This is a genomic window from Nostoc sp. LEGE 12454 (genome assembly GCF_056620565.1).
Window position 1 is genome coordinate 57,672 of record NZ_JBWQXL010000007.1, and the last position, 57,671, is coordinate 115,342.

General features: G+C 42.5%; 55 protein-coding genes and 3 pseudogenes (1 of these 58 only partly in view). 27 read left to right on the forward strand and 31 right to left on the reverse strand.

Going from position 1 to position 57,671, the window contains the following annotated elements:
- Nucleotides 1–18: 18 nt before the first annotated feature.
- Nucleotides 19–1,668, reverse strand: coding sequence for an alpha/beta hydrolase (locus AC1F2U_RS09740; protein ID WP_480260919.1), 1,650 nt, complete (start codon nucleotides 1,666–1,668; stop codon nucleotides 19–21).
- 581 nt (nucleotides 1,669–2,249) lie between these two features.
- Between AC1F2U_RS09740 and AC1F2U_RS09745 the strand changes: the two genes are divergently transcribed.
- On the forward strand, nucleotides 2,250–2,702 hold the full coding sequence (locus AC1F2U_RS09745; protein ID WP_480260920.1) for a hypothetical protein: 453 nt from the start codon (nucleotides 2,250–2,252) through the stop codon (nucleotides 2,700–2,702).
- An 8-nt stretch (nucleotides 2,703–2,710) separates the two neighbouring features.
- On the opposite strand, the gene AC1F2U_RS09750 is transcribed toward AC1F2U_RS09745, so the two are convergent.
- From AC1F2U_RS09750 to AC1F2U_RS09775, 6 genes are all read right to left on the reverse strand, one after another.
- Complete coding sequence (locus AC1F2U_RS09750) at nucleotides 2,711–3,763, reverse strand: M28 family peptidase (RefSeq protein ID WP_480260921.1); 1,053 nt, start codon at nucleotides 3,761–3,763, stop codon at nucleotides 2,711–2,713.
- 160 nt (nucleotides 3,764–3,923) lie between these two features.
- The gene (locus tag AC1F2U_RS09755) at nucleotides 3,924–5,015 is read right to left on the reverse strand and encodes an ABC transporter ATP-binding protein (protein WP_480260922.1); all 1,092 of its coding nucleotides are present in this window, start codon (nucleotides 5,013–5,015) and stop codon (nucleotides 3,924–3,926) included.
- 109 nt (nucleotides 5,016–5,124) lie between these two features.
- Entirely contained in the window at nucleotides 5,125–6,009 is an 885-nt protein-coding gene (locus AC1F2U_RS09760) for a carbohydrate ABC transporter permease (RefSeq protein WP_480260923.1), read from the reverse strand.
- Between the two features lie 3 nt (nucleotides 6,010–6,012).
- Nucleotides 6,013–6,924 carry a carbohydrate ABC transporter permease gene (locus tag AC1F2U_RS09765; protein ID WP_480261108.1) on the reverse strand — a complete coding sequence of 304 codons (912 nt, stop codon included), beginning with the start codon at nucleotides 6,922–6,924 and terminating at the stop codon, nucleotides 6,013–6,015.
- A gap of 18 nt (nucleotides 6,925–6,942) precedes the next feature.
- A complete protein-coding gene (locus AC1F2U_RS09770; RefSeq protein ID WP_480260924.1) occupies nucleotides 6,943–8,373 on the reverse strand; it encodes an ABC transporter substrate-binding protein in 1,431 nt (476 codons plus the stop codon).
- 252 nt (nucleotides 8,374–8,625) lie between these two features.
- The gene (locus AC1F2U_RS09775; RefSeq protein ID WP_480260925.1) at nucleotides 8,626–8,808 is read right to left on the reverse strand and encodes a hypothetical protein; all 183 of its coding nucleotides are present in this window, start codon (nucleotides 8,806–8,808) and stop codon (nucleotides 8,626–8,628) included.
- Between the two features lie 24 nt (nucleotides 8,809–8,832).
- Between AC1F2U_RS09775 and AC1F2U_RS09780 the strand changes: the two are divergent.
- A pseudogene (locus tag AC1F2U_RS09780) lies at nucleotides 8,833–10,128 on the forward strand (urease accessory protein UreH domain-containing protein).
- Nucleotides 10,103–10,804 carry a hypothetical protein gene (locus AC1F2U_RS09785; protein WP_480260926.1) on the forward strand — a complete coding sequence of 234 codons (702 nt, stop codon included), beginning with the start codon at nucleotides 10,103–10,105 and terminating at the stop codon, nucleotides 10,802–10,804. Before AC1F2U_RS09780 ends, AC1F2U_RS09785 begins: the two are co-directional and overlap by 26 nt.
- Before the next feature lie 149 nt (nucleotides 10,805–10,953).
- On the opposite strand, the gene galE is transcribed toward AC1F2U_RS09785, so the two are convergent.
- Complete coding sequence (gene galE / locus AC1F2U_RS09790; protein WP_480260927.1) at nucleotides 10,954–11,952, reverse strand: UDP-glucose 4-epimerase GalE; 999 nt, start codon at nucleotides 11,950–11,952, stop codon at nucleotides 10,954–10,956.
- Between the two features lie 403 nt (nucleotides 11,953–12,355).
- Between galE and fraI the strand changes: the two genes are divergently transcribed.
- The 14 genes from fraI to AC1F2U_RS09860 all read left to right on the forward strand — a co-directional run bounded on the left by fraI (nucleotide 12,356) and on the right by AC1F2U_RS09860 (nucleotide 26,624).
- Entirely contained in the window at nucleotides 12,356–13,003 is a 648-nt protein-coding gene (gene fraI, locus AC1F2U_RS09795; protein WP_480260928.1) for a septal nanopore formation protein FraI, read from the forward strand.
- Between the two features lie 246 nt (nucleotides 13,004–13,249).
- Nucleotides 13,250–15,001 (forward strand): ABC transporter ATP-binding protein, encoded by a 1,752-nt coding sequence (locus tag AC1F2U_RS09800; RefSeq protein WP_480260929.1) that lies wholly within the window; start codon nucleotides 13,250–13,252, stop codon nucleotides 14,999–15,001.
- A gap of 362 nt (nucleotides 15,002–15,363) precedes the next feature.
- On the forward strand, nucleotides 15,364–16,419 hold the full coding sequence (gene acsF / locus AC1F2U_RS09805; protein WP_480260930.1) for a magnesium-protoporphyrin IX monomethyl ester (oxidative) cyclase: 1,056 nt from the start codon (nucleotides 15,364–15,366) through the stop codon (nucleotides 16,417–16,419).
- 544 nt (nucleotides 16,420–16,963) lie between these two features.
- A complete protein-coding gene (locus AC1F2U_RS09810; protein ID WP_480260931.1) occupies nucleotides 16,964–18,349 on the forward strand; it encodes an eCIS core domain-containing protein in 1,386 nt (461 codons plus the stop codon).
- 366 nt (nucleotides 18,350–18,715) lie between these two features.
- Nucleotides 18,716–19,663, forward strand: a complete 948-nt coding sequence (locus AC1F2U_RS09815; protein WP_480260932.1) for a zinc-binding dehydrogenase — start codon at nucleotides 18,716–18,718, stop codon at nucleotides 19,661–19,663.
- A gap of 15 nt (nucleotides 19,664–19,678) precedes the next feature.
- Entirely contained in the window at nucleotides 19,679–20,026 is a 348-nt protein-coding gene (locus AC1F2U_RS09820) for a hypothetical protein (RefSeq protein WP_480260933.1), read from the forward strand.
- A gap of 29 nt (nucleotides 20,027–20,055) precedes the next feature.
- Nucleotides 20,056–20,856 (forward strand): SDR family oxidoreductase, encoded by an 801-nt coding sequence (locus AC1F2U_RS09825; protein WP_334899112.1) that lies wholly within the window; start codon nucleotides 20,056–20,058, stop codon nucleotides 20,854–20,856.
- Between the two features lie 89 nt (nucleotides 20,857–20,945).
- A complete protein-coding gene (locus AC1F2U_RS09830) occupies nucleotides 20,946–21,860 on the forward strand; it encodes a TauD/TfdA dioxygenase family protein (RefSeq protein WP_480260934.1) in 915 nt (304 codons plus the stop codon).
- A 237-nt stretch (nucleotides 21,861–22,097) separates the two neighbouring features.
- Nucleotides 22,098–23,060, forward strand: coding sequence for a DMT family transporter (locus AC1F2U_RS09835; protein ID WP_480260935.1), 963 nt, complete (start codon nucleotides 22,098–22,100; stop codon nucleotides 23,058–23,060).
- Between the two features lie 86 nt (nucleotides 23,061–23,146).
- Complete coding sequence (locus tag AC1F2U_RS09840) at nucleotides 23,147–23,800, forward strand: HAD family hydrolase (RefSeq protein ID WP_480260936.1); 654 nt, start codon at nucleotides 23,147–23,149, stop codon at nucleotides 23,798–23,800.
- Nucleotides 23,800–24,576, forward strand: a complete 777-nt coding sequence (locus AC1F2U_RS09845) for a sulfite exporter TauE/SafE family protein (RefSeq protein ID WP_480260937.1) — start codon at nucleotides 23,800–23,802, stop codon at nucleotides 24,574–24,576. Before AC1F2U_RS09840 ends, AC1F2U_RS09845 begins: the two co-directional genes overlap by 1 nt.
- A 291-nt stretch (nucleotides 24,577–24,867) precedes the next feature.
- Nucleotides 24,868–25,254 carry an oxalurate catabolism protein HpxZ gene (hpxZ, locus tag AC1F2U_RS09850; RefSeq protein ID WP_480260938.1) on the forward strand — a complete coding sequence of 129 codons (387 nt, stop codon included), beginning with the start codon at nucleotides 24,868–24,870 and terminating at the stop codon, nucleotides 25,252–25,254.
- Between the two features lie 116 nt (nucleotides 25,255–25,370).
- The gene (locus AC1F2U_RS09855; RefSeq protein WP_480260939.1) at nucleotides 25,371–25,934 is read left to right on the forward strand and encodes an NUDIX hydrolase; all 564 of its coding nucleotides are present in this window, start codon (nucleotides 25,371–25,373) and stop codon (nucleotides 25,932–25,934) included.
- Between the two features lie 144 nt (nucleotides 25,935–26,078).
- Nucleotides 26,079–26,624, forward strand: a complete 546-nt coding sequence (locus AC1F2U_RS09860) for a GNAT family N-acetyltransferase (RefSeq protein ID WP_480260940.1) — start codon at nucleotides 26,079–26,081, stop codon at nucleotides 26,622–26,624.
- A 264-nt stretch (nucleotides 26,625–26,888) separates the two neighbouring features.
- Here the strand turns inward: AC1F2U_RS09860 and AC1F2U_RS09865 are convergent, their stop codons facing one another.
- From AC1F2U_RS09865 to AC1F2U_RS09890, 6 genes are all read right to left on the reverse strand, one after another.
- A complete protein-coding gene (locus AC1F2U_RS09865; RefSeq protein ID WP_480260941.1) occupies nucleotides 26,889–27,563 on the reverse strand; it encodes a hypothetical protein in 675 nt (224 codons plus the stop codon).
- 438 nt (nucleotides 27,564–28,001) lie between these two features.
- Nucleotides 28,002–28,463: a hypothetical protein gene (locus AC1F2U_RS09870; protein WP_480260942.1), complete on the reverse strand. Its 462-nt coding sequence runs from the start codon at nucleotides 28,461–28,463 to the stop codon at nucleotides 28,002–28,004.
- Between the two features lie 26 nt (nucleotides 28,464–28,489).
- Nucleotides 28,490–30,328: an SUMF1/EgtB/PvdO family nonheme iron enzyme gene (locus AC1F2U_RS09875; RefSeq protein WP_480260943.1), complete on the reverse strand. Its 1,839-nt coding sequence runs from the start codon at nucleotides 30,326–30,328 to the stop codon at nucleotides 28,490–28,492.
- Between the two features lie 429 nt (nucleotides 30,329–30,757).
- Nucleotides 30,758–31,567, reverse strand: coding sequence for an ABC transporter permease (locus AC1F2U_RS09880; protein ID WP_480260944.1), 810 nt, complete (start codon nucleotides 31,565–31,567; stop codon nucleotides 30,758–30,760).
- 56 nt (nucleotides 31,568–31,623) lie between these two features.
- A complete protein-coding gene (locus AC1F2U_RS09885) occupies nucleotides 31,624–31,824 on the reverse strand; it encodes a hypothetical protein (RefSeq protein WP_480260945.1) in 201 nt (66 codons plus the stop codon).
- Nucleotides 31,825–32,298: 474 nt separating this feature from the next.
- A complete protein-coding gene (locus tag AC1F2U_RS09890; protein WP_480260946.1) occupies nucleotides 32,299–34,311 on the reverse strand; it encodes a protein phosphatase 2C domain-containing protein in 2,013 nt (670 codons plus the stop codon).
- A 241-nt stretch (nucleotides 34,312–34,552) separates the two neighbouring features.
- Between AC1F2U_RS09890 and AC1F2U_RS09895 the strand changes: the two genes are divergently transcribed.
- The 3 genes from AC1F2U_RS09895 (at nucleotide 34,553) to AC1F2U_RS09905 (ending at nucleotide 36,990) form a co-directional block, all read left to right on the forward strand.
- The gene (locus tag AC1F2U_RS09895) at nucleotides 34,553–34,987 is read left to right on the forward strand and encodes an NfeD family protein (RefSeq protein WP_480260947.1); all 435 of its coding nucleotides are present in this window, start codon (nucleotides 34,553–34,555) and stop codon (nucleotides 34,985–34,987) included.
- A gap of 126 nt (nucleotides 34,988–35,113) precedes the next feature.
- Nucleotides 35,114–36,121, forward strand: a complete 1,008-nt coding sequence (locus tag AC1F2U_RS09900; RefSeq protein WP_480260948.1) for an SPFH domain-containing protein — start codon at nucleotides 35,114–35,116, stop codon at nucleotides 36,119–36,121.
- Between the two features lie 299 nt (nucleotides 36,122–36,420).
- Entirely contained in the window at nucleotides 36,421–36,990 is a 570-nt protein-coding gene (locus AC1F2U_RS09905) for a Uma2 family endonuclease (protein WP_480260949.1), read from the forward strand.
- Between the two features lie 89 nt (nucleotides 36,991–37,079).
- On the opposite strand, the gene AC1F2U_RS09910 is transcribed toward AC1F2U_RS09905, so the two are convergent.
- Entirely contained in the window at nucleotides 37,080–37,484 is a 405-nt protein-coding gene (locus AC1F2U_RS09910) for a Fur family transcriptional regulator (protein WP_480260950.1), read from the reverse strand.
- Between the two features lie 144 nt (nucleotides 37,485–37,628).
- Between AC1F2U_RS09910 and purS the strand changes: the two genes are divergently transcribed.
- From purS to AC1F2U_RS09930, 4 genes are all read left to right on the forward strand, one after another.
- Complete coding sequence (purS, locus tag AC1F2U_RS09915) at nucleotides 37,629–37,907, forward strand: phosphoribosylformylglycinamidine synthase subunit PurS (protein WP_334845668.1); 279 nt, start codon at nucleotides 37,629–37,631, stop codon at nucleotides 37,905–37,907.
- Nucleotides 37,908–38,079: 172 nt separating this feature from the next.
- Nucleotides 38,080–38,751 carry a phosphoribosylformylglycinamidine synthase subunit PurQ gene (gene purQ, locus AC1F2U_RS09920; protein ID WP_480260951.1) on the forward strand — a complete coding sequence of 224 codons (672 nt, stop codon included), beginning with the start codon at nucleotides 38,080–38,082 and terminating at the stop codon, nucleotides 38,749–38,751.
- Nucleotides 38,752–39,294: 543 nt separating this feature from the next.
- Nucleotides 39,295–39,819: a DUF937 domain-containing protein gene (locus tag AC1F2U_RS09925; protein ID WP_480260952.1), complete on the forward strand. Its 525-nt coding sequence runs from the start codon at nucleotides 39,295–39,297 to the stop codon at nucleotides 39,817–39,819.
- 125 nt (nucleotides 39,820–39,944) lie between these two features.
- On the forward strand, nucleotides 39,945–40,499 hold the full coding sequence (locus tag AC1F2U_RS09930; protein WP_334837148.1) for a pyridoxamine 5'-phosphate oxidase family protein: 555 nt from the start codon (nucleotides 39,945–39,947) through the stop codon (nucleotides 40,497–40,499).
- Between the two features lie 41 nt (nucleotides 40,500–40,540).
- Here AC1F2U_RS09930 and cls read toward each other — a convergent pair whose 3' ends face one another.
- The 4 genes from cls to AC1F2U_RS09950 all read right to left on the reverse strand — a co-directional run bounded on the left by cls (nucleotide 40,541) and on the right by AC1F2U_RS09950 (nucleotide 44,205).
- Nucleotides 40,541–41,983 (reverse strand): cardiolipin synthase, encoded by a 1,443-nt coding sequence (cls, locus tag AC1F2U_RS09935; RefSeq protein ID WP_480260953.1) that lies wholly within the window; start codon nucleotides 41,981–41,983, stop codon nucleotides 40,541–40,543.
- 1 nt (nucleotide 41,984) lies between these two features.
- Nucleotides 41,985–42,830, reverse strand: a complete 846-nt coding sequence (locus AC1F2U_RS09940) for an endonuclease/exonuclease/phosphatase family protein (protein WP_480260954.1) — start codon at nucleotides 42,828–42,830, stop codon at nucleotides 41,985–41,987.
- A 429-nt stretch (nucleotides 42,831–43,259) separates the two neighbouring features.
- Nucleotides 43,260–43,916: a glutathione S-transferase family protein gene (locus AC1F2U_RS09945; RefSeq protein ID WP_480260955.1), complete on the reverse strand. Its 657-nt coding sequence runs from the start codon at nucleotides 43,914–43,916 to the stop codon at nucleotides 43,260–43,262.
- A gap of 4 nt (nucleotides 43,917–43,920) precedes the next feature.
- Entirely contained in the window at nucleotides 43,921–44,205 is a 285-nt protein-coding gene (locus AC1F2U_RS09950) for a hypothetical protein (protein ID WP_480260956.1), read from the reverse strand.
- A gap of 177 nt (nucleotides 44,206–44,382) precedes the next feature.
- Here AC1F2U_RS09950 and AC1F2U_RS09955 point away from each other — a divergent pair, with 177 nt between their 5' ends.
- Nucleotides 44,383–45,276, forward strand: a complete 894-nt coding sequence (locus tag AC1F2U_RS09955) for a LysR family transcriptional regulator (RefSeq protein ID WP_480260957.1) — start codon at nucleotides 44,383–44,385, stop codon at nucleotides 45,274–45,276.
- A 25-nt stretch (nucleotides 45,277–45,301) separates the two neighbouring features.
- On the opposite strand, the gene AC1F2U_RS09960 is transcribed toward AC1F2U_RS09955, so the two are convergent.
- From AC1F2U_RS09960 to AC1F2U_RS09975, 4 genes and pseudogenes are all read right to left on the reverse strand, one after another.
- On the reverse strand, nucleotides 45,302–45,943 hold the full coding sequence (locus AC1F2U_RS09960) for a transaldolase family protein (protein WP_480260958.1): 642 nt from the start codon (nucleotides 45,941–45,943) through the stop codon (nucleotides 45,302–45,304).
- Between the two features lie 134 nt (nucleotides 45,944–46,077).
- Nucleotides 46,078–47,019 carry a ribokinase gene (rbsK, locus tag AC1F2U_RS09965; RefSeq protein WP_480260959.1) on the reverse strand — a complete coding sequence of 314 codons (942 nt, stop codon included), beginning with the start codon at nucleotides 47,017–47,019 and terminating at the stop codon, nucleotides 46,078–46,080.
- 89 nt (nucleotides 47,020–47,108) lie between these two features.
- Nucleotides 47,109–47,345, reverse strand: a pseudogene (locus AC1F2U_RS09970) (type II toxin-antitoxin system VapC family toxin); the annotation flags it as partial.
- A gap of 210 nt (nucleotides 47,346–47,555) precedes the next feature.
- Nucleotides 47,556–47,783 carry an antitoxin gene (locus AC1F2U_RS09975; protein WP_480260960.1) on the reverse strand — a complete coding sequence of 76 codons (228 nt, stop codon included), beginning with the start codon at nucleotides 47,781–47,783 and terminating at the stop codon, nucleotides 47,556–47,558.
- 90 nt (nucleotides 47,784–47,873) lie between these two features.
- Here AC1F2U_RS09975 and AC1F2U_RS09980 point away from each other — a divergent pair, with 90 nt between their 5' ends.
- Nucleotides 47,874–48,041 carry a hypothetical protein gene (locus AC1F2U_RS09980; protein WP_480260961.1) on the forward strand — a complete coding sequence of 56 codons (168 nt, stop codon included), beginning with the start codon at nucleotides 47,874–47,876 and terminating at the stop codon, nucleotides 48,039–48,041.
- On the opposite strand, the gene AC1F2U_RS09985 is transcribed toward AC1F2U_RS09980, so the two are convergent.
- Genes AC1F2U_RS09985 through AC1F2U_RS09995 form a run of 3 tightly spaced genes read right to left on the reverse strand, consistent with a single transcriptional unit; the run spans nucleotide 48,018 to nucleotide 49,917 of the window.
- Nucleotides 48,018–48,452 carry a PIN domain-containing protein gene (locus tag AC1F2U_RS09985; protein WP_480260962.1) on the reverse strand — a complete coding sequence of 145 codons (435 nt, stop codon included), beginning with the start codon at nucleotides 48,450–48,452 and terminating at the stop codon, nucleotides 48,018–48,020. The two genes, AC1F2U_RS09980 and AC1F2U_RS09985, sit on opposite strands and share 24 nt — an antisense overlap.
- Complete coding sequence (locus AC1F2U_RS09990; RefSeq protein WP_292874045.1) at nucleotides 48,452–48,679, reverse strand: hypothetical protein; 228 nt, start codon at nucleotides 48,677–48,679, stop codon at nucleotides 48,452–48,454. The genes AC1F2U_RS09985 and AC1F2U_RS09990 overlap by 1 nt, the downstream gene beginning before the upstream one ends.
- A gap of 47 nt (nucleotides 48,680–48,726) precedes the next feature.
- Nucleotides 48,727–49,917, reverse strand: coding sequence for a cysteine desulfurase family protein (locus tag AC1F2U_RS09995; protein WP_480260963.1), 1,191 nt, complete (start codon nucleotides 49,915–49,917; stop codon nucleotides 48,727–48,729).
- Between the two features lie 218 nt (nucleotides 49,918–50,135).
- On the opposite strand from AC1F2U_RS09995, the pseudogene AC1F2U_RS10000 reads away from it, so the two are divergent.
- A pseudogene (locus AC1F2U_RS10000) lies at nucleotides 50,136–51,707 on the forward strand (phospholipase D-like domain-containing protein).
- Between the two features lie 162 nt (nucleotides 51,708–51,869).
- Here the strand turns inward: AC1F2U_RS10000 and AC1F2U_RS10005 are convergent.
- From AC1F2U_RS10005 to uxaC, 5 genes are all read right to left on the reverse strand, one after another.
- Nucleotides 51,870–52,955, reverse strand: coding sequence for a glycosyltransferase family 4 protein (locus AC1F2U_RS10005; RefSeq protein WP_480260964.1), 1,086 nt, complete (start codon nucleotides 52,953–52,955; stop codon nucleotides 51,870–51,872).
- 643 nt (nucleotides 52,956–53,598) lie between these two features.
- Nucleotides 53,599–54,252, reverse strand: a complete 654-nt coding sequence (gene tmk / locus AC1F2U_RS10010) for a dTMP kinase (protein WP_480260965.1) — start codon at nucleotides 54,250–54,252, stop codon at nucleotides 53,599–53,601.
- Nucleotides 54,253–54,341: 89 nt separating this feature from the next.
- Nucleotides 54,342–55,625 carry a lactate racemase domain-containing protein gene (locus AC1F2U_RS10015; protein ID WP_480260966.1) on the reverse strand — a complete coding sequence of 428 codons (1,284 nt, stop codon included), beginning with the start codon at nucleotides 55,623–55,625 and terminating at the stop codon, nucleotides 54,342–54,344.
- Nucleotides 55,626–55,632: 7 nt separating this feature from the next.
- Nucleotides 55,633–56,460, reverse strand: a complete 828-nt coding sequence (locus AC1F2U_RS10020) for an SDR family oxidoreductase (protein WP_480260967.1) — start codon at nucleotides 56,458–56,460, stop codon at nucleotides 55,633–55,635.
- 101 nt (nucleotides 56,461–56,561) lie between these two features.
- Nucleotides 56,562–57,671, reverse strand: the 3' portion of a protein-coding gene (gene uxaC, locus AC1F2U_RS10025) for a glucuronate isomerase (RefSeq protein WP_480260968.1). 318 nt of this gene lie beyond the right edge of the window; the window shows 1,110 of its 1,428 coding nt (coding positions 319–1,428); its start codon lies off the right edge, out of view; it ends in the stop codon at nucleotides 56,562–56,564.

The window sequence follows — 57,671 nt, forward strand, 5'->3', positions numbered from 1 at the left end:
TGTTTAATTGGAAGTCCCTTATTTCTCAACAAATTCTTTCACCACTGCCATAGCATCAGGAGGAATCTGGGTAATTAGACGGAAGGGAAATGCGGCAGTTGAAGCAAACTGAGCATAGTCTGGTGTCAGAAAGATAGCATAGTTTTTAGCTTCTGGAGTCATCTGTGCAGCGAAGGCCAAGGTTAGAGCTTTAACGTACTTGCGAACATCTGCTGCTTTTTCACCGACAACTTCACCGCCACTGATCGGTGTATTTGGTTGTCCGATCTGATCTAATGTGGTGCTGGGGTCTTTTACACTGAGATGAGTACCCCCAATTATACCAACTAGCGATTTTGGGGATGGGATTTTGTCAAATCCCACAATCTGTTCAGTTAAAGCTGGGGTGGTTTTATCGGCGGAACCTGCTAACACTATGGTAGGAACTTGTATCTTAGTTAACCCAGTTTCGCCAAAAATTAGAGAAGTTGTCGGATTGAGAGCGATCGCTTGTTTGATTCTGGGATCTCGTAGTTGATAGCTATTTTCTGGTAGTTCTTGAGCGATACACTGCATATTTTCTCCCAAACTCAAGATAGTCAGGTTCTTTTTGCAGCGTTGTTTGAGATGTTCTAGTTGTAACTCGGCCCCAGCAAGTGCTAAAGCTGTACCACCACCAAAAGAATAACCAACAACCATCGCGTTTGTAGTTGCAAGTTTCCCTTGTAAGGGATGATTAGCTGTTTGGTTGAGCTTTTCCAATTCGTCGAGGACAAAACTAATATCTTGAGGACGATACAAAAACTCTTGAGGCTTCATGACCCTGGTTTTGCCTTGAAATGCTAAGTTAGCATTTGCCTGATTACTACCGGGATGTTCTAAAGCTGCCACTACATAACCGTGGGATGCTAAATGTTCTGCTAGATAACGCAAGTCCGTACGAACCGATCCGAAGCCGTGAGAAAAGACAATTACGGGTTTGTCGGGAGTTGCAGCAGTTGACCAGTAAATATCAACTGGGATTTGGCGGTCGCGCTTTTGATCGTTCAAACTTAAGTTGAGTATTTTTACTTGGGCGCTTCCTGGTTGGCTGGGATCGAAAGGGAAAGCAATCTGCGGTGTTCCCGGATGTGCTGTTATCGGGTCGAGTTGGGGAGCGATCGCCAACATGAATTGCTGGGTACGCCAAAAAGCTGTATTTAAATTTCCTGCAACAACCCAAGCCTTTGGCAAATCAATTTCTAAGCGTTTACTGGGATAAGCAGCAATAAAACTCAGTATAGAAAGACCTTGCGGTGCAGTAGAACCTAATACCAATCCTGCTCTCAGTGCTTGTACCCCAGCTTTGTCCTTTCGGGCTAAGGCTGTGGCGAAGTCATTGAGAATAGTTGTACCAATCTGGGTATTAATTAACCTATCAAGTGTGACAACATTCATAGGTATATTCATGCCCAGCGCCCCCAAGAAGAAGCGGCGTTGTTCTTCAGATAAAGACTGTAAACTCCCAGGCAATTTTCCTGTTTTTACAGCCTTTTGCAACTCAGTAAGAGAGATGGATTCTGTAAATAAACCCAAACGCACAACAACCGTGTCAGCTGCAATGGCCGAAGTATTTGCCCCGAACTGTGTAAGTGCGATCGCGCTAAAGAAACCCGCAACTGTCTTAAGACTTCTCCAACTTTTTCCCATAAACTTTTATACCAATTGTTACTTACGGGAATATAACGGATATTTGTGTATTTGACTACTCTAATAATTGATTAGAAATAAAAGTAAATTTTTTCTTAACTTGATGGCGATGTCTACGATGGTCGCTGACTTGTACTGAGCGCAGCCGTTGGCGCAGCCTCTCGCAGAGAAGTAGCTTGTCGAAGTGCTACGCCTATGCTCTAATCTCCTCAAAGCATCTGCTAATGCAAACAGAGCCATATTACAAGCATAACAAAAGTAACGAATTGTAGAATTCATCACAGCCAAAAATTTGAGCATAAATCAGTGTTAACAGCCACAAAAGCTCGATTGTTTCTCAGCTAGGTTTAAGACTGTAACGGAGCTACTAGAACAGGGAAAGTGATTCCTGCGGCGGTAAACTACGCATCTACAATCTGCAATTTTTTTTGACAGGAAAATTTTACCGACTGCTTAATGTTTTGTCTTTTCTCTTTAAAACATCTTGCAGAGGTATTGCAAGTGAATAGTCTGATTGCTGTAGCTGCACGATCGTTACTCATCAAATTCCCCCAGCCGCATCAACAATTTTTCTTGGCTTTATGCGTCGCAGACTCCCATATATTTTAATTTTTCTGCTCTCTCTCAGTATTATTGCATTGTGGTGGCCTGTGAATGATTCTGATTGTAATTTCGAGGCTTTTATCGCATCAAAAACTACAAAATTCCAAGTACATGCTACTAAAGTTATTGTTCAGCCGTGGCGTGGTCGTCACCATGTATATGGCATCTTTATGATTCCTGATGAATACAAACAAGCTCCATTTTTTGTGTTAACAGTCCAAGGTGCTGGTAGTTACTGTTCAAAACAATTTGGTTATAAACAAAACTTTGATGATATCTTTGCTGAACCAGGAACTTATCTGGTAAAGAAGGCTATTAGAACTCGAAAAACTCTACGGCTCATTTTTCAAGGTTTGTATTTTCAGGTCAATGATAAAAATAATTGGACGTTGACTTTCCCGGAACCAAAAGCTAGTCAAGATAATTCATAATTCATCAGTTAGCTTGGTGGTTGAGTTTCCAAAACCTGGTCTTTTTCTAACAAGGCACTAGTCGCATTAACTACAATTTGTGCTGCTCCGGTGAAGAACGATCGCTCGATAGTCGCTGGCACATCGCTAGGTTTATGATAGTGCGGAGTGCGTAAATTTGCGGTATCTGTCACCAGCACAGCACCCACACCCTGGTACCAAAACGGTGCATGGTCGCTGCGTAGGGTGTCTGGTGTCAGTAAACCTTTAAAAGGAATTGGTAGTGTTAGAACTGCTGGCATTGATTCCTGTTTATTCAGGGCAGTTGAGGGGATGTTTTGTGAGTTTTGAAAGGCATTTAAGAAAGGCAAATGTTCTGTATCACCAACTACCACTAAAAAGTCGCCCTTGTCGCTAGGTGGCGTAACAGGCAATCCGGTAGGGTATTTCTGGCATCCAGAAGTGTAACAAGCGTAACCTACCATATCCATAACGATCGCTCCGCCTAAATTTTGCAAGCGTGCTGTCTTACTCACAAAAGCCTGACTACCCAAAAGTCCTGCTTCCTCTTGGTCAAAAAAAGCTAGCTGTAAGGTTCGTGGCGTAGGACGGGAACCGAGCAACCGAGCTACTTCCAGCACTACGGCTACACCACTGGCATTATCATCAGCACCAGGGGAGGAGGCAACAGTATCGTAATGCGCTGCTACAAGAATTGCTTTAGCTGCTTTGTTAGTTCCTGGGCGTTCGGCAAAAATATTCACACCGTTAGCGAACTTTTCTAATTTAGGTTTCCAGCCGGCTTTTTTCAGTTCCGTTGTAATATAAGTGCGAGTAAGCGATCGCTCTTTTGTGGTGTAACGCTGAAAATTCAACTTTTGGATATGGTTTAACAGCTTCTCAGTAGACACTTGCGGGGCAATATAAACTTCCCTTGACTCTGGCTGTGGTTCGAGTGTTTTCACCGGAATGCGCTCAACAATTGTCGGTGAGGGACGCTGTTCAAAAAACGTGCTACCTCTGCTACCCAACACGGCAACTGCCATCAGCACCAACAGCATCAGCCAAATCCATTTTCTCATCTGATTTATCCTTGGCTTCCTGACTTAGGGTAGCGCAAATCTCCAAGCATCACTTTCCAGGATTGCTTCGGTTAAGGTTTTTGATGAAAATTCTAGATCGCAAAGACGCGATAAATCTGATTATTGTAGAGACGGCGATTCATCGCGTCTCTTGCTTGCGTTAACCTAACATTTGTCTCTTAACAAGAACATGGCCAGATTGCACATCAAACCAGTGAATATCTTCAGGGGGCAATGCTAATGTAATATCCTCATTACTCCAATTTTGGTCTGTTGGCAACAAAGCACGTACCGTAATCGCTCCGGTTTGTGAACCTTCAACCCTGACACTGACCAAATAGTGCATACCCAAATTTTCCACCAAAAACACTCGCCCTTGGATAGTCTGAGTATCACCTGGTTGAGCTATGCGGACATTCTCTGGGCGGATTCCCAGAACAATCTGCGGTGGTACAGTTGGTATATCTGGGAGAAGTATTTGGAAATTACCCAGGAGCGCGTATTGTCCCCTACAAGGTAAAGTCAGCAAATTCATTTGCGGACTACCAACAAATCCAGCCACAAATAGATTAGCTGGATGGTTATAAATGCGGTCAGGTGGGTCAAGTTGCTGGACATAGCCATCGTTGAGCAATGCAACTTTTGTAGAGAGTGTCATCGCTTCAGTTTGGTCGTGGGTGACGTAAACAACTGGCACTTTTTGGGCGGCAAAAATTTGCTTGATATCGGCTCGGACTCTTTCTCGCAATAGTGCATCCAGGTTACTTAAAGGTTCATCCAGCAGGTAGACATCGGCATTACGCACCAAAGCACGACCGACAGCAACCCGTTGTCGTTGACCTCCAGACATTTGACCAGGCTTGCGGTTCATTAACTCTGCTAATCCTAAAACTTCTGCCACTTCTGCCACTCGCTGTTTAATTTCTGTAGGTAAGACTTTTTTCAGCTTGAGTCCAGAAGCGAGGTTTTCGTACACCGTCATGTGGGGATAGAGCGCATAGCTTTGGAATACCATTGCAATGTTGCGATCGGCTGCTCGCTTATAGGTGACATCTACATCCCCGATTTCGATCTGACCGCGAGTCGGTTCTTCAAGACCCGCAATCATCCGTAGGACGGTGGATTTGCCACAGCCAGAAGGGCCAAGTAAAGTGAGAAACTCATGGTTATCTACAGTTAAACTAACGTCTTTGACAGGGACGACTTTAGGACTGTAGGTTTTATTCAAGTTTTTAAGTTCGAGTTTAGCCATTTTTCATTTTTCATTTGTCATTGGTCATTGGTCATTTGTCATTTGTCGTTTGTCAGAAATTATTATTCTCCCCTCTGCTTCCCCTGCTCCCTGCTCCCCCTGCTCCCCCTTATCCCTTGACAGCACCAGCGGTAAGACCTTGGACAATCCGGCGCTGGAAAAACAAAACTAGTAAAATCAGGGGTAATGTCCCGATGACAGTTGCAGCAGCGATCGGGCCATAGGGAATTTCATATATTGTCGCACCACCCAACTGAGCCGCAGCAACGGGAATTGTCTTCAACTCTTCACGCGTCATAAACGTCAGAGCAAAAATAAACTCGTTCCAAGCAAAAATAAAGGTAAGGATTCCAGTAGTAACTAAGGCGGGAAGGGTCATGGGTAGCACGATTTGCCACAGTAGTTGAAAGGTGTTGTAACCATCGACCCTAGCAGAATCTTCCAAGTCTTTTGGTAATTGTTCAAAGAAGCTTTTAAGTACTAAAATTGTTAGCGGCAAATTGATCGCAGTGTAGGGTATAATCAGCGCCAAATAATTATTGCCCAATTTCAGTGCTTGGATAATTTCTAATAGTCCTAAGAACAAAAGAATTCCAGGAAATAAAGTAACAATTAAAATGCTGGCGAGGATAACTTTTTCACCCCAGGGGCGTAACCGTGCGAGGGCATAAGCCGCAGGTGCGCCGATCGCTAAAGCTACAGTTGTAGAAGTAATCGACACAAAGGCGCTGTTGAAGATGTAGCGCCAAAATGGACGACGGGTGAATAACTCAATGTAGTGATTGAAAGTGAATCGTGTGGGGAAATAGACAGTAGGAACGGCGGCAATATCCTCATTCACTTTAAACGAGGTTAGCAATTGCCATAGAGCTGGCGCTAGGCTAAATAGCACTATTAATACAACTATGATGAACAGCAAGATTTTTTTCAGAGAAAACTTGCTTCCCTCTGTTCGTTTTGGAGTCGTTGGAACTGCTTGGGGAGTTACACTCATAGCTTAAATGGCTCCTGATGTTTTGGCACGATATTTGTTAAGTAAGAAACTAGCGATCGCCACTGCCGCAATTAATATTAAAAATGTCACCACTACAAGGGCAGCTCCATAACCAAAATCTAAGTAGCGCATCACCGTGGAGTAAATGTACAATGACACCACTTCCGTAGCACCACCAGGGCCGCCCCCAGTCATCACAGCAATCAAGTCAAAAATTCCGAAAGCTTGAGCAAATCGAAATAGCACTGCAATTAATATCTGCGGCAGCAGTAATGGCAGGGTAATATTGCGGAAACTTTGCCAAGCAGTTGCCCCATCGACCGAGTAAGCTTCATAGAGGTCTTTTGATATCGACTGCAACCCAGCTAGCAACAGGATACTGATAAACGGCGTAGTTTTCCAAACATCAGCAAAAACCAGTGCAATCATTGCCAGCGTTGGCTCTCCTAACCAATTAATCCCAGTCTTAATCAGCCCCAAGCGCAGCAGAATATCATTCACAACCCCAAACTGATCGTTAAAAATCCAAGCCCACGCCAGACCAATCAGAGAAGTAGGCAAAGCCCAAGGGATAATCGCGGTTGTACGCACTATGCCCCGCCCAACAAACGCCTGGTTGAGAACTAGGGCAATTCCCAGTCCTAGCAGTAGTTCTGAGATTACTGATGCTGTTGTGAACACGGTCGTCGCCCACAAACTCTGCCAGAAACGACCATCCCCCGCCATCCGCACATAATTTTCCAAACCAGAAAATACGGGTTGTAACTCTGTTCCCAAATTTCTAGTAAATACGCTTAACCAAAATGCTCGTAAAATCGGGTAGGCAAATACAAACAACAACAGCAGCAATGCAGGTGTTAATAAAATCCAGGCTGTCTGTTGTTCTCGATTTCTGAGTGTATGTAAATTAGTCATTTGTCTATTTGTCATTGGTCATTTGTCATTAGGCATTGGGGATTGAAAACTGGCTATGTAATTCTTCTCCCCTGCCCCCCTGCCCCTCTGCTCCCCTGCCCCTCTGCCCCTCTGCCCCCCTGCCCCTCTGCTCCCTTTGCCCCCTGCCCCCAACAGTCGGCGCGTTTCGTCAGCAGCAGCTTGCATTGCTCGTTCCGAATTCATTCGACCGGATAACGCCGCGCTGAGATAACGCTGCAAAATATCTGATGTTTGAGCATATTGCGCGATCGGTGGACGTAAAACGGCATTGTCTACGACCTGCAATAACTGCGGATAGTGGGGGTATTTAGCAACAATCTCTGAGTCTGTAAACAATTCCCGACGACTGGGTACATAACCTGCACTGAAAATGAATCGGCGCTGTGCTTCCCGACTGGTAAAGTACTTAATTGCTTTCCAAGCTTCTTCAGGATGTTGAGAAGATTTCGCAATCCCTAAACCCCAGCCCCCAAGACTTGCCGCTCCCGTCTTACCAGGAGCATGAACCATCGGTTTAATCGCAATTTTGCCCCGGATTGGCGAATTTTCTGCCTGGGCTAGAGGCCACGCGTATGGCCAACTACGTAAAAATGCTACTTGACCACTTTGAAACAAGCGGCGGGTATCTTCTTCTTGATAGGTCGTAACTCCAGGAGGAGAAACGCCTTCCCTGATAGTACTACGCAGAAACTCAATGGCTTGTAATGTTTCTGGTCGATCTAGTCCAACTTCCAGGGTGTCAGGTTTAACCCAGAAGCCACCAAAGCCACCAAGGATTTCTGCAAACATCGCCACAAGTCCTTCATATTGGCGACCCTGCCAAACATAGCCCCAATTTACCTGTTTTTTCTTCTGCAAGACTTGGGAAATTCGGATCAAATCATCAAATGTTTCTGGCGGTTTCAATCCCGCTTGTTTGATTAAATCTTCCCGGTAGTAGAGCATTCCCACGTCGGAACGCACTGGAATGCGGTACAACTGGTTTTGATAACGTCCCCCTTCTACATCCTGGGATGAAAATGCTGCCAACTCCTCTTTAGAAATGCGATCGCCTAAAGGTAGCAACCATCCAGCAGCAGCAAACTTGGATGTCCAGATCACATCCATATTAATCAGGTCATAAGGGGATTCACCTAAGATAAAAGATGAAGTATACAGGTCTTCGAGTAAATTTGTGGCATTCGGCCCTTCAACTAGGTTAATGCGAATACCAGGGTTCTCAGCCTCGAAGTCTCTAATTAAACCCTGCCTCCAAGGTTGAGCATCAGGGGCAGTCATTAACAGATTGAGGGTAACTGGTTGCTGCGAGAGTGCTACCCAACTGAACAATATAATGCTCAAGAGAGTTGCCAGGAAAACCCCTATATGCAGATAACTTTGTTTTTGAATGAATTTTTGCAAATTTTTTATTGGCTTTCGGTACAACATTATCAATGTAGCGATCGCTAGTAGTAATCCTTAGGAAAGAAAAACATAAAATATCTCAAAAAAGATTATTTTGTATTATTTTTTTACGCCTTAATCAGTAGGTGGGCATAAATCTTTGTTGTTGGGATGAGGCAGAAAATAGAAGGCAAAAATCAGGAGAGAAGAGGGTTTTAGCCTCATTTATTTTTGTCAACATAGTTTAATTTTATTTTGCTTACTACTTAGCGCTTAATAACAGAATTTAGGCAATTGTCAGCAAAAGTTTAGATAAATTACATTTTCTAGAGAAAACATCAAGTTTGACGCTTTGTCTTTTGACAGCGATCGCAACTTCACGTAAAGTGCCCCACTAGAGGAGTTTTGAGTACTGAGTAAAGAAGAAAAGAATTTCTTAATTACTTCTTCAAAATCTTTATTCTTAGACTCAGGACTCATGACTCAGAACTCGGAACTTTTTTTATGGTAGATTTGTTGCTGATTGCAGTCCTGGGGTTCCTGGGGAGTTTTGGACATTGCTTTGGGATGTGTGGCCCTCTAACAGTGGCATTTTCTCTGTCTCATCAGCCGAAAAGCCCACAAACAGTCATCTTGGGACGGACATCAACCTTAGAAAAGTCCGACACTTGGCAACAGCAATTAAAATTTCATATCCTGCTAAACCTGGGGCGGATGTTGAGCTATGCTTTAGTCGGTGCTGGCATTGGGGCGCTAGGTTCGGTATTACTGCAAGGTGGACAGCTAGCGGGTATTGGCAGCGACTTCCGGCACTGGATGGCAATTCTGACTGGTGTGATGTTGATTTGGTTTGGCTTAGGACAAGTAAAACCCGATTTATTACCGCGCATTCCCGTATTACATCCCCTATTACAAGGTAGTTTACACGATCGCCTCAGCAGAGGAATGGTTAAACTTTCCTTAAAAACCAAATGGTGGACGCCAATGCTTTTGGGGATGACTTGGGGTTTAATGCCCTGTGGTTTCCTGTATGCTGCCCAAATCAAAGCCGCTGAAACTGGCAATTTATGGATGAGTACAGCTACTATGCTGGCTTTTGGCTTGGGAACCTTGCCCACGATGCTAGGTGTAGGCGTTTCCACATCTTTGGTAAGTAAAGACAGGCGCAGTCAGTTGTTTCGGTTAGGCGGTTGGGTAACACTAACTATTGGCATTATCACCTTGCTGCGGACTGGCGACACAATGGTAGATTACACCGGACACGCTGCCTTAATCTGCTTAATTTTGGCGTTAATTGCGCGTCCAATTAGTGGGTTGTGGGCTTCACCACTGCGTTACCGCCGCGGCTTAGGTGTGGGATCATTTGTGCTTTCTGTGGTTCACACATTCCACATGATAGAACACTCATTGCAATGGAATTTTGCCGCCTTTTCTTTTCTGCCACCAGAATTTCAGTGGGGGATGGCTGCGGGTGCTGTAGCATTGGTATTAATGTCCCCCGCCGCTTTTACAAGTTGGGAATCGTTGCAAAAATCTTTGGGCAAGCGTTGGCGACAGATTCATCTATTGGGTGTGCCAGCCTTGCTCTTGAGTGCCATTCATACTGTGTTGATTGGTTCCCATTACCTGGGTTCCTTGCAATCAACTTGGGGAAATAAATTAGCGGCAGTACTGATGGTAATTGTTACTCTCAGTGTCTTGCTAGTGCGTAGGGCGAAGCCCTTGCCGTAGGCATCGCGCTTTTTTTGGTCAAAGTTAGCCGTAGAAAAGTTTTATGTTCCCCCAACCAAATCGCGGTAAATCATCCTTATTTTCTGACTCCGTTTCAACGAGTCAAAAACAGAGGCGTTATCCCCTCAAAGGTATTTTCTGGAAAAATCAAAGAACAATAAAGTATTTATTATTCCTGAGTTGCTTAGTTATATCAATAACTAATCTTTACCCAGCTTTTGCTCATAAGGTAGAAGTAGCCTCAGATGTTGGCGGCACTCTCCACATTGAACCAAATGATAATCCCCGTGCTGGAGAAGCAAGCCAAGCCTGGTTTGCACTTACCCGCAGAGGTGGAAAGGTGATTCCCCTATCACAGTGTAATTGTCAGTTGGCTGTTTATGCCGAACCTTATGCAGCCGGAGAGCCACCGCTGTTAGAACCACAGTTACAACCTGTAGCAGCCGAACGCTATCAAGGTATCCCTGGAGCAGAAGTTGTCTTTCCCAAACCAGGTCTTTATGAATTGCAACTAAATGGTAAACCTGTCTCTGGAGCAAGATTCAAACCCTTTGAATTCAAATTTGAAGTGACTGTGGCAGGAGGCGGATCTACACAAAATTCACAAAACCTACGAAATGTCAATGGCGATCTAGTAGAGGGTCAATCTCAACAATTACCAACTTGGGCGATCGCACTCCCAATTCTCGGATTTATCGGCATCTTAGTTGTCGTCATGCAAAGTATGAGGAGGGGTGGGGAGTAGGGAAGAAGCAGAGGGGCAGGGGAGCAGGGGAGCAGGGGAGCAGGGGAAGTTTTTACAGTAAGTCTTTTCCCTCTGCTCATCGGTCACTCAGCGTAGCCGAAGTGCTGCCTCTCTGCCCCTCTGCCCCTCTGCCCCCCTGCCCCCCTGCCTTACTTATGTCGCTTCTGATGCCACTGCCACGCGTCAGCGACGATATCTTTGATGGATGGATACTGAGGTTGCCAGCCTAAGATTGTTCTGGCTTTTTCGCTGGTGCCAATGAGAACTGGGGGATCGCCAGGACGGCGATCGCGTTCTTCTACTGGTATCGAAATTCCAGTCACCTCTTCGACTGCGGAAATGACTTCTCTGACGGAGAAACCGCTGCCATTGCTCAAATTAAAAACTTCGCTATCGCCACCTTTTAATAAATATTCCAATCCTAAAATGTGGGCATCTGCTAAGTCGTTAACGTGAATATAGTCGCGAATACACGTACCATCGGGCGTGGGGTAATCAGTGCCGAAAACTGAGATGGATTCTCGTTTGCCTAAAGCCGTCATTAGCACTAAAGGAATTAAATGGGTTTCTGGGTTGTGATCCTCGCCCAGCAAGCCATCGGGATTAGCGCCGGCAGCATTGAAATAGCGAAAACGCACTGATTGCAAACCGTAAGCAACATCAAAATCAGAGAGAATCCTTTCTACCATCAGCTTTGTAGCGCCATAGGGATTAATCGGATTTTGGGGATGGGTTTCTGGAATGGGGACGAATTCCGGTACTCCGTAGGTGGCACAGGTAGAAGAAAAGACAAATTTCTTTACAGATGCTGTCAGCATCGCTTCTAACAGGGTCAAAGTACCAAGAACGTTATTGCGGTAATATTTGGCCGGATCGGTAACAGATTCTCCTACGTAAGCATAAGCAGAAAAGTGCATCACCGCAGCAATATCGTGGGTTTTAAATACATGATCGAGCAAGGCGCGATCGCTTGTGTCCCCAATTATTAGTTCTACCTGTAAAACTTTTTCTACTAGATCGCGATGTCCATAGACCAGATTATCAAGTATGACAACGCCATAACCCGCTTTCTTCAAAGCAAGCACTGTATGAGAACCAATATATCCAGCTCCCCCTGTTACCAGAATAGTAGGCTTTCCAGGCGACATAGTTTTTCCTTTTGAGTAGATTACTTAATTAATTTAGTTTACCGGTATGAGATTACTCTTCTGGAAAATTATAAATAATAGACGCAGTGTCAAAAAATTGCACTAAAATCACTACGACGGTAGTCATTGGGTGTGAGGTTTGAGAAATTTTAAGTCAAACAGTACGATTACAATTTGACAATAAAATAAATCCATTTCCCGAAACCTCTAGGTTGAGCCTTACGGGTGACGCTTATAACGTCGCTATCAGTAAGAAGTCGCCAGTTGTTTCATGCATGGTTTCCCTGCATGGCAGTCTTTTCTGGAGGCAACCCCGCTCGAAACGGACTGCCTCTCCTGACGGAGATGCTACGCGAACACCACCACACTGGCTCACTGCACCAGAAAATTTGAGAGTTAGTCTATGTTTCTATTGTTAAGCCGGGTACTGCTGTGGCTGCTGATTGGCACTATCGTTTATTCTCTGTTCCAGCGATTTTATCCTTCTGGAAGTTTTGTCGGGCGATTAATCTTAGTCGTTATCTTGGTAATCGTAGCCCTATCATTTCTTAACCCCAATGAACCTGCTGTGGCGTCGTTGTGGAGGATGCTATCTTTTCCACTCAAGCCTCTAGGAGCCTCTGTTTTACTGATGATTCTTGCCGCTCAGAAAATCAAAGGAGGTGGAATAGAGAAACCAGGAGGATACTTGATCGGTTGGGCACTGACGATTTTGCTGTTGGCAAGTACACCAGCAGTCGCCTATTTCCTTTATAGAGCGCCTCTAGCAATGACGGGTGAAACATCTGTCGCAACTGCTACAACATCTGGAACACTGGTGGCATTAGGGCAACCCACCACAGCGAACATCTCAGATGTAACCGGGGATAGCATTCTTTCTTATAATTTGAGAGTGCCTCCCTATTTATTACAAGGAAATCCTCAAGATATTCGCACACGCGGTTTACGACTTGAAGACTTTGTACCGGATTCACAAACGTTGCAATTGACAACAAGAACTTGGGAAAGTTATCTCCTTGAAGTTTACAGGTTCTTGCGTGTTCAGCGGTAATCAGGCAAGAGGACAATACTTGGTTCGTAGTAAGCGCTTGAGCGCTCAATCTAAGGACTAAAGTCCTTACTACGAACTTATTTCTTCATTAAAGTTGCTGTGATCGACTACTAGTAATGAATGGCAATAACTATCCAGTTAAAAGAGGTAACAAAAGCTAAATTTATAACAAGCGGTATTTCCTCTTCATAGCTGCCTTCTTGGACTAGCAGTTAATCTAGATGATAAAGTTGCACAATTGCTTTAATGGCAAAATCTCGACGAATCGCTAAACTCAGTGCTTACCTACGACCCCATTGGCGGGAAGCCTCCTTGGGCATTCTCGCTTTGTTGTCTGTCAATGCACTGGGTGTTTATATCCCTTGGTTGATTCGTGCTGGTGTTGACAAACTCTCGACAACCTTCAGCTGGAACCAAATACTACATTACGTAGTAGTTATTGTCTTGCTCAGTTCGGCGATGTGGCTAATGCGGATGGCATCACGCATTTGGCTATTTGGGGTGGGGCGTCAGGTGGAATTTGACCTGAAACAACGGATTTTTGAACACTTACTGAAACTGGAGCCTGGTTATTTTGCCAGTAATACTGCTGGCGATTTGATTAGTCGGGCTACTAGTGATGTGGACAATATCAAGCGGTTATTAGGTTTTGCGGTTTTGAGTTTGGCAAATACGATGTTTGCCTACGCCCTGACACTGCCAGTAATGCTAGCAATTAGTGTGGATCTCACCCTAGCCGCCCTGGCAGTATACCCTTTTATGCTCTTATTGGTGAGTCTGTTTAGCGATCGCTTACGCAAACAACAAGCGAAAGTCCAAGAGCAACTCTCTGACATCAGCGAACTCATCCAAGAGGATATCAGTGGCATTGCCTTAATTAAAATCTATGCTCAAGAAGCAAACGAGCGTCGAGCTTTTGCCAAGAAAAATCAGCAGCTATTGACTGCTAACCTAGAATTGGCAAAAATCCGCAATACACTGTTTCCGCTAATTGGTGGGCTAGCTAATATCAGTTCGCTGGTAATCATCTGGCTAGGGTCGGCACGGATGTCTGCTGGCACACTTCAGGTTGGCGATTTTTTAGCATTATTAATTTATGTAGAGCGTCTAGTTTTCCCTACTGCCCTTTTAGGATTCACAATTACTGCCTACCAACGCGGTGAAGTTAGTATCGATAGGCTTGAAGCTATTCTCTCTGTCACACCGAAAATTAAAGATGAAGCTGATGCCATACATCTGCCAGTGGCTGAACTTAAAGGGGAAGTGACAGCAAAAAATCTTACCTACAGTTACCCTGGTTCCACTACTCCAGCTTTAGCAAATGTTAACTTTACCATTGCTCCTGGAGAAACTGTTGCGATTGTTGGGGCAATTGGTTCGGGAAAATCTACTTTGGCCAATGCTTTACCGCGCTTGTTGGATATTGAATCAGGACAATTGTTTTTAGATGGGGTAGATATTACTAAGATCGCTTTGACAGATTTACGAGGTGCGATCGCCTACGTTCCTCAAGATAGCTTTCTATTTAGCACTACAATCAAAAATAACATTCGCTACGGCGATCCAGTTAGCGAACAACAGCAGGTAGAATCTGTCGCTAAACTTGCCCAAATTGAATCAGAAATTCAGAATTTTCCCCAGCAATATGAAACTATTGTTGGCGAACGCGGTATTAATCTTTCTGGCGGTCAACGGCAACGTACTGCTTTGGCTCGAGCAATGTTGGTCAATGCTCCAGTGTTAATTTTGGATGACGCTCTCTCTAGTGTAGATAATCAAACAGCTACGAAAATCCTCAAAAATCTCTCCAGTGGTACTGAGCGTAAAACAGTAATTTTTATTACGCATCAATTATCAGCAGCGGCGGCGGCTGACCGAATTTTTGTCATGGAAAAGGGAAAAATTGTGCAGGTCGGAAATCACTTAGAACTTTTACAACAACAAGGTTTATACAGAACTTTGTGGAGCCAACATCAAGTTGAGGAATTACTGCGGTGAAGGAGGCAGGAGGCAGGGCGCAGGTGGTCACTGAACGTAGTCGAAGTGAGGCAGGGCGCAGGGGGCAGAAAGAAAGAATTATGATTGAGTTAGGGACTGGGGATTGGGAAGATTTGAATGGGGATTCAGACCGCAACCAATTGTTAAAAAATTTCTTCCCCAGTACTCAGTAAGCAGTCCCAGAGCGCCCATTACTCACCTTCAAGCTTGGCTGAAATTGAGGAATCCTGGGCGCGCGACGCGTTGAAGAAAAATTCAGAAATTCCGACTTTACTGAAGGATTGTAAATAGGTCTAGCAAAATAATTGCATTTGTCATAGCTTTATAGTTATAGAACTATTGACTCGATCGCCTCATCACTCATGGTTAACACCTTACCCAAGCCAGAAACTAAAACCCCCAGCAAAGAAACTGTACTCACCCCCCGGTTTTACACTACAGATTTTGAAACCGCAGCCAAGCTGGATTTGTCTGCCCAAGAAACGGAATTGCAGGCGATGTTGACAGAAATGCGGACAGACTACAACCGCCACCATTTTGTTCGCGATGAAGCGTTTGAGCAGTCTTGGGAACACATTGACGGAGAAGCAAGGCAGGCGTTTATAGAGTATTTGGAACGCTCTTGCATTTCTGAGTTTTCCGGCTTCTTGCTATTCAAGGAATTATCCCGCAAGTTAAAAAATCGCAGTCCAGTGCTAGCGGAAATCTTTCAAATGATGGCGCGTGATGAAGCCCGTCATGCTGGATTTCTCAACAAAGCAATGGCCGATTTTAAACTCTCCCTTGATTTAGGCACTGTTACCAAAACCCGCACTTATACATTTTTCCCGATTGAATGGGTACTTTACACCGTTTACCTCTCAGAAAAAATCGGCTACTGGCGTTACATTATTATTTTCAGGCATCTAGAAAAGCACCCAGAAAACCAGTTTTACCCCATATTCCGCTACTTTGAGAGTTGGTGTCAGGACGAAAACCGCCACGGGGATATATTCAAAGCATTATTGCGTTCTCAACCGCAACTTTGGAACACCTGGAAATCTAGGCTATGGAGTCGCTTTTTCTTGCTATCAGTATTTGCAACTCACACCCTGACAGTTCATGAACGTTCTGGGTTCTACAAATCATTGGGACTTGATGCCACAGAATTTGATATTCAAGTTGTCCGCAACACCAATGAAACCGCAGGACGGGCTTTTCCTGTAATGTTAAATACCGAACATCCCAAGTTTTTCCCACGTCTGCAACGCTGTGCAGGTTACAACTTGAAAATTGCAGAGATTGAAGGCAGTTATAACCCGAAATTAGTGAAGCTAATTCGCAAACTACCTTTGATTGCAGCAATTATTTGGAATCTGCTGTTAATTTACCTCATCAAACCAATTGATACTGAAGCCCTGCGGGGAACAGTTCGTTAACTATTTATTAGACATTTGCTTGTGAAATTAATTATGTGTTCTGAATAACGCATAATTAATTTCACTAGATGTCAATTCTTGAATATTTGGTAGCTGAATGATGACAAAAGTAGACTAAAGTCTATACATAAGGATGTCAATAAAATAGTTAAAATTTTGTATATATATAGCAGTCCTAAATCATTCGTGAAAATTATATCTCTCTTTCTTCTTTCTTGTCTTTGCGTCCTTGGCGTCCTTCTCTACGAGACGCTGCGCGATGGCGGTTCGTTTTCTAATCTATATTTTTCACCACTCAAATAGGATTGCTATAAAATAGTTAATAAAATTGTAGGTTGGGTAGAACGAAGTGAAACCCAACAAAGTCAAGGAGTGTTGGGTTTCGTTCCTCAAACCAACCTACGTAGAAGTTTCGTTTTAGGTTTAACTGAACTGTATTGATATACAAATATGTCAATAAAATAGTTAAATTTTTGTATAGAAGATACTGGAATGCAATAGATAAGAGGTTACTAATTAATCTAGAAAATGTAGGAATTGAGAGATGAGCGACATTAAAAGACAAGCCGCTTTGCCTTTAACCAGATGGAAGCAGCCCCACATAGGTACATCAAATTTTACGAATCCATCGCTTGTCTCATCCAATATTCCCACATTGGCCAATCCAACACGCGGTTTTGGTTTACCAACAAATAATAATACTGCGCTCAATGGCGACCTTCAAGAAGCCACGTCTGCTAACGAGCAATTATTAGAACCAGAAGCTATTAAAGAAAAACCTCTTGTTCACGACATTAGTCGGATATCTTTGCGTCGTCCACAACCGCAACTTATAGGTAGCCAGCCAAAAGACCAGTATGAGCAGTCAGCTGACCAGATTATGCTTCTACCTAAACTTAAGTCAAATATAAATATCGGTGCAATAGATTCACATATAGTACAACCAGAATGTGCAGATTGTGAGCAAGAAGAACAAGAAGTAGAAACCGAGTTGTCGCTACAACGCGTTAGCGATCGCAGCGTTCAAACCCAAGACAATATTGAGAGTCAGTTAAGCAATAGTAAGGGTGGAGGAAGCCCGTTATCTCCCGAAGTGCGAGACTTTATGGAACCACGCTTTGGTAGTAAATTCGACGATGTGCGAGTACATACTGACTCCAATGCTACACAGATGAGTAGGTCGTTGGGAGCGCAGGCCTTTACTCACGGTAGTGATGTTTACTTTAGCGCCGAGAAATCACCTGGTAATAACGAGTTGACAGCCCATGAGTTAACCCATGTAGTACAGCAGACAGGCAAAGTGCAGAAACAAAGCGATACATCTACAGCACCAGCCCCTGTTGAACAGACATCTAGTGGTATGCCGCCCAAAAAAGGGACAACTAAAATTGACAAAAAGAATGCCACAATTACTGCTTCGGGAAAAAATATTACCGAAGCAATTACAAACTTAACATCACAAGGAAAGGGCGAAGCGGGCAGTGTTACTTGTGCCCCCGCAAAAGATGTCAAAACTTACCAAGCAGAAGATCAATCCGATGAAATTGTTTACGAGGCAGATGTCTTAGTAACAGAAACTAAGGCAATGCCCGTCTGGACAGAACTCGACCAACAGTGCGAACCTGTTAAAAAAGAATGGGCAAGGTTTTATAGCGCTCTTGATACACACGAGAATGGGCACATTAGTATTGACGAGAAGGCTTTTAAAGATTTACACAAAAAACTTCTCGGCAAAACAACCTCAGCATCCGACAAGATTTTTAACGACACTTACGCCCAAGCGAATACTGATAACAATGCCTACGACACCACAACGAAACACGGGCTCACTCAAGGTACAGGAGTAACTCCGGTACAGTGCGGTCCAGAAAAAGTTTCTCAAAGTGGAAATGAATCGGATGCAAAGGTAGAGGTTCAAACTCAAAAATAAAGGCGAAAACAGCATAACGTAAACCTGCTAATAATCTTTGCGTTTACACTGTTTGGAGTCAAATTGAGAAATCATAAAAAGAACTCCGAACCATACGGAAGCCACTTGGCTTGACTACAGTGCAAGAAGTGTCAACGGCGAATTTATTTACAAGGTGCTTGATTCTTCTGGCTGTCTGTGATAGTTTTTTGTACAAACCATAAAATACTGTAACCTTATCAAGATACCGTTGTTTTTAAATCTCGTTAACCTAGTTGCATGGATTTGGAGTTAAGAAAAAATAGCTAATCTATCGAGATTGTTTATTGCAGGTATAACATTGCGAACCAACGAACTAGAAATTAATCTCTAAGCCAGGGCAACCTTATGAGCAAAATACGTGCTGTGATTGTCGATCCCAATGTGCCGGGGCGTTTGGCACTGAGTGAAGTGACTGCACCAAAGCCTGCCCCAGATGAAGCTCTAGTGCGGGTAGCGGCAATTTCCCTCAATCGGGGAGAGATAAAACGTTCAACCACTGCTGAGGCTGGTTGGCAGCCTGGTTGGGACTTGGCAGGTGTAGTGGAAATCCCCGCCGCCGATGGTTCGGGGCCTCCCCAAGGGGCGCGTGTAGTTGGCTTGCGGCGTGCCGGTGCTTGGGCAGAACTCGTGTCTGTTCCTAGTGACGCCTTAGCAGTAGTGCCATCATCGGTATCTTTTGCTCAAGCTGCCACACTGCCTGTAGCGGGTTTAACTGCATACCATGCGGTGTTAAAAGGTGGTTCACTTTTGGGTCGGACAGTTTTGGTTACAGGCGCATCAGGAGGCGTTGGTTACTTCGCTATCCAATTGGCGCAACTGTCAGGAGCACAAGTTGTGGCACATATTCGTCAAACTGGCTATGAAACTCTAGTTAGAGAAGCAGGGGCGCAATCGGTAGTGATTGGTGAAGACCTCTCACCCGCCAGCGAGTACGGCCCTTATGACCTAATTGTAGAGTCAGTAGGTGGTAAGACTTTGGGGATAGCCCTTGGCTTACTGGCACAGGATGGAAAAACAGTGCTGTATGGAGTATCTGGGGGAGCTGAAGTGACATTCAACGCGGCTCAATTTTATGGGACTGGTAGCGTCAGCCTGTATGGTCTACGTCTGTTTGATGAGTTGAGATTTGAATCAGCAGCAGTCGGTCTAAAACGGCTTTTGAGTCTAGTAGAAGCAGGTGAGTTACATCCTCACATTGACTTAGAAACTTCTTGGACAGAAATAGCTGATGTGGCCCAACAACTACTCGATAGGCGTTTTCCTGGCAAAGCTGTGTTGCACATTTCAAATTGAGCGATCGCAGATGGTATGAGTGATAGTACTGACTTCTGGTTCAAACTAGATCGGCTTGTAGCCATTAGTAATCTCAAGATAGATCGCCCAAAAGGGACATCACATCCACGTTATCCATCCTTTGTTTATCCGTTGGACTATGGATACTTGGAAAATACTCGCTCTGGAGATGGAGCCGATATTGATGTCTGGATAGGTAGTTTGTCTAGCAAAAAAGTCACCGCCGTCATTTGTAGTGTTGACTTGGAAAAACGGGATACAGAAATCAAAATACTTCTGGGCTGCACTTCTGGGGAAAATCAAGCCATTTTGGATATCCACAATACAGGCTCTCAATCAGCAATATTATTGGTTCGCAATTAAATTACTTACATTTTTGAGGGTAAGTTTGTATGAGTTTAGAACTAAAACTATCAGGTAAAACAGCGATCGTTACAGGAGGAAGCGCGGGCATTGGATTAGCTACTGCCAAAGCACTTTATAGTGAGGGTGTGAATGTTGCGATCGCAGCCCGCAATCAAGAAAGACTAGAAAATGCAGTAGCTGCCATCCAGTCTTTACCAACTTCTGGCGCTAAAGTTATTGCCATCAGTGCCGATCTGACTAAAGCAGAAGATGTAGAGAAAGTTGTCTCCACAACATTGGCCCAATTTAATCAGATTGATATTTTAATTAACAATGCCGGTTCAGCCCGTGCTGGATCTTTCCTTGAATCCACTGATGATTTATTTTTGGATGCTTGGAACTTAAAATTATTAGGCTATATCCGCTTAGTTAGAGCCGTCGTTCCCCATCAAAAAAGCCGCGGTGATGGGCGGATTGTCAATATAGTCGGTGGTGCAGGACGGACACCTCGTCCTAACTTCCTAGCTGGTGGTACAAGCAATGCTGCTTTGCTGAACTTTACAAAGGGCATTTCTAAAGAGCTAGCCGAGTACAAGATTCGCATTAACGCTATCTCCCCTGGTGCTACAGCTACTGAGCGTGCTGAGACTTTAGCGCGGCAAAACGCCCAAGCGCAAGGCATCACTGTTGAGCAAGTGAAGGCACAAAATATCCAGAGTATTCCTTTAAAAAGAATCGCCCAGCCAGAAGAAATTGCCGCACTGGCGCTATTTTTAGTGTCCGATCTTGCTGCATCGATTACAGGAACAGAGATTATCGTTGATGGCGGATCTACCCCTGGTGTTTAGCAGACGCGATAAATCGGACGCGACGAATCAGACGCGATGAATCGCGTCTCTACAATTTGTCAAAAAATAAACTACTTGGAGATAAAAACATGGGTTCTCAATACTTTGATATCAAACCAGTTGCAGGACGTATCGGTGCTGAAATCATTGGTGTTAATCTGAGTTCTAACCTTAGTGATGACATCATCAGCGATATTCGCAAGACTTTAGTCAAATACAAAGTGATATTTTTCCGCGGTCAACAACAGCTTGATGCTGATGGACAAGTCGCCTTCGCTCGTCGTTTCGGTGAAGTCACTACAGCCCACCCTACTGTACCATCGCTGCCAGAAAATCCAGAAGTCTTAGACCTGAATTATGGGCGCACCACTTCCCGTGCCAATAGCTGGCATACCGATGTAACATTTGTAGACCGTCCTCCTCTCGGCTCTATTTTACGAGCGCTTGACATTCCCCCAACGGGTGGCGATACAATCTGGGCAAACTCCGTGACTGCATACCAAGATTTACCTATCCATCTGCGTAATCTTGCAGACCAACTTTGGGCAGTACATAGCAACAAATACGATTATGCTACTGCATTTGACCTATCTGAAGATGCCAAGGCTTACCGGGCTGTCTTCACCTCCACTGTATACGAGACTCTGCACCCAGTTGTACGCGTCCATCCCGAATCTGGGGAGCGGGGGCTATTCATCGGTGGATTTGTGCGCCAGTTCCGTGGCTTATCAACAACTGAATCAGATGATATTCTGCGGCTGTTGCAAGCATACATCACACGTCCTGAGAACACAGTCCGGTGGCGTTGGCAAGTTGGTGATGTAGCTTTTTGGGATAATCGGGCTACTCAACATTATGCGATCGCAGATTACGGCGATCAGCCCCGCCACGTTCAACGCGTGACAATTGTCGGCGATCTCCCAGTTGGCATCAATGGTAAACACAGTGAGGCGATCAAAGGAGATGCTTCTGAGTACAACCGACGTGAGGCAGTGACTGCGTAATACTTGGGCATTGGGCAACATCCCATGCCCAATGCCCTCGGTTTGCCCCGTCTGGTAAACCAGTTCGTCACAATGATTGCTCCTGAAACTGTGGGCGTCGGTTCCTTGGCATAGTTTTTATTGAACAACTAGCAGTGTTTTTGAAGCGACGGCTTTGATTTCTTCAAACTTCATCTGGTTTGTTATTCCAGTGGTTTTAACAATACAATCAAGTCGTCTCTAAGGAAACTTTTTATCGTGTTGGGCATCCTGACGGTTCTTCTATCCTCCTTTGTTTTGACGTTTCACAACGTTACTGTCCGAGTTTTGTTTTCAGAACATCTCGTACTAGGTTTATTTTTACTCGGTGGATACGTTAAACCAGATTTGCAGAATTCCTTCTTGCTGATGTTCATGCGAATGCTGCTGGTGGTTCCACTCATGGCATCTCTATCATTTAAGCTGTATCCATCTGCTTGGACAGAACTCCAAGACTTGTTCACCCGCAACGGTAAGGATGTTTTGATTCAAGCTCTTGGCTGTGGGGTGCTGATGTTTGTGTATATCGCCTCACTCTACATTGCTATTGGCTTGATTCCCACAGGCATTGCCTTGACCCTCTTCTTTACTTATCCCGTATTTACAGCGCTGCTTTCTTGGAAGTTTTTTGGCGATCGCCCCACATTGTTCCGTTGGCTAGTAATGGCTATTATTCTGGTGGGAAGCGCTCTCACCATTCCCCAATCTTCTGCCACCTACAGCAGTCATACCATTGCGATCGGCATTTTCGCTAGTTTTGGTGCTGGGATCGTTTACGCCTTTTATGGCATCATTGCTCAAAAATGTTTAGAAAAATTCCATCCAGTTCCCTTTACCTGGATCAGTTTTGCCTGTACTCTACTGCTCTCTGGTATTAGCTTACTATTCTGGCCAGGTAAAAGCGCTCAACTTGACTGGACACCCCTATGGATTGGCAGCATATTTTCCGGTCTAGTAAGTTTTCTTGGACACACATTAAACAATGTGGGAATTCGCATGGTTGGCGCATCTACCGCTTCTATAATCGGCTCTAGCAGTCCAGCATTGACGGCGCTAGTGGCATGGATAACCATTAACGAAACTTTAAACTTGATTCAGAGTGTAGGAATTGGTGTTGTCACATTGGGCATTGCGTTACTTAGTGCAGAAGGCTTTGTGAAATCGCTCAAAATTAGGGGTTGAATTGGGAATGAGGCATTAGGCATGGGGCATGAGGTAATTTTAGAATTTACGAATTACGAATTACGAATTACGAATTAATATCAAATATGCCTTTCTCCGCTATCCTTTTTGATTTAGACGGAACTTTAACAGATCCTAAACCTGGTATCACTGCTTGCATTCAGTATGCGCTCTCTGAACTCGGTTATAAACCACCGAATGCTGATGAATTAAATTGGTGTATTGGCCCGCCACTGAAAGATAGCTTTTCGCAATTACTCAATACCTTGGATTGCACAGTAATTGAACAGGCTATTTCACTGTATCGTCGTCGCTTTGCCACAATTGGATTATTTGAAAACTCACTTTATCCACAGATTACAGAAGTCCTAAAAGCCATTCGTTTTGCTGGTTGTAAAACTTTTGTTGCGACTTCTAAACCATATATTTATGCTATGCAAATTATTGAATATTTTGGCTTATCATTGCTTTTTGATGGTGTTTATGGTAGCGAACTTGACGGAACGCGAAGCATAAAAGGTGACTTAATTCACCATATTTTATTAACAGAAAAACTTTTACCCTCTACTGTGGTGATGGTAGGCGATCGCTCACATGACATCATTGGAGCCAAACGCCATCAAATTGCTTCAATTGGCGTTACCTATGGCTATGGAACTGAAGAGGAATTAAAAGCTCATGGTGCTGACTTAATTGCCCATTCTCCAAGTGATATTCCCAAATTAATAATTCGTAAATAATGCCACCATCTTTAACACTTTTCCATAGTTTGCTTCTGTTTAGTACCGCTTTCATTGCAGGCGGATTAAACGCTGTAGCGGGTGGTGGAAGCTTTATCACTTTTCCAACTCTCATCTTTACGGGTGTACCCCCGATCGCAGCTAATGCCACCAATAATACAGCTATATGGGTGGCTTCCCTAGCCAGTGCTGGAGCATATCGTCAAGATTTGGGCATTGAGCGGCGAGATTTTTTACTTTTATGTGGCGTCAGTTTAGTTGGTGGCATGATTGGCTCCATCGCTTTGTTGTATACATCGCCAGATGTCTTTAAAAAGCTGATTCCTTATCTATTGCTGCTAGCAACAGTTGTATTTACCTTTGGCGAACCCTTCAAAAAGTGGTTGCAGCGTCGAAACCAGAATACATCACCGGAATCTGTACCCTTATTTAATTTGCTACTGGCTCAACTAGCGATCGCCATCTATGGCGGTTTTTTTGGCGCAGGTATAGGGATTTTAATGCTGGCAGCTCTAACCTTTTTAGGTATCAAAAGTATTCACAAAATGAATGCTTTCAAGACATTTTTAGGGAGTTGTATCAATGGTATTGCGATCGTTCCATTTCTTTTTGCAGGTGTGATTGCTTGGCATCAAGCTATTTTGATGGCAGTCGGTGGCTCTCTTGGTGGTTACTTAAGCGCCCATTATGCTCGTAAACTTGAACCGCACTTAATTCGGAAATTTGTGATGATTGTTGCCTTCAGCATGACTGCCTACTTTTTTATTCACGGTTAAGAACGGGGAATTACTCAGGGGTAATGTATGGAAGCATCAAAAAAATCACAGGTCATGTTGCGTGCTTTTAGTTCTAGAAATTTTCGCCTGTACTACACAGATCAGGCAATTTCTCTAATTGGTATGTCTATCTCCGTGGGTTTCAAATTCCTTAAGTCCGCGTAGGCGGACTTCTCTGCGAGACGCACTCGCGTTCGTTTGTGTAGCCGCGATTTCTAATCGCCTGGTATATTTGCAAAGGTAAGATGCTTCCTGCATAATCAGCCACAATACCAAAAATTGCTAACAACAATGACTACTATAAATGACCCTGCTGTTGTCGCTGAAGTAGCTGATTTGTACCTCAATTATGAAGAAGCTCTTTGTAATAACAATTTAGAAGTGATGGATAGCTTGTTTTGGGATGCGCCCGAAGTAGTGCGGTTTGGCATCACAGAAAACCTCTATGGCGGCGATGAAGTTCGTAACTTTCGTCAGAATCGACCAAACCCAAAAATAGAGCGAGAAATCTCGAATCTCAAGGTTGCAGCCTTTGGGAAAGATGCCGCAACAGTAACTTTAGAATTTCGCCGCATTATCAATGGTGTAGAGCGTTTCGGACGACAAAGCCAGACTTGGTACAGGTTTACTGAAGGATGGAAGGTAGTTTCAGCCCATGTTTCATTATTGCCAGTATGAGTTTTAAAACTATCACTAGTATTTTAGTTACATATTAGCTGCCAGAAAAGATAGTCAGTGGCGATAATACTAGCTTTACCTGATTTCAAATCATTAAGTTAAATAGGGGTTTAAATATGGTAAGTCCATTTGATTGGATTGTATTAAAATCTAGACATTTAGTAAAAGATAGATGGATTTCAGTACGATCTGATACTTGCCAAATGCCTGATGGAACAATAGTTGACCCCTATTATGTTCTTGAATATCCAACATGGGTAAATGTTGTAGCTTTAACCAAACATCAGGAAATTATTTTAGTAAAGCAATATCGCCACGGTCTGAAACAAACAATTCTAGAATTGCCTAGTGGTGCTGTAGAGACTGAAGATGTTTTACCAATGGAAGCTGCAAAACGCGAATTATTGGAAGAGACTGGTTACACTAGCAATCATTTTATTGAAACTGGTATATTATCACCCAACCCAGCTACTCATACCAATTTAACCCATTGTTTTTTAGCAACAGATGTGGAATGTGTAGCTGATTTAAAGTTAGACCTTACCGAAGAAATTGATGTAATTTTATTGCCTTTAAAAAAGCTCATTGAAGGTATTGATAAAGGTATTCTACTGCAAACATTACATATTAGCTCATTATTTTTTGCTCTAAAAAAGCTTGAAAAAGTACAATTTTATTAGTCATCTTACTAAAGTTATTTTTGTTAAAAACTTCATTAAAGGATAACAGATAAATGACTGCAACCATTTCAACTATAAGCACTTCAGTGCTGACTACGTAATAGACAAAGATAAACTGGACAATCACTAAACGAGGATTCACTAATGATATTGGAAACTCAACGCCTATTACTGCGGAAAATGACGCTTTCTGACCTCGACGCGCTACTGCTTGTCCTCGGCGATGCAGAATCAATGCGCTACTATCCAAAGCCCTTTGACCGCGAAATGGTGGAAAAATGGATTGACCGACATCGCCGCAACTACGCACAGCACGGCCTCGGCTTGTGGGCGATGGTTCTCAAGACGACAGGTGAGTTAATCGGCGACTGCGGACTGGTTTGGCAGGAGGTCGAGGGACACCAAGAACTCGAAATTGGTTATCATGTCCGCCGCGACCAACAAATGCAGGGTTACGCAAGTGAAGTTGCATCTGCTTGCCAAGACTACGCCTTTGATGTGCTAGGTAGCACTCGTGTCATCTCCCTGATTCGCCCAGAAAACATTCCTTCTCGTCGTGTAGCTGAAAAGAACGGACTCAAGGTTGTTCAGGAGACACTCTGGCGCGACATACCGCACTATATATATGCTGTGCAGCGCTCAGAAAGTAAACTTCTTACAACAAGTAATCTCAGAAGCAGAGAAGTTTAGTAATCTCTGTACCAACGTTGAGGCTGTTCATCAGGAACATAGTTAGCTATTGCATCAACATGAGAGCAGAAAGTATTTGGTCATAGGGCACTTTTACTGAGCTTTAGCGAGACGTTTAGCCTGTGCTGAGTAAAGAAGTGAGATTCCCCACTCAGCACTTTTGATAATTGGGTTGTCTCGTTCCAGCGGAGACTAGGAACGAGATTTGAAAAGGATTAAGCGTTGGTTGTAGAGCGAACTTTTGGTTGGCTATGCTTCAAAATATCAGGTGCATTTAATTTTTTGAGTATAAAATCTAGTTGCTAAAAGAGCCACACCTGCTACCAAAGTTGCTAATACACTACCAGGTTCAGGCACGGCAGCAACTTGAGCATCAATTCGTGCAGTTCCAGCAAACAAACCGGTCAAATTAGAGTCGCCTAATGCATTAGCAAACTCTGGAGAAATCAACAATTTCACATCAGGGATGGTTAAATTGTGGCCATCAAATGCCACAAGTCCCGGAGCGCTCAAATCAAACAAAATTGTATTTAAAGAAAATGTGTCTCTTAAAACAAGTCCGCTGGCACCTGTGACAGTACGTCCTGGAGCAAAACCGATTGAAAAGTCACCAACAGTAATTTGATTGTTGAATGTAACAGTACCAGTATGCTCGATTGTACCTGAGAGCGGAGTAAAACCGCCCTCGTCACTGAACGTGAAGTTAGTAAGTGAGTCGATGTTGAAGCCAACTAAATAATTGCTAGGAATTGGTGCAACTGTCTGATTAGTACCTGTCAAGTTTAACCCAATACTACTAAGAATCTCTCCGTGATCGCGATCGATGCTGGTGACTCCAGATATCACTTTAAAAGTTGCAGCTTCTACCTGTATGGGTGCTATTGAGATGAAAGCTGCTGTAGTACAACCAAGAATTCCTACAAACTGAAAAAAATGCATATATATTTCTGATGATCTTCGTATTTTATTTTAAATAATAAAATCTCTTTTATTAATCTATAAAGTCAAAGTTTACTCTAAAAAAATATTTGGAAAAGTTAAGTTTATGTAAACGTACAGTTAATAACAAAGTTTAAGCCAGACAGTTGCAAAAACAAATTTAAGTACATAGGTACAAATAAAAATTACTATTCAGAATGAAGCGTAAGGTATAAGGTGTAAAGCGTTAAGGATAGAATAGTAAAAAAATATAGTTACGTTTAATTATGTCTAATGCCAATTATTTAGGAGGCAATTTCAAAATCTCTCTCCCCAGATAGGGAGAGGGATTTAGGGTAAAAGCTTATTGATTCATACAAGTAAGTCTAATTAGGTATTTGCCGATTTAAGCTGAGAACTAGAGAAAGCTGATTTATTCTCGCCGATTTACTTTTTAGTTCACAAACTTGTTCTAATCCACCAGCTTATTTTCTCCCAATTAGGATCTATTTCCTGCCAAAAGCTGGCTGAAGAGTCTACCTCTCTTGTTACTGCGAGTATTTTATTTATACTGTCGAAGTTTTTTTGAATCAATTGCTTATCTAGTTTAGGAATATCTAATTTCAGATATTTCAACCGATTGGGTAACTCTACTTTCTCTTGTGTCGGCAAGTGCTGAATCCGATCGACTTGTTCTAAAATTTTGTCTATTGATGTAATAACTTCTTGCAGACTCGGCTTTTTAGTTTGTAAGTGTAAATCTTTTTCTTCAAAAGCTTCTTCTTGATTACCTAACTTTACTAATACTATTTTGACAAAGAAAATATTGTAATCTACCTGACTAACTTCACCCACTTGCTGATAATGTTTTCCATTTTTATTTATAGCTACTATGTCACCTTTCTCAATTCTGTTGTTCATAATTTCTATAGACTGGTATTAAATTACTAAATAATCTCCTCTACAGAAAATACTACTCTAAAGCCACAAACCCTCAGTCCACCGTCTGACTCATTCCAGCTACGGCTAGCGCTACGACACAGTTCTGCACTAAAACTCCAAGAACCACCGCGTAGCACCCGACGATTTAGATCGCCGCCAATTTCCCAAGCTGTTCCATCTAAGGGTGCGTCGTTGTAATTGTTATGCCAGGAATCAGCACACCATTCCCAAACTAACCCGTGCATATCGTACAATCCAAAGGCGTTGGCGACTTCAAAACTACCGACGTTTGTTGTTTCTTTACGGAATTTGCTTTTTGGTTCGATAGTGCAGCTGACTAACTCAGAGGTAATGGTTTCGCCAAAATGGAAGGAGGTTGTAGTTCCAGCACGGCAAGCATATTCCCATTCAGCTTCACTCGGTAAACGATAGTCGCGTCCAGTTTTTTCTGATAGCCTGAGACAGAATTCTACAGCCTCATACCAAGATACATTTTCCACTGGTCTATCTAGACCTTTGAATTTCGATGGATGGGGATTTAAAGCTTGTTTGACTTTGGGTAAAGCTGCCACTACTCTCCACTGTGCTTGAGTTACAGGAAATTTCCCCATAAAAAATGGTTCAACGGTAACTTGATGTCGTGGACGTTCGTCAGCATCTCCTTCAAATTCTGGTGAACCCATCATGTAAGTACCACCAGGAATCGATACCATTTCTAATGTGACAGATTTACTCAATTCTTCGGCAAAGAAGTTGGCATTACAATTCATGCGGTTTACTTCTCTACCACCTGTGTCTACTGTCACTACGTCAAATTCAAAGGTTTCTAATGGGGGTAATGGGACGATTACTTTTTGTGGTAGCAGCGGTAATATAGGTTGAGGCATCGAAACAATTTTTAAGGCAACAGGTTCAATGTTCGATGTGGCAAACTTTACATCGTTGATAACTTCTACCGCTGTTTGATACCTTTCACTCGGTAGATGTTTGAGTAATTTATCTAAAATTTTTCCTAATTCGTCGCTGATAGTAATACCTTTTTTTTGTAAATGTTCGCGCCACAACCATTTAGCATTCATGGCATCATAAATAGGGTCATTAATCTGTCCAGAAGCATCCTGTAAGGGCAAACATTGAGTTAAAAGACGCACACAAGTTACACCCAAAGCATACAAATCACTGCCGTGACAAGCAAATCCAGCCATTTGTTCTGTTGGGGCATAACCAAGGGTATAAATTACCGTAGCTTGTCTTCCGATACTGGTTTGTGTTACCTGTTTAGCACCGCCAAAGTCAATTAAGACGGGTTTTTCATCGCTTGTACGGCGGATGATATTTTCTGGTTTAATATCTCGATGAATGACGTTATGGGTATGAATGAATTCCAGAACTGGCAATAAATCAGCTAAAAGTTCCCAAATTTGTTGTTCGCCATAAATTTGTTGCTGAACTTCTTGTAAAAGAGTTTTTCCTTGAATAAATTCTTGAACAAGATACAAGCTAGTACCTTGTTCAAAATAAGCTAGTAATCTGGGAATTTGGGTATGGTTTTCTCCCAGTTCATACAACCGAAAAGCCTCTTCTTTGAAAAATTCTGCGGCTTTCGTGCGTTGTCCTGTTCCCTGAAATTGCGGGAAAAATTGCTTGATGACGCAAGGAGCGTTTAGTCTGTCTACATCTTCTGTAGCATAAGTTCTACTAAATCCACCTTCGCCTAAGAGCCTTAATACGCGGTAACGGTTTCTGAGAAGTTTGCCAAAGTTGCTTTGTCCGCAACTCACGCAAAATCTATTGCTATCAGAGTTGAATGGATTTGAGCAATTGGGATTTTGGCAGATTTGCATAATGAGGGGGAAATAGCATCTTCTCCAAAGTTAGCCCCAATATTATCTAATTGAAAGCAGTTATGTAGAGAAGCGAACACGGAAGTTTATTCATGTGCTTAAAACTATCTTTCACACGAGGGCATAAGAATGAATAAATTATATTTATTTATACCAATTCAATTAATGATTGCAACACATACTTGGGTAAAGACGCGATTCATCGCGTCTTTACAAATGGTGTATTTGTCACATTCGTTTTTACAATTGGTATTACTTATCTATGCTATGACGTTGTGTTAGCAGAAAGTATGGCATATTGCCATAAGATTCGGGCGTTAGGCTTGCCGTAATGCACCCTAAATTTTAATATAGCTGTTATTCGCTATCCAAAAAAGTTCACGAAGAACGAAATCACTTACCTATAACTTTTATTGCCAATTGCGACTCTTATTTAAAAGTTTTATTCTCTCCAGAAGCGCGAATTAATTCAGCTACAAGGGCAACGATCGCAGATACTAAAATTAACATTACACTGAGAGCATTAATATCAGGTTTAACTCCGCTTCTAATGCGGCTAAAAATCTCCATCGGCAGGGTGTTAGAACCGCTACCAGCAGTAAAACTAGCAATAAGAAAGTCATCTAAGCTAAGAACAAAAGCCAAGAGACAACCAGCGATAATCCCAGGCATTAATTGAGGTAACAATACTTTGATGAAAGCTTGGGTTGGTGTCGCGCCTAAATCTAGTGCTGCTTCTTCTAAGTGCGGATCTAAATTAGTCAGTCGGGAAGCAACCACAAGCCCGACGTAGGCGAGACAAAACACCACATGGGCTGCAACTATCGTCCACAAACTCAAAGGTATTGCAAAGGCTGCTAGACATACTAGGGTAGCCACTGCGATCGCAATATCGGGAATAATCAATGGTAGGTAAGCAATACCCCGATACAATTTTTTACCAGGAAATTCGTAACGCGCTAACCCAACCGCCATCAAGGTTCCCAGCACTGCTGAAATTGCCACAGCACAACCAGCAACTATCATACTGTTTTGTAAAGCCGATAAAATGCGATCGTCACTGAACAACTTGCGATACCAATCGAGAGTGAATCCTTGCCAAGTTGCACTGTAAGGCGACTGATTGAAGCTATAAAAGCCAAGTACCAGTATGGGCAGGTACATGAACACAAATATCAGCAGTGAGAAAACCGCTTGCCATGAGACACGCGGTTTTTTGAGAGATGGGGAGATATTCACGTTTATATATCATTTTTCTGGATAGCAGTCTAAAATATCATATTTAGTGTAAAAAGTCAATTATTAAGGAAGGCAGGAGGTAGTGTTTCGACTACGCTCAACAACCGGGCAGTTCTTGCTGGAGGAAAACTTCCCGGTTGTTGAGCGACTTGCCCTCTCCTTTGAATGGCACTAAGAAAAGCTGAAAACCAGTCTGGGCAGGGTGTAGGGGGTAGGGTGTAGGAAAAATCAAGAGAAGTAAATATGAGTGTGGACATAAATAAATTTCTTCCTCACTACACCCGACACCCGACACCCGATACCCAAAAGCTTAATAGATATTAGGTTTACCGTTATTAAGCGTGCCATTCCCCTCTCCTTTTTTGACTAGCAAAGAATCGAATAGGATCTACTGACTAGCGATCGCCACTTTCTTTTCCATCACTGTGAATAGACCTCTTGCAAAAGTCCCCTAACCCCTCTCCGCAGGCGGGGAGGGGTTAGGGGTGGGGTTCTTTTTTCAATTTATGCAAGAAGTTTAATGTACAAGTAGTTCTTAGCAACATTGCAATATTCCTCACCAACATTGCAATATTCCTCACAAACCTTGCAATATTCCTCACCAACATTGCAATATTCCTCACAAATATTGCAATATTTCTCCCAACATTGCAATATTCCTCATCAACATTAGAATATTCCTTATCAATACTGCAATATTGCTCATCAACATTAAAATATTTCGGTATAATCTATTTCTCAGTCGGACACACTGACTGCATTTCTTGGGGAAGTTGCCGACACATCTGCTGTAATCCTTGAGGATTAATTTGCCACCAAGCAAATAATCCCAGACTTGTACCCCCTACAAGCAACGCCAACACTCCTCCCAAGATTACCAAAGGTTTACCCCACTTCGGTTTTGTAATTAAAGTTGGTGGAATTTCTGGGTTGAAAGGTGGTTCTTCGGAAAGATCCAAATCTAGATCCAAATTTAGATCCAAATCTAGCAAAGCTTGGGAACTTTCTGTAAAAGAAGTTGGTTCTTCTAATTCCTCTAGTTCTTCTAGTTCTTCTAATTTCTCTAGTTCTTCTTCTTGTATTTCTGTTTCTATAATCTCTTCTGGCAACGCCGGAGTCACGGGTACTAAGTATTCTGGAGAGACACGGCAATAGGTCATAACAACCGATGTATTATCATGCCCATTTTTCTCGTTTGCCAAGTTAATCCAGTTGCGGACAGCATCTTCAACTGTCATTTGCCCTGTTAACACGGGTATTGCATAATCCTGCCAAGATTGTTCCACCCAGTTGCGATCGCTTAAACCATCAGAACACAGTAGCAAAATGCCATCTTCTTCTAGAATAAATCGCTGAACATTGAGACGCAAAGATTCTGAGTCTCTTGTCCCCAATGCTTGAGTTAAGGCACTCGCATCTGGTCTGAAAAGCGCCTTTCTATACAAGCTTTTAGCCAAGCGAACTTCTCGCGTTGCCACATCATCATCTACTGTTAATAGCTGGCAATAATTGCGAGTAATCCAATAGGCCCGGCTATCGCCAACATTAGCTAAGTAAAGCTCATGGGTATTATTTGATTGCCACCCAGTACTTGTCTGGATTCGTTGTGGAACTTGCAACGCCATAACAATAGTTGTAGCCATGCGTTCTCTGCCCTGGCGTTTTTGTTCGTTATTGCGGGCACAAATTAGATTATTTACCACCCGTAAGCTTGCTTCTAACTGTTCCTGCAACAACTCAGGTGGAAAAAGTACAGTTTGTTCTGTCACCTCAGTTAGTAAAGCGCGAATTTGCAACTTTACAGACTGTACTGCCAACTGACTCGCAACCTCGCCGCCTTCGTGTCCGCCAATGCCATCGCACACAATCGACAAGTGGCGCAATAAAGGTTCATCTAAATCGCTCAAACTATTGGGATAGCAAGCATCTTCATTTTGCGCCATCATTGGGCCAATATCTGTAGAGCCTGCCACCTTCAAAACTAATGGCAATTCTGCCGCAGCCGCTAGTAGTAAATTATTGAGTTGAATATTAATTTCCTCTAACTCAATCTCAGTTTCACACATCTCCTGCACAATGTTCTGTAACCCCTTGGCTACTGATGCCTTTGCAGAAGCTACCCAAAACTGCCAACACTCTCCCAGATTTTGTAAACTCAGCTTTTCATCAGCTGGTGTTTGATAGAGTTCCAACAGTTGCACGCACCAACCTTCGACTCTCAAGTTGTCTACTAGTAGTAAACTGCGGCTAAGTCCCAATTCAGCTAGAGGTGTCCAAAGTTGAAGAATTTGCCACAGCCAATAAACTTGTCGTACTGCCGTGGCTTCCTCCCAAGCCTCAACAATAGTTGGATAGATATTTCCTGTCTTATCTATCGGCGCATTTTCTAATAAGAGGATATCAGTTGTATCTTCTTCAAGATTACTAACAAAGCCATAAGCCTGGGGTAGATGCAACCGCTCTTGATATAACCGTAAATAAGGAATTACTGCCGTTGGCAATTCTTCAGGTACATCTGGCGGCAGTCCCGGTTGAGTATCCAGCCAAATCTGTTGTTTAATCACCTCATACCTGTCTGCTACCTTTGTGCCTGGTGGAATGTAAGCAGACAATGAGCCAGTCGCCCAAAGATAGCGGTGAACTAAAGGAGTTTGGCAACTAGCACAAACGTTATCTCCCATAGGATTAATGGGGCTGTTACAGCGTGGATTTATACAAAAAATTATCAGTTGAGTGGAAATCATAAAACAGGAGTCAGGAGTCAGAATTCTTATTTATACATAAACTTCGATTAACTTTAGCTGGCAATGAATTGAAGGCTAGAATAAACTGGATTTGTGTACCGCTAGCTACACCTTGTTACTGAAATCAATCAAGATTATTGGTAGAAATACCCAGTTTTGTTTTCTGTAAATAACTTACGTCTGGCTGTATCTAATCGTAGAAATGCATTTACGTCAATAATGTAGAGACTAGGATGGCGCTATGCCAAGTTTTACCTTAATCTGGCTTCTGGCAGGAGCAGTTTTGTGTTTAACAGAACTGTTCTTACCATCGGCGTTTGTCGCCTTCATGATGGGAATTAGCGCTTTTGTGGTGGCGCTGCTGTCTGGAGTGGGTATGGGAAGTGTATGGTTGCAAATTGTGGTTTGGCTCTTGCTTTCCACAGTACTAATCGTGCTTTCTCGTCGGTTTTTGCAACCAAGACAACACAGATCAAAAATTCGGGATGCAGTCATAGCTGAAACCTTAACAGAAATTCTGCCTGGGAAAACAGGGCGGGTACGGTATGAGGGAAATTCTTGGCAAGCAAGATGTGACGATGACAAATTTACCATACCACCCCATCAAAGAGTTTATGTGGTTAGGAGGGAAGGTACTACTTTGATTGTTGTACCGGAAAATTTGTTGAATTCTTAGGAAGGAGGCAGGGGGCAGGAGGCAGGGGACAGGGGGCATTAGTTCCTCGTCTTCTTGTGCTAACTTGTTCCTTACTCTTCTCTTCTTTTGGGTGACATTTAATACTTAAAAATTAGGAGATTCACAATGGAACAGTTTTTTTTACTCGTATTTTTAGCTCTTGGTGGTTCTGCTGTGGCAGGTTCGGTGAAAGTCGTCAATCAGGGCAATCAAGCTTTGGTGGAAAGATTGGGTAGTTATAACAAAAAACTGGAACCAGGACTAAATTTTGTCGTTCCTTTCCTAGATAGAGTTGTTTACCGAGAAACTATCAAAGAAAAAGTTTTAGATATTCCTCCTCAACAGTGCATCACCCGTGACAACGTTGGCATTGAGGTAGATGCTGTGTTTTACTGGCGCATTGTGGATATGGAAAAAGCCTGGTACAAGGTAGAAAATCTCCAGTCGGCAATGGTAAACATGGTGCTGACTCAAATTCGCGCTGAAATGGGACAACTGGAGTTGGATCAAACTTTTACTGCTCGTTCTCATATCAGCGAGCTTTTATTACAGGATTTGGATGTTGCTACCGATCCTTGGGGTGTGAAAGTGACACGGGTAGAACTGCGAGATATTATTCCATCTCAAGCTGTGCGTGAATCGATGGAATTGCAAATGTCGGCAGAACGACGCAAACGGGCAGCAATTTTAACTTCTGAGGGCGAACGCGAATCTGCTGTTAATAGTGCTAGAGGTAAAGCGGAGGCGCAAATATTAGATGCGGAAGCTCGTCAAAAATCGACAATTCTGCAAGCGGAAGCTGAACAAAAGGCGCTCGTTTTGAAAGCTCAAGCAGAACGTCAGCAACAAGTTTTGAAAGCCCAAGCGATCGCAGAATCAGCAGAAATTATTGCCCAAAAAATCCAAACGAATCCCAATGCCAATAAAGCAGTGGAAGTTCTGTTTGCCTTGGGCTATTTGGATATGGGCGCGGCAATTGGTAAAAGCGATAGCAGCAAAGTATTATTTATAGATCCGCGTACTATCCCTGCTGCTTTCGAGGGTATGCGTTCCGTTATCTCAAATGGTCAAATTGACTCTAACGAGTTGTTTTCCAAGCAAATCCCAGGATTAGAAAATAATCGCCCTAGTTAAAAGTAGAACTGGAGAGTGGAGACAAGGGAACAAGTTTCTTCCTTGTCTCTTCGTTTTTTTTCCAATGACAAATGACTAATGATAATTAACCCAGAACAGGTCATCAACGCTATTATTGCGATCGCGAATCCTTTAATTAAGGAAAAAATTCAGCGCATCACTTAATACTCATCTGATCTATTTGATAAAATTACAATGGCTAGTGAAAACAATACGATCTCTACGACGGGCTACGCCTACGCAATAATTGTTACATTCTTCTAGAAACGAAATAATCAAGTTTTGATAAGTTGTAAATTATGACATTATCTATTCAGCCAACCACAGTACTAAGTGTAGAAAAGTTCTTACAACTACCAGAGACAAAACCAGCAAGCGAGTATTTTAACGGGCAAATATACCAAAAACCTATGCCACAAGGAAAACATAGCACTTTACAAATTGAATTAGCTTCTGCCATAAATCAAGTTGCAAAACCCAAAAAGTTAGCTTATGCCCTTACTGAACTACGCTGCACCTTTAGCGGACTTTCGATAGTACCAGATATTGCTGTGTTTGAATGGGAAAGAATTCCACTGGATGCAAAAGGTAGTATTGCGAATAAATTTGAGATTCCCCCAGATTGGATAATCGAAATTCTCTCACCAGAACAATCACCCAACCGAGTTATCCGCAAAATTACATTTTCTATTCAAAATGGAGCAAAGCTAGGTTGGTTACTCGATTCTGCTGATGAGTCCATCATGATTTTTGAACCCAATAAATTACCAGAATTAAAAGAACAGGAAGATATATTACCAGTTTTGAGTGTTTTGGAAAACTGGCAATTAACAGTTGCAGACGTATTTAGTTGGTTGAGTTTTGTTTGAATAAAGCATTTATGACAGCAGAATTCAGTAGTCAGAAATCAGAAATCAGAAGTAAAACACGCTTTATCCGTCTCATAAAATTGCTATAACTATTGACTAATCCCAGTACTTTGATTCACCTGGCATTGACTGCACAACCCAAAAAACTCTAGGGTGTGGTAAAAAACTTTAAACTTATGGCTTGATTCTAACTGGTTTTCTAAGTCATGAACTGGGCATTGATTAATCGGAATTGAGACACCACATTGCAAGCAAGTAAGGTGGTGTTTATCTTGTTGTGCTAGGCTATAGAGGGCTTCACCGTTAGCCAAATTCCGCACTTGTACTATGCCTTCTAGTTTTAAGGCTTCTAGAGAACGGTAAACTGTTGCTAAACCCATACTCTGATTTGTATTACGTAGTTCTACGTAAATATCTTGGGCGGAAATGCCTTTTTTGATATCTTTCAGCAGGTTGAAAATACGCTCTTGACTGCGGGTGCGTATGGCTCTCATAGACAATTATTTAAGTATGCCACTGTAGTTTGAAGCTGTTAGATGAGCTAACCGATCGATTAACTTTAACCGCTTCGTAATCTTATTTTCACTCAGTTGGAACAGAAAGTTATAGTATAGCGATCGCAGCATTCAGCAAAAGCCGTGCAAACCAAGTATCTAGCCAAAATTTTCGTGACCCTTCGTCCTTCAGTTTTAGACCCCGCTGGTGTGGCAGTACAATCCGGTCTTAAGCAACTGGGATACGATAACGTTGACCAGGTGCGGATTGGTAAGTACATTGAACTCACCATCACCTCAACTGAAGAGAAGAAAGCCCGTCAAGACCTTAATAACATTTGTGACCAAATGTTATCAAATCCCGTAATTGAAAATTACCGCTTTGAATTAATTGAGGTCGAAACTCAAACTGGGGTATTTTAGGGATTGGGCATGAAGAAGAGGCAGGGGGGCAGAGGGGCAGAGGGGCAGAGGGGAAAAACTTACTGCAACTTCTCCTCTGCTCCCCTGCTCCCCTGCCTCCCTGTTCCCCTGCTCCCCTGCTCCCCTGCCCTCCTGCCCCCCGCCTCCTCACTCCCCACTCCCCTAACTAATCATGAAATTCGGTGTTGTTGTTTTTCCCGGTTCTAATTGCGATCGCGATGTTGCTTATGTAACCAGAGATTTACTGGGGCAACCAACGCGCATGGTTTGGCATCAAGAAACAGATATTGCTGATTTGGATGTCGTAATCATACCTGGTGGCTTTAGTTACGGGGATTATCTGCGCTGTGGTGCGATCGCGCGTTTTTCACCCGTGATGCAGCAGGTTGTGGAACACGCCCAAAAGGGTAAGTTTGTCCTCGGTATTTGCAACGGCTTTCAGGTATTAACTGAAGCTGGACTATTGCCAGGAGTGTTGACCAAAAATCGAGATTTACATTTTATTTGCGATCGCGTCCCCTTAAAAGTTGAGCGTACTAATCTATGGACGCAAGCTTATACAACTGGTGAAGTTATCACTTTGCCCATTGCCCACGGAGAGGGGAGATTCTACGCTGATGCAGCCACTCTCGCAGAAATTGAAGATAACGGGCAAGTCATATTTCGGTATGAAGGGGAAAATCCCAACGGTTCGCTGAACAACATCGCCGGGATTAGCGATCGCCGGGGCAATGTGTTGGGAATGATGCCGCACCCAGAAAGGGCATCAGACGCAATGCTAGGGGGTAGCGATGGCTTGAGGTTGTTTCAAGGCTTATTAGAGAAAGTAGTGGCATTAGCGTAGAGCAAATAAGTTGAGGTTTTGCGATCGCTGTCTGCAAGATAGACGAACATTCTTCTACAGACAGCGATTTTTTTTAGTGGGAACTTTAAAGCATTTTTTACAACGAAATCACGACATATTAAGGGTTTAAGGCTAGCGATTCCTGCGGTGGGCTTACACCTAATACCGTTTCTTTGTGAAACTGCGCCAAATCTCTTAATTTCTTACTTCTTCTTGGCGTACTTGGCGCTCTTGGCGGTTCGTTCTTATTTCTTACACCATAAGCGCATCTTCATACAGAATTGGTATAAGCATCTTAGATTGTGATAAAAACATCTAAATAAAATTACTTACCAATCTAAATTAAATCGAGGCACAGAATTTGCGTTGGCTTTGCCCACCACAAGTATCGCTCGATCGATTTCTCATACTTGAGCTAGTTGTTAAAATTTAGAGGTAGCGTGTTTTAATCTTTTATTAGACTTACAAAAAAAAGTCCGCGTACATAAAGAAACTTCCAGCCAGTTTTGGCAAGTTTTTGAGAACAAAGAGAGAAACAAACTTATGGGACTTTTCGATCAAATTCTTGGTGCCGTCGCTAATCCCAATCAACAGGGCAGCTTAGGTCAAATAGGAAGCATTGTTAACACTGTACAGCAGTTGAGCGATCGCACAGGCGCAGACCCTTCTGCCATCCAATCAGTTTTGTCAATTGTGGGTGGTCAAGTGCGTTCTGCTTTACAAGACAAACAAGCCACAGATGGTAATGAAGCCACACAAAATTTAGTCAGTCAATATGCTGGTACTTCTGCCAACCCCCAAGCCGTCAATTCGTTATTCTCTCCTCAGATACAACAGCAAGTAGCTGAAGTTGCTGCCCAGCGCACTGGGTTGGATGCTGGTATCGTTCAACAATTGCTGCCTTTGGCAGTACCTTTGGTGCTAAAGTTTTTGCAATCAGGAGCCAATGCTCAAAATCCTCAAGCTGGCGGAAATCCTGTCTTAAATTCCTTCTTGGATGCTGATGGTGATGGTGATGTCGATATTGCTGATGCCATCCAAATGGCTAGTCGGTATATGAAACAGTAATAGTTTTCTCCCAACTCCCCACTCCCTTCCGATAAACCAGACATCAGTAATTATACCTTGCTAGATTTTTAGCTAAGACATAGGCTGAGAAAACGATCAATTTGTAAATATAAATCAGACAGTCTATGTCTAAATTGTTTGACTGTATTACTGAAGAACTGCAAGACTTTATTGCTGCCCAACACCTTTTCTTTGTTGGCTCTGCACCTTTGAGTCCTACGGGTCATGTTAACCTGTCTCCTAAAGGTCAAGACTGCTTTCGTATCTTGTCTCCCAACCGAGTAGGTTATATAGACCTTACAGGTAGTGGTAACGAAACATCAGCCCATTTGCAAGAAAATGGGCGGATAACCTTCATGTTTTGTGCCTTTCAAGAACCCGCGTGTATCTTGCGTCTTTACGGTCAAGGAACCACGATTTTACCGAGTTCTCCAGAGTGGGACTCGCTCTATTCTCTATTTTTGCCGATACCTGGAACTCGTCAAATTATCGTCGCTGACATTGAAAAAATCCAGACTTCCTGTGGTTTTGGCGTACCACTCTATGAATATCAAGGTCAGCGCCAGACTCTAGTAAACTGGGCTACTAAAAAAGGCGAAGAGGGAGTTCGAGAATATCAACAGAAGAAAAATCTTGTCAGCATTGACGGTTTAGCGACACCACTGAGTAAATTACCCTAACTTGGTCTGATTGATTATTCTATTCATCCATATATTAGCGATTAAAGTAAAGGAGTCAGCAATCGAGAGACTCTCACAGCTAACTTGAACCAAAAAGGTTTTTTATCGTACTCATTAAGATCGACAGCAACACAGACAGCTAAATCATCCTCTAACATCTTTTTCACACTTTGGACAAACCCGGACTCGGTAACAAAACCCATAACTTCAAAATTTAGAGAAAACGAGCGATTATCTAAGTTAACAGTTCCTACCCCCGCTAAATTCTCATCAATGACTATAACTTTCTGGTGCATAAACCCATTTTTGTAACGATACAACTTGATACCGATTTTTTCCATTTCGGTGTAGTAAGAGAAGGAACATAAATAAACAAATAAATGATCGGGTCGATTTGGTAAGAGAATTCGCACATCGACACCTCGCATTGCTGCCAGTTTTAAGGCTGACAATGTTGCCTCATCCGGCACAAAGTATGGACTAGCAATCCAGAGGTGAGTTTGAGCTTGATTAATTAGTTCGACAAAAAAAAGCTTACAAGCTGGCAGATGATCTGCTGGGCCTGTAGGAAGTATGAATACAGTTTGATTAGTTTCCCGATTAATTTTTACCTGCCAGTTAACTTCGATAAGTTTTCGAGTTGCCCAATACCAATCTCGTACAAAGGAGTTTTGTAGACTTTGTACACTTGGCCCTTCAAGCATGATATGAGTGTCGCGCCAAGGACTCAATCGAGGATTTTTTCCTAAATATTCATCACCAATATTTAGTCCACCTACAAATGCTATTTCTCCATCCACTACCAAAATTTTTCGATGATTGCGAAAATTAAATTGGAACCGATTACCCTGACCTTTAGTGGTGTTAAATGCACTCACTGCAATTCCATGCTGTTGTAGAGATTGGATATAAGGGCGAGATAGTTTCTTGGAACCAATTTCATCGTAGAGAAAATAGACGTTTATTCCTTGCTTGGCTTTAGCAATTAACGCTTCTCTAAACTCATTAGCTGATTGGTCATCGTTAACAGTATAGAATTGAAACAAAATATAATTTGTCGCCGATGCAATCTTTTTCAGCATCGCTTCATAGGTTTGCTGACCATTAATCAGTAATTGAGCAGCATTCCCTGATGTGAAAGAGATGTCTGTAAAAGCCTCCGCTAAGGGTTGCAACTGGGCTAGATTATCTGGTGGCGCAACCTGAAATTTAATCAGTTCGCTATAAGTCGAATGAAAAATCTTATAGTGTTGTGCATAGACTGAGCGCAGTGTTTCAGCATATCCATGAAATTTAGTTCTTCCTAAAATCCAATACAATGGAATCGCTAGCCAGGGAAAGGTAATTAGAGAAATGCTCCAGGCAATTGCCCCTTGGGAAGAACGCACATTCATCACTGCATGGGCTGCATGTATAACTCCCACGCAATGAACAACAACTGTAGCTGTGCTAAAAATAGCTAGAACACCAGCATCTACAAGCATCTTAATTTTTTTGAGTATTGGTATAAGTAAATTCTGCCAGCAATGGCTTATGATCGGATGAACAAATTTGGTCTAGCACCTTAGCACTGGCTTTCTTCACACTTATATCTCGATAAAAGATGTGATCTAAAGGGGGTGATAACAGGAAGCGTTTAATTTTCTCCTTCTCATCAGGTGCGAAAATTACAGGCGTTAATCCTAATTGAGTTGTTACTTGATTGAGAATAACTGCTCTTTTGCGACTCCAAGTATTGAAATCTCCTGAAAATATTAGTGGCCCCCGATGTATAGATAACGCTTGTTCCAATTCATTTAGTTGGATTTTAAATTTATTTATATCTACAAAATTGATCAGATGAGTATTGATTGTCATAAGAGTTGTATTTTGCTCAGATAGCAGATACTCGGTGATTAAAGAAATTTTAGGAGTTTTAACAATCGGCTCATAATGCTTAGTAGTTATAACTTTTTTGGTAATTGGGTTGATTGTCGAGGCTGTAAAGATTCCTGAATAAGTTTGATGATGAATATCTACGAAATTAGGAGCAAAACTCCAATTCATTTTCAACCATTTTGCCCATTCTTCTGCCTCTAACTTTAGAGAGAACTCTTGTAAAAATATGAGGTTTGGCTGATAATTTGCAATGATTTTGTAAAAATCTTCTAGCCAAGTGTTATTATAGTTTTGTTTAGCAATATTCCAACTGAGAACTTTAATTGATTTACTATTAATTTCTGTTTGAATTGAATTATTTTTATCAATTGTCAGTTCTTGTAAACGAAAAAATCTATAACCCGGAACAAATTTCGTAACTAGAGTGTTTACGTGTTCTTGAATATTAGGCATTACTAATATTAAAATGGATTTATTCTAGCTTAACGCTATTAAACAGTCGTTAGAGAAGAATAGCACGTTTGTAAAGCTATAAGCTATGCTCCATAAGCACTAGAGCTTGAACAGTGTCGGCATGGATCGGGCGATTTTCCTGGATAGACCTTACAGTTTACCAGAGTGGCTTAAGAGAGCGATCGCAATCCTAAATGATTTGTAAGAAAATTCCCTCCCACCTAACGCCGTCCTCCAAAGCATCGCAGGGGCTATAGGGAGGTCATGACTATTTCAAATTATCAATCTCTAAAAAAGAATGTAGAGACTTAGCATTGCTAAGTCTCTACAAAGGTTCTAGATAACGCATATTTAATTTCACCAGATGTCTAATAGGAATATCCCTTTGATTTGTATCTAAAATTGAAGTTTTTATTATTTCCTATTTCCCTAAAACTCATATTGGGGAATAACTTCTGTCTCATTCTTTGCTGCATTTATCCACTCTTGCATTGCTGGAAGTGCCAAAATTGACTCCACATAATTTCTAGAAACAGTATCTAACTGCACATCATAGGCGATAAAGCGTAGGACAACTGGAGCAAAAAATGCATCGGCAATCGTGAAATTGTCAAACAAAAAATTGCCACCAGTTCCAAACTTTTGACGTGATTCTTGCCAGATACTAATAATGCGGTCAATGTCTTGTTGTACGCCGGGTTCTAAACCTTTACCAGGATATTTAGTACGGCAGTTCATGGGCATATTCTGACGCAATTTTTGAAATCCTGAGTGCATTTCCGCACTGACAGAACGGGCTAATGCTCTTGCGGCCTTATTCTCTGGCCACCATTGCAGGGTTGGAAAAGTTTCAGCTAGATATTCACAAATAGCGAGAGAATCCCACACTGTTTGCGTATCGTGCAATAACACAGGTACTTTTCCTGATGACGAGTATTGCCGAATTTTCGATGAACAATCTGGATCGTTATAGAGAGGAATCCGAATTTCATTGAATTCCAAACCAAATTGCTTCATCGCTAACCAAGGACGAAGTGACCAAGATGAATAATTTTTGTTGCCGATTACTAAAGTAAGTTGTGTCATGTTTTTAATACCGATAAAGTTGTTCAATCCACATAGACACATCAGTTTCGGAACCGGAAGAGAAAGATTTTCCGGTTGCCGGGTCGTAAGCTTGCCAATAGATATTACCGTGGCGGTCAACCTTTTGCCAAACTTGTAATTCACTAGGATCGGCTAGGAGTTTTTTGACAAAAATTTCCCAAATCAGATGCAGAGATTTCCAGAAGTTTGAGTGGCTTTTTTTCTCGAATGACGGACTACAATTTATTTCTATATCTTCTGTTTGTAAACACTTAATGTTATTGTTCATAAAATTATTCCTGAAATTTGCTCAGTAAATAAAACAGTAACAACATCTCAGTTAGGAATCAAATCATGGCTTGCATAGGTTCTATAAATGGGATTTATAGATATGAAAAATCACTAATACAACCTTTTTGCCACAATAAAGTCAGGATGTGTATACCCTTGTTCTCATCAATTGCCTATGAAACTCTCCCAACTCCGAGCCATAGTTGCAGTAGCAGATTGTGGTAACTTTAGTGAAGCAGCCTTAGAATTGCAGCTTTCTCAGCCTGCAATTAGTCATGCGATCGCTACCCTAGAAGAAGAATTAGGTGTGCCATTATTTGCGAGAGGTCGTCACGGTGCTGTGCTGACACCTGCTGGAGAGCGCATTTTGTATCATGCACGTCAAGCAATGCAGCATCTAAAAATGATGCAACACGAAGCAAACTTGCATAAAGGTTTACACGGTGGTCATGTGCGAATTGCGGCTTTTCGGAGCGTCGCTACTCATCTATTACCAAAAGCGATCGCCCAATTTCACAATCAATTCCCAGAAATTGCTGTCACAATCATAGAGTGTGCTGCTTTCACGGATGTAGAGCAGTGTTTGCATGATGGACGTGCCGATATTGGTATTACCTGTCTCCCAACTGGTGAAGAATTTCAAACCTGGGAAATTTTTCGGGATGAGTATGTAGCTTTACTACCACCAGATACCAAAATTAGCAGTCCGCAAATTACTTGGGAAGATATCGCAGCCTATCCGCCGGTTTTACTTCCTTGTACACCCTGTGGACGCATTCTTCACAACCACCTGAAGACTTTAGCAATTCCAATCCATACTGCTAGCGACATTCAAGAAGATTCCACAGTCGTTAGTATGGTGAATCAAGGATTGAGAGCAGCTATTATGCCTCGTTTAGCAGCTGTACCCATTCCCCCAAAGGTGCAGGTATACAGTTTACCTGCACCACTTGAAAGAGTCATTGCAACTGCAACTTTATCTAATACCCTGCAAGTACCTGCGGTATTCACCTTTTTGGAGATGTTGAGTAAATTTGATTTTTATAGTTTAGCTAAATTCACTTATTGAACACATCCGAATTACGAATTACGAATTACGAATTACTTAAACCAATGCCTCCTTTAGCAAATTCTTCAACAGTTTTTTGGGAGAATTCATGAGTTGCGATCGCCTGCAACATTGCCAGTGGTAAAGTTAAATGATTCGCCCCAGCTTGCAACGATGCGGCTGCTTCTTCAGGAGATTTGATACTAGCTGCCAAGATTTCCGTATCACTACCTTTGAGTACGCTAGCCATATCCCGCACTAAAGAAATACCGTCACCTAACAATCGGGTAGCTCGATTTACATAAGCTATGGCAATTTTAGCTCCTGCTTCTCGTGCGACTGCTGCTTGTGCTGCACTATAAATCGCTGTCACCGAACAGGTAATTTCTGGTGATAGACTCGCCACCACTTCAAACCCTAACGGTGTTGCGGGAATCTTCAAAATTGTTTGCGAACCAATAATCTCGAAAGCTTTTCTACCTTCAGCTAGCATCCCAGCTTTATCGGATGCCACAAGTTGATAATATAAAGGGCCATTTGTCAAGGCAACCAATTTTTTGAGCGTGGTTTCTGGTGGAGTATCGCTTTGAGATAACAGTGTGGGATTTGTTGTGATACCTTTTACCCATCCCCAAAGCTTAACAACTTCAGCTTCCGATGCGATCGCGGAGTCTAGATATAGTGCCATACTTAATTCCTCACTTTTACTATCTGCATTTCTCCTGCTATACACCCTACATCGTTCAGAAGCTCCGCACTGATATTTCTGCCGATCCCGATCGGATAAGTATTTTACTTGTTTATCTATGCTTTTTTAAATAACTACCCTTGAAAGCCACCATTCATTCCCCTTTCCTTGAGAAATGCATCAAATGTAAACCTATCTGGTAGCGAAGTTTGTGCGCCTGGTTTTGTCGCTGTCAAAGCACCTGCTGCTGCACCCCAAACAACTGCTTGATGTAAGGAAAGTCCTTCAAAAAGTGCCGCCGCTAAACCACCATTGAAAGCATCGCCTGCGGCTACTGTGTCAACTGTATGAACTGAAAACGCGGGTACAAAAAACTTTTCTTCAGCAGTGGCACAAAAAACACCTTTAGCACCCAGTTTGACGATCGCACATTTCACACCCCGTTGTAATAAAATCGCAGCTGCTTTGGCGGCTTGTTCCTCTCCATTCACAGAAAAACCCACCAACTGCGCTGCTTCAACTTCATTCGGTGTAATAATATCAACCAATGGATACAGCTCATCTGGTAAATTAGATTGTGCGGGTGCGGGGTCAAAAATTACTTTTATGTTTGCACCTTTTGCGGCTTTAGCAGCAGCAACCACGGCAGTAATAGGAATTTCTAGTTGTAAAAGTAGTGCTGTAGCTTCTGGTAAAAAGTGGGATAATCGCTCTACATCTTCTTGATTGACGCGCCCATTTGCACCAGGAATGACAACAATTTGATTTTCACCAGTCTGACTTACGGTGATGATCGCGACTCCAGAACTAACAGTTTTATCTACAAAAATGTTATCAGTCTGCACACCAGATGTTTGTAAATTGTTAACAAGTTCCTTACCAAAATCGTCTGCACCTACACGCCCTACTATCTGGGTAGGAATGCCCAATTTTGCTAATGCTACGGCTTGATTGGCTCCTTTCCCTCCCGAAACTTTAAAAAAATCTTCTCCTAGCAACGTTTCTCCTGCAACTGGCAACCGGGGTGTTGTTGCTACCAAATCTATATTTATGCTGCCGAAGACGATAATACTCATAATGCTGATTTTTATTGAGCTTAAAGTTATTTTGATTGATATTACAGCAAGCCAGTTACGCAATATCATCACATCTCGCATACTGACAACTACTCAACCCAGTTTTCTAATAAGAGCATAGGAATACGAGAAAACTCTCGCACATTATTGGTGACTAGGGTAACTCCTAAACTCAGCGCATGAGAAGCAATGAGCATATCCATTGCACCAATAATAAGTCCTCTACTTTCGAGATCGCTTCTGATGCTGCCGTAAATTGTTGCAGATGCTTGATTGAATTCGACAATTTCTAGAGGTAGCAGAAATTGCATCAGGGCGATGCGGTTTTTCTCTTGCTGTTGAACGCTAGTTGCTTCAAGTCGGCAAAGCCGCCCAACGCACTAGCTCCTTTTGGCAACTCCGTATTCGAGTTCAGCAACGGTGATAGAGGAGATACCAACATCAGAAATGCTAAGGGGTTGAAATTTATCCAGTACTTTTTAGGGTTTTTGCTTTATCAGGTAAATGCAGATGTTCGTATCAAGCAGGTATTGCATTTAAAAACTTTCTCTAGTGTCAATAACTGGCTGAACTCTGGTAGTCATGAAGTCATCAGAAAAATTGTCTAGACTATCAATAAGGGATTCCCAAGGGTTGTCTTTGGCAATCAGGACAATGGCGTTGCCAATTTTTTTGATATAAACTTCAGTACCAGTAAGTTGAAAATCTTCTGGCAAAATAACGATTTGGTGAGTGCCATCAGTGGTGAGTTTGGCAGTGTTCATGGTGTTATTGTCCTGAGATTAGCTAATATTTCTGGTCTGGTTAGCACGAAATTTGATAAATGCAACTCTGAAACTTGCTTGAGTAGCTCATTGTTAAACCGAATCTATGGAAATCCTAGCAGTCCTGCCGAGGAATATGATGGTGACGAAAGGATCAATATGGTAAAGGCGATCGCTTATGGCCAGTTATTTCTTGCCGAAAGTGATTCGCTCTTCTTCGTTATGCTGAAACGACTAATCCTGCGTCTCCTCAAGTGACCCCAACTGCTCTAATACCTGACGCACTGATAAAACGGGTATAGCTGAATTGGAAAACCCTTGCAAATCGCGAGTAACGATCGCGTCTACACTCTGAGCGACTGCACAATAAATTTGTACCGCATCCTCAAAATCAGCTAAACCAGATGCAAAAGCTGCTTCTAAAATAGCCCGATTTACAGAGCAAATAACCAAAACCGCCAGTATTGTTGAAACTGCCTGTCTAGCAAGTTCAATACTTTGAGTCTGTCTGCGGGCGATGTAGAAAATATCAGTGAGTGTTGTTGCAGTCACGTATCCAACCACTTGTCCAGAATCGATCAAATTAAACAGAGCTTCCGCATCTTGCAAAAATGGTTCTCGGTCTAGCAAATAATCTAGAATGATGTTGGTATCAATCAAAACTCTCACTAAAGATATTTCTCCACCCGACGTTCTTCTAGCATGAACTCCACTTGTTCATCAGTCGGCGCTGGCTGATCGGTCTTCAATAAACCTTTCATCTGCTTGATGATGCGCGATCGCTCAGGTGGTTGGGTTGGAACATCTTGCAAGGATTCAATAATTGCACGGACGAGTTCAAGGCGATCGCTCGCTGGCAGTTGACGGGCTTGCTCTTTAAGCTCTTGCAGGGACATAGAAAACACTCCGACAAATGCTGTATCTAAATTTTAGTATGAGCTAATCAACGCTTAACTAAAGATAAATCTGGTGTCAGCCTTTGCAAAACTTGCTTTAATACCATCACTGTCCAATCTATATCAGCTTCAGTCGTATCACGTCCCAATGTGATGCGAATTCCGCCCAAGGCAGCTTTTTCAGAATAACCCATCGCTAACAATATTGGACTAGGGCTAAGTTTTCCACTGTGACAGGCAGCACCAGCACTGATGCCGATACCTGCAAGATTTAGCTGCCGTACCAAGGCTTTACCGCTAAGTTTTTTCCCGTCGGCGTTTTCTAAGCACATACTGACATGGTGAGGTAAACGATCGCAGCCATCCCCTGTAGGGATTAAACCAGGAATCTCAGCTAATTGGGCAAAAGCGCGATCGCGTAACTCAATTAACCGTGGTGTTTCTGTAGCTAATTCTTGCGCTGCTAATTCTGCTGCTACACCAAATCCGGCAATTATCGGTACTGCTTGCGTACCAGAACGCAGTCCCATTTCTTGCCCACCACCACCCAGTAAGGGCATTAACTCCACACCAGGACGCACATACAACGCCCCTACACCTTGCGGTCCATATATTTTATGACTGGAAAGGCTAAGTAAGTCTACAGGAAGTTGTTGCACATCTATGGGTAAGCGTCCCGCAGCTTGTACTGCATCTGTGTGGAACAAAGCACCATGCGATGGCTCCGCCCGCCGCAGGCATCGCACAATTTTACCCAGTTCTGCGATCGGTTGCACAGTCCCAACTTCACTCTGACCGTAAATTATAGAAACTAAGGCTGTGTTATGTCGCAACGCCGCCTTTAAATCCAAGGGGTTGACTCTGCCTTTAATATCTACAGATAAGCGCGTAACTTCCCAACCCCACATTTCTAGCAACCGCACTGTTTCAGAAATTGCGGAATGCTCAACACTGGAGATAATTAGATGTTGAGGTACAGCATACAACCGAGCTACACCCATAATTGCTAGATTATTTGCCTCAGTGCCACCAGAAGTAAAAACGATCGCTTCAGGAGTGGCGGCGTTAAGTAGTCCAGCAACTTGGACTCTGGCTTGTTCCACAACCGTTGCCGCCCGTTGTCCCCACTCATGTAAACTGGAAGGATTGCCCCACTGTTGAGTGAGGACTGTTTGCATAACTGCGATCGCTTCTTTTCGAGTCGGAGTAGTGGCGCTGTAATCTAGATAAATTTGCATAAAACCGATAATAGTGAGAACACACGTTAGTGATAGACTGCCGATCTTCTCAGCATATAGAGTTTTAGTGGACAAATCCTGAAAAAAATACCCGTAATTTTATATCTAATAGTGGATTTTTACCTTTACTTGGAAACTTATTTCTCTACTTAATTCAGAACACAAAATTTTGGGAATGATAAATATGTCCACTTCCAATCCACTTTTAACAGATTACAGTGCAACTTATCTCTAGACAAAGATATTTTTTATATATCTTTTTACTGATATTCTCTCTCGCGGGTTGTCAACGAGTTCAATCCTACAATCAGCGTCCAGCACCCTTACCACAAGACCCGTTAATTCAAGCTTACTTTAACCATTCTGAGTCTTCAGAATACCAAGAAGCTTACCGTCAGCAAACTCGTCTGGGGGATGATTTAGAAAAACAGATTGTCGATGCTATTACACAAGCTAAATCTACAGTAGATGTAGCGGTGCAAGAATTACGTTTACCCAAAGTTGCCCAAGCACTGGTTGATAGACAAAAAGCTGGGGTAAAAGTCAGGATAATTTTAGAAAATACCTATAGCCGACCTTGGAGTAGCTTAACATCTGCTGAAGTAGGTAAGTTAGATAAAAGAGAACAAGAACGCTACAACGAATTTCGCAAATTTATCGATCTTAACCAAGATAATCAACTCAGTCCAGCCGAAATCAATCAAAGAGATGCTTTGATAATTTTGCAGAATGCTCAAATTCCCTGGCTAGACGATCGAGCAGATGGTTCAGCGGGTAGCAGCTTGATGCATCACAAGTTCGTAATTGTGGACAATCGCCTCGTAATTATCACTTCAGCTAATTTTACATTAAGTGATACTTCTGGTGATTTTACCAATTCCAGCAGTTTAGGCAATGCCAATAATTTCTTGCAGATTGACAGCCCGGAATTAGCTGCTTTATTTACAGAAGAGTTTAATGTTATGTGGGGAGACGGACCGGGAGGTCAGCCGGACAGTCAATTTGGTTTGAAAAAACCGATGCGTTTCCCTAAACAAATAACTTTAGGTAATACCAAAATTACTGTGCAATTTTCGCCTACTTCTCCAACTCAACTTTGGAGTAACAGTAGTAATGGTTTAATTGGTAAAACTTTAGATTCAGCAACCAAGTCTATTGACATGGCGTTATTTGTCTTTTCCGAACAGCCTCTTGCCAATATTTTAGAAAAACGCCATCAACAAAGTGTCCAAATTCGCGCTTTAATTGAACCACAATTTGCCTACCGTCCTTACAGCGAAGCCTTAGATATGATGGGGGTTGCTCTTAGTAACAAATGTAAATATGAAGTTGACAATCATCCTTGGTCAAATCCAATTACTACCGTAGGTGTACCTATATTACCCAAAGGCGATTTATTGCATCACAAATTTGCTGTTATTGATAGTCAAACAGTAATTACAGGTTCTCATAATTGGTCAGATGCGGCCAATAATGGTAACGATGAGACGCTTGTAGTGATTGAAAATCCGATAGTTGCTGCCCATTATGTGCGAGAATTTGCTCGTCTTTATGCCAAAGTCAAACCAGGCTTACCACCAGCAATTCAACAAAAAATTAAATTAGAACAAACACGATGTCCTCAAATAAAAACTTCTTGATCGACTGAGTTAAAAGTAATTCAAAAAGTAAATCTCAACACCGCAATTTTAGTAGAATTAGCAACTCTTCCTAGCGTGAGTCAAAAATTAGCACAGCGAATAATTATGAGTCGTCAACAGCAACAATTTATATCTTTACAAGACTTATAAAAATTTCCAGGAGTGAGTGCTAGAACTTTAGACAAATGGAGCGTAGGCGTAGCCCGTCGTAGACATCGCGTGACTTTCTAGGGCGCACAGCTAGCTGTACACCCCTACAACGATCTGTATTCTACCTAGTTAAAAACATCTAAGATTACACAAATGCTATATTTAAATTTGGCTGCTACCTAAACTAAGCAAACTACGGAAACGCCCATTCTGAGAAAATCGTTCTGCTATTATCTGTTGATAAACCGCCTCATAGCCATCAGTCATGTGCTTAATGCTAAAAAGATTTTCGACATGCTGGCGACAGGCATAGCGGTCTAACTCTGTTACGCGATCGATCGCACTGATGCACTCTTGAATATTATTGCAGAGGAAACCCGTCTTGCCGTGTGAAACGATCTCTTCAGTAGAACCCAATTTCATCGCAATCACTGGCGTACCGGAAGCCATTGACTCAACCATCACCAATCCAAAGGGTTCCCGCCAAGTGATGGGGAACAGAGTTGCTACCGCACCTCCCATCAGAGCATTTTTTTGATCGTGGTTGGCTTCACCCAAATACTCAATTTGCTCGCCGTCGATGTGCGGTTTGATTTCCTTTTCAAAGTATTCTACATCAACGACATCCACCTTACCTGCCATTTTCAAATGCCAACCAGCAGCTTTTGCAATTTCTATTGCTAAGTGCACTCCCTTTTCTGGAGATATTCGGCCCAAAAACGCCAAGTAGGGTGGATCTTCTGGTTGGGCGTGAAACTTATAACTGCTAACATCAATCCCGTTGTAAACCGTTGCTACACAGTTCAACCCTAATCTTGTTTCTCGTTGTGCATTGGAAATACTGATATAGGGTTGTTTTTTAGCAAAACTGAACAATTTTTCGTTATCAGGGGTAAAAATACCGTGTAACGTGTGAACCGTAGGGGTTGTGACGAGATTCGCGTAAGCTAGTGCCGCACACCCAATATGGGAGTGAATAATATCAAACTCTTCTGCACGTTCATACACCGAAGCTAGATTTAGCATTTCGTAAATGCTGTAATCTTTGATTGTGCGATCGAGTCTGAGGGCACGGGGATGAACTGAGACTAGTGTTGCCAGACTAATAGAATCTCCCGATGCAAATAAAGTTACTTCGTGCCCGCGCCGGACTAATTCATCGGTCAGTAACCCCACGACTAACTCTATACCTCCATAACCTGGAGGTGGAACTCTTTCCCACAGTGGAGCTACTTGAGCAATTCGCATCACAAACCTCCTGACAAATAAAACTTGAATTAGAAGTTTTTTCTTTCTGTTGTTGTAGTGTTTTTAATTGATTCACTTTGCATCAGAAATTAACTTCAGATACTAAAGTTATGAACAATTCCCTTTAAATCCTAAGCTCTTACTTATATAATTTTCGTCTATCCTAGTACGGAAATTACCCACTCCTAAAGAGGTAAATACGCTCTGGATGATTAATTTTTGGTGATTTGGTGCAATCTTAAATATAGATTTTACCGATTGCTAAAAATTTTCTAAAATCGTCAAATTCTCAAATAAATGATGATATTTTGGGAAAAATCTCTACTATCGCTGGTCAATTATCTAATTTACAAAAATTAATTACAGAATAAATCGTGTAGTCACTTTTTGGTCGGCTTTCCGTACTCTCAAGAATAATTTATAACCGTCTAAAGGAAAAATTTTGGTAAAGTAGGTAGTTGGAATCAAAAGCAGCAATTTTTCTTATAAGTTCTATCCAAGTTTTTAAAGGTAACAATTAACTATTAGACATATTCAGAAATTAAATATGCGTTATCCTGAACCCTTGTAGAGATGTAGCAGCGATCGCTGCCATCCACTTCGCAAAGCGTCCCGCAGGGATGTTTTTTTCACTGGAAGTCCCCTACAGGTGCAGGTGTGCGCGTAAAATTCCTTGAATTACCTGTTGTACAGCTTCTTTACTCAAGCTGCCATCTACCCGAACAATTCGTGAGGGATGGGATGCTGCTAGATGTGCGTATCCTTGCTGAACGCGGCGATGAAAAGCGATTGTCTCTTGTTCAATGCGGTCTAGTCCTAATTTATCTGAGAGTTTGCGGGACAGTCCAACCTCGACATCGACATCTAGCCAAATAGTTAGATCGCTTTCTAAACCACCAGTAGCAATATTATTAAGCTGATTAATTAAACTCATGTTCAGACCGCGACCATATCCTTGATAGGCAATGGTAGAGTCAGTGTAACGATCGCATAAAATATATTTCCCAGCTGCGAGATTTGGTTTGAGTTCTTGTTCAACGTGTTGCGATCGGTCAGCCGCATACAACAAAAGTTCTGTCACCTCTGCAACTGGCTTGCCCTGAGCGGAGCCGAAGGGTTTATCTTCTGACTTTTCTAGTAGCAAGCGGCGAAGATGTACACCTAACTCTGTTCCCCCCGGTTCGCGAGTTACCACCACAGAAACACCGAGACTTTCCAACCACTCAGAACAAAGCTGCATTTGGCTGGTTTTGCCACAGCCTTCCACCCCTTCAAATACAATTAATTTCCCACCCATGCTTTTTTGTTCGCTGCTATAAACTGATTCGCTGACGTTTCATCAGATCAAGAATAGCGCGAAGTGTAAAATTAACTTGCGATCGCAGTCTACGATTTAGTTTCCTGAAAATTACTGTCACTCAGACGGTATAGAATCTCGCCAGCCTTTGGCACAAGCAATATACCTTCATCCTCTCGGTTAGCCCATTCAGTGGGTTGAATAGTCGCCGGATCGCGATAATTCAAGTTATGAACAGCACAGCGTTCAGCAGAAATGCCAGTAGCTAAAGTAACGCGAATCCGCGCTTGTTCTCCTTCTATCAGATCGAAAGTACCCATCCCTTTTAAGTGAGTACTATGGGCTAGCACTCCAGCAGGATAGTCTTGGAATTTATCCCACTGTTTGAGAAAGTAATCCCGCACATGATAGCCAATTTGGGAGAGAATTTCGCCGTGTGTATAGCTAAACTCGGTAATATGAGGCGCATATATAATTACTTCGCCTCCGTCAGCAACTACTGGCTCTAGCTTGTACATTCCTTTTGCTGCCGTCCAAATGTCATCATACATTTGGGGCATGACTGAAAGCACTTGTTTAAAAGGCCGATCTACATATTTAATATGTAGTTTAGCTGATAGTTTTGCAGCAGCTTCCCAAGCTGATTCTGGTCGATCTATATAAAGTCCAGCTAGCTGATTTGTTTTGGGTGCGACCACCATCGCCAAACAAAGCTTTGGGGTAGAAATCAGGTTAGCGGCTCGGTTAATCAAACGTCGAACTGGTGTTATTCCCAGCGTACCAATAATTTCGTAACAAGTAATTAAAGCACCTAACCAGTGGGAGAGATTAATTACTTCTTGACCACCAATACCAGGGAAAAAATATTTATTTCCACCAGAGAAACCGACAACTTCATGAGGGAAAACTGGGCCGCAGATCGCGATTAAATCGTATTCTGCGATAAGCTTATTAATACGTACATTAACTGACTGATGTAGCATTCCACCACTAATTTCTGCTATCTCGTCTGCCGAAATTATTCCACAAGAAATAAAGGTATCTGGCTCATTCCAAAGGTGGTTAAAGATACGAACTTTTTTAAAAGTTGTCTCTCGCTCCTCTGGTGTCACTCCCACCAAGTGATTGATTTGTTCTTCACTCATCGGATTATGTGTACCCAGAGCAATTAAAAAATCCAGAGCCGCTACTCTTTGACCCAACTCCTGATGAAGCAATCGAAACATTTGCGGGATGGGAGCAGTGCGGGTACTATCTGGAATTAACACCAAAATGCGCTGTCCATCCAACTTAGGGTCTGCTAAAGCTTGATGAACTAGCTCGGAAACTTGCTCATCTGAAAGTGTACCGTTATTTACGGCTAGTGAATACATGACATTATTAAACTCCACTGTAGATACTAAATCCACCATCTACTGGCACAACTACCCCGTTAACAAAACTAGAACCAGAACTACATAACCAAATCAAAGTGCTGAGTAATTCATCTGGTTTTCCGAAACGTCCGGCAGGGGTATGGTCGATAATTTTTTGCCCGCGAACGGTCAAACTACCATCAGAATTTAAGAGTAAATCTCGATTTTGTTCGCCAATAAAAAAACCTGGTGCGATCGCATTTACTCGCATTCCATCACCATATTTTTGGGCGAGTTCTACGGCTAGCCAACGAGTAAAGTTATCTATCCCCGCTTTTGCAGCTGAGTAGCCAACCACCCGACTAATCGCTCGAATGGCAGACATAGAAGAAATATTGACAATACAACCGTGGGGTTGACTTCTTTCCACCATTGCTTGACCAAAAACCTGACAAGGTAGTAAAGTGCCAACTAAGTTGAGGCTAACCACTTCCTCAAAGGCTGTATGTGGCATATCAAAAATAGTCGCATCAGCAGTAATTGTGGCAGCCGGAATATTACCACCAGCCATATTTACCAAGATATCTATTTCATCCCAACGTTGTATAATAACATCCCTAGCGATTTCTAATTGAGAGCGATCGCTAACATCTGCAACCACAGCGATACTTTCTCCACCGTTAGCAGTAATCTCAGCCACCACCGCCCCCGCCCTGACTTCATTGCGACCCAAAACCACCACTCGCGCTCCAGCCAGAGCCAAACCCTTTGCCATAGCCCCACCAAGCACACCAGAACCACCCGTAACTACCGCAACCCGCTCCTTCAAACTAAAAAGTTTACTTAAAATCAAAGTGATTCCCCCACTTAGTAAAATTCTCTGCGTACCTCTGCGCTTCCCTCCGCGCTCCTACCCTACGGGAAGGCGAAGCGCCTATGCGTTTAAATTCCCCCTCAATTCCCCTCAAACTTATAAGCAACCTTAGCGAGGTCATAAGCCAAAGCACGAGCCATACCATACCCTTCCTCCTCCTCAACCAATCCCCGTGCGACCAATCCAGCCAACCAATTACAAGCTACCCGCCGCCAGACATTATGACGAGCCGGAATCGAAACAAAAGCCCGTGTATCATCATTAAATCCAGCAGTATTATAAATTCCCGCAGTTTCCATAACCTGATTGAAATAACGCTCCATACCATTTACGCTGTCGTGAAACCACCAAGGAGGGCCGAGCAATACACTGGGATAATGACCAGCTAACGGAGCCATTTCGCGGCTATAAGTGCTTTCATCCATGCCAAAAATGATTAAATGGAAGCGGCGATCGCTACCGTAAGCTGATAATAACGGGTGCAGATTTTCAGTCCATTCGATTTTTACGGGAATATCAGCACCTTTATCAGCTCCAAATTTCTCAAATAAAGCTGGGTTATGATTACGCATCACACCACAATGCATTTGCATCACCAACCCATCTTCCACACTCATCCGCGCCATTTCCATGAAGATATGACCGGTAAAATTTTCGACATCACCTGGATTCAGCTTGCCGATTAATGCTCTCGCAAAGATAGCTTCAGCTTCTTGGTGAGAAAGGCGTGTGGTATAAGGTGTAGCTGCACCTTGGTCGGTAGCTGTCGCGCCCATTTTTTTAAAGAAAGCTCGACGTTCTTCTAAAGCTTGCACAAAATTGGCGTAAGTACTAATTTCTCTACCGATAGTGCTTTCCAATTGGGTAAGATTTTCGCGCCAACCAGGAGCATCCAGATTAACTACTGCATCTGGTCGAAAAGTTGGTCTGATTTGAGTAAAACCTTCTTCGTGGAGCGATCGCTGATTCTCTAGGTTATCACTGGCGGCATCGGTAGTACAAAGCACTTCGATATTAAAGCGTTTGAATAAAGCACGAGGAGAAAACTCCGGTGAGGCTAACAAACCTTCCAAATAATCATAGATACGTCCGGCATTGCGAGAATTTAAAGGTTCATCTACCCCAAAGACGTTAGTTAGTTCCTCTTTCAGCCACAATCCAGATGGAGTACCCTGAAATAGATAAAAATG

Bases quoted from the DNA above. Each gene is read 5' to 3' on its own strand.
- AC1F2U_RS09760 (WP_480260923.1), bottom strand. From the start codon at position 6,009: ATGAGTGTAACTCCCCAAGCAGTTCCAACGACTCCAAAACGAACAGAG.
- acsF (WP_480260930.1), top strand. From the start codon at position 15,364: ATGGTTAACACCTTACCCAAGCCAGAAACTAAAACCCCCAGCAAAGAA.
- AC1F2U_RS09815 (WP_480260932.1), top strand. From the start codon at position 18,716: ATGAGCAAAATACGTGCTGTGATTGTCGATCCCAATGTGCCGGGGCGT.
- AC1F2U_RS09890 (WP_480260946.1), bottom strand. From the start codon at position 34,311: ATGATTTCCACTCAACTGATAATTTTTTGTATAAATCCACGCTGTAAC.
- AC1F2U_RS09885 (WP_480260945.1), bottom strand. From the start codon at position 31,824: ATGTCCACACTCATATTTACTTCTCTTGATTTTTCCTACACCCTACCC.
- hpxZ (WP_480260938.1), top strand. From the start codon at position 24,868: ATGACTACTATAAATGACCCTGCTGTTGTCGCTGAAGTAGCTGATTTG.
- AC1F2U_RS09800 (WP_480260929.1), top strand. From the start codon at position 13,250: ATGGCAAAATCTCGACGAATCGCTAAACTCAGTGCTTACCTACGACCC.
- purQ (WP_480260951.1), top strand. From the start codon at position 38,080: ATGAAATTCGGTGTTGTTGTTTTTCCCGGTTCTAATTGCGATCGCGAT.
- rbsK (WP_480260959.1), bottom strand. From the start codon at position 47,019: ATGAGTATTATCGTCTTCGGCAGCATAAATATAGATTTGGTAGCAACA.
- AC1F2U_RS09785 (WP_480260926.1), top strand. From the start codon at position 10,103: ATGTTCCCCCAACCAAATCGCGGTAAATCATCCTTATTTTCTGACTCC.
- AC1F2U_RS09905 (WP_480260949.1), top strand. From the start codon at position 36,421: ATGACATTATCTATTCAGCCAACCACAGTACTAAGTGTAGAAAAGTTC.
- AC1F2U_RS09825 (WP_334899112.1), top strand. From the start codon at position 20,056: ATGAGTTTAGAACTAAAACTATCAGGTAAAACAGCGATCGTTACAGGA.
- tmk (WP_480260965.1), bottom strand. From the start codon at position 54,252: ATGGGTGGGAAATTAATTGTATTTGAAGGGGTGGAAGGCTGTGGCAAA.
- fraI (WP_480260928.1), top strand. From the start codon at position 12,356: ATGTTTCTATTGTTAAGCCGGGTACTGCTGTGGCTGCTGATTGGCACT.
- AC1F2U_RS09900 (WP_480260948.1), top strand. From the start codon at position 35,114: ATGGAACAGTTTTTTTTACTCGTATTTTTAGCTCTTGGTGGTTCTGCT.
- galE (WP_480260927.1), bottom strand. From the start codon at position 11,952: ATGTCGCCTGGAAAGCCTACTATTCTGGTAACAGGGGGAGCTGGATAT.
- AC1F2U_RS09940 (WP_480260954.1), bottom strand. From the start codon at position 42,830: ATGCCTAATATTCAAGAACACGTAAACACTCTAGTTACGAAATTTGTT.
- AC1F2U_RS09740 (WP_480260919.1), bottom strand. From the start codon at position 1,668: ATGGGAAAAAGTTGGAGAAGTCTTAAGACAGTTGCGGGTTTCTTTAGC.
- AC1F2U_RS09955 (WP_480260957.1), top strand. From the start codon at position 44,383: ATGAAACTCTCCCAACTCCGAGCCATAGTTGCAGTAGCAGATTGTGGT.
- AC1F2U_RS09745 (WP_480260920.1), top strand. From the start codon at position 2,250: ATGCGTCGCAGACTCCCATATATTTTAATTTTTCTGCTCTCTCTCAGT.
- AC1F2U_RS09995 (WP_480260963.1), bottom strand. From the start codon at position 49,917: ATGCAAATTTATCTAGATTACAGCGCCACTACTCCGACTCGAAAAGAA.
- AC1F2U_RS09990 (WP_292874045.1), bottom strand. From the start codon at position 48,679: ATGTCCCTGCAAGAGCTTAAAGAGCAAGCCCGTCAACTGCCAGCGAGC.
- AC1F2U_RS09925 (WP_480260952.1), top strand. From the start codon at position 39,295: ATGGGACTTTTCGATCAAATTCTTGGTGCCGTCGCTAATCCCAATCAA.
- AC1F2U_RS09840 (WP_480260936.1), top strand. From the start codon at position 23,147: ATGCCTTTCTCCGCTATCCTTTTTGATTTAGACGGAACTTTAACAGAT.
- AC1F2U_RS09860 (WP_480260940.1), top strand. From the start codon at position 26,079: ATGATATTGGAAACTCAACGCCTATTACTGCGGAAAATGACGCTTTCT.
- AC1F2U_RS09975 (WP_480260960.1), bottom strand. From the start codon at position 47,783: ATGAACACTGCCAAACTCACCACTGATGGCACTCACCAAATCGTTATT.
- AC1F2U_RS09775 (WP_480260925.1), bottom strand. From the start codon at position 8,808: ATGAGTCCTGAGTCTAAGAATAAAGATTTTGAAGAAGTAATTAAGAAA.
- AC1F2U_RS09755 (WP_480260922.1), bottom strand. From the start codon at position 5,015: ATGGCTAAACTCGAACTTAAAAACTTGAATAAAACCTACAGTCCTAAA.
- AC1F2U_RS09770 (WP_480260924.1), bottom strand. From the start codon at position 8,373: ATGTTGTACCGAAAGCCAATAAAAAATTTGCAAAAATTCATTCAAAAA.
- AC1F2U_RS09960 (WP_480260958.1), bottom strand. From the start codon at position 45,943: ATGGCACTATATCTAGACTCCGCGATCGCATCGGAAGCTGAAGTTGTT.
- AC1F2U_RS10005 (WP_480260964.1), bottom strand. From the start codon at position 52,955: ATGCGAATTGCTCAAGTAGCTCCACTGTGGGAAAGAGTTCCACCTCCA.
- AC1F2U_RS09830 (WP_480260934.1), top strand. From the start codon at position 20,946: ATGGGTTCTCAATACTTTGATATCAAACCAGTTGCAGGACGTATCGGT.
- AC1F2U_RS09765 (WP_480261108.1), bottom strand. From the start codon at position 6,924: ATGACTAATTTACATACACTCAGAAATCGAGAACAACAGACAGCCTGG.
- AC1F2U_RS09865 (WP_480260941.1), bottom strand. From the start codon at position 27,563: ATGCATTTTTTTCAGTTTGTAGGAATTCTTGGTTGTACTACAGCAGCT.
- AC1F2U_RS09950 (WP_480260956.1), bottom strand. From the start codon at position 44,205: ATGAACAATAACATTAAGTGTTTACAAACAGAAGATATAGAAATAAAT.
- AC1F2U_RS09945 (WP_480260955.1), bottom strand. From the start codon at position 43,916: ATGACACAACTTACTTTAGTAATCGGCAACAAAAATTATTCATCTTGG.
- AC1F2U_RS09810 (WP_480260931.1), top strand. From the start codon at position 16,964: ATGAGCGACATTAAAAGACAAGCCGCTTTGCCTTTAACCAGATGGAAG.
- AC1F2U_RS09910 (WP_480260950.1), bottom strand. From the start codon at position 37,484: ATGAGAGCCATACGCACCCGCAGTCAAGAGCGTATTTTCAACCTGCTG.
- AC1F2U_RS09930 (WP_334837148.1), top strand. From the start codon at position 39,945: ATGTCTAAATTGTTTGACTGTATTACTGAAGAACTGCAAGACTTTATT.
- AC1F2U_RS10015 (WP_480260966.1), bottom strand. From the start codon at position 55,625: ATGTATTCACTAGCCGTAAATAACGGTACACTTTCAGATGAGCAAGTT.
- AC1F2U_RS09895 (WP_480260947.1), top strand. From the start codon at position 34,553: ATGCCAAGTTTTACCTTAATCTGGCTTCTGGCAGGAGCAGTTTTGTGT.
- cls (WP_480260953.1), bottom strand. From the start codon at position 41,983: ATGCTTGTAGATGCTGGTGTTCTAGCTATTTTTAGCACAGCTACAGTT.
- AC1F2U_RS09750 (WP_480260921.1), bottom strand. From the start codon at position 3,763: ATGAGAAAATGGATTTGGCTGATGCTGTTGGTGCTGATGGCAGTTGCC.
- AC1F2U_RS09855 (WP_480260939.1), top strand. From the start codon at position 25,371: ATGGTAAGTCCATTTGATTGGATTGTATTAAAATCTAGACATTTAGTA.
- AC1F2U_RS09870 (WP_480260942.1), bottom strand. From the start codon at position 28,463: ATGAACAACAGAATTGAGAAAGGTGACATAGTAGCTATAAATAAAAAT.
- AC1F2U_RS09820 (WP_480260933.1), top strand. From the start codon at position 19,679: ATGAGTGATAGTACTGACTTCTGGTTCAAACTAGATCGGCTTGTAGCC.
- AC1F2U_RS09845 (WP_480260937.1), top strand. From the start codon at position 23,800: ATGCCACCATCTTTAACACTTTTCCATAGTTTGCTTCTGTTTAGTACC.
- AC1F2U_RS09875 (WP_480260943.1), bottom strand. From the start codon at position 30,328: ATGCAAATCTGCCAAAATCCCAATTGCTCAAATCCATTCAACTCTGAT.